Here is a 41,460-nt window from a genome sequence, read left to right on the forward strand (position 1 = left end):
CGAATGTTGAATTTTGATTAACGAATTTTGAATGTTGAATTTTTTGGAACACAGATTGGAGGAATTGGATTAATTTTAAAAATTAGTTTCACATGATTGTCACCCTGAGCGGAGTCGAAGGCTGATGGAAATGTTTTACACAGAGATACACGGAGATTTTTTTGAAGTGGATTTTGTTGAGAGAGATGCATGGAGGCGTTGCACTTTTTTTGGTTTCAAGTTTGAGGTTTTCGAATGTTGAATTTTGATTAACGAATTTTGAATGTTGAATTTTTTGGAACACAGATTGGAGGAATTGGATTAATTTTAAAAATTAGTTTCACATGATTGTCACCCTGAGCGGAGTCGAAGGCTAATGGAAATGTTTTACACAGAGATACACGGAGATTTTTTTGAAGTGGATTGTGTTGAGAGAGATGCATGGAGGCGTTTCACTTTTTTTGGTTTCAAGTTTCAGGTTTCAAGTTTCAAGTTTTCGAATGTTGAATTTTGATTAACGAATTTTTGAATGTTGAATTTTTTGGTACACAGATTGGAGGAATTGGATTAATTTTAAAAATTTGTTTCACATGATTGTCACCCTGAGCGGAGTCGAAGGCTGATGGAAATGTTTTACACAGAGATACACGGAGATTTTTTTGAAGTGGATTTTGTTGAGAGAGATGCATGGAGGTGTTTCACTTTTTTTGGTTTCAAGTTTGAGGTTTTCGAATGTTGAATTTTTTGGAACACAGATTGGAGGAATTGGATTAATTTTAAAAATTTGTTTCACATGATTGTCACCCTGAGCGGAGTCGAAGGCTGATGGAAATGTTTTACACAGAGATACACGGAGATTTTTTTGAAGTGGATTTTGTTGAGAGAGATGCATGGAGGCGTTTCACTTTTTTTGGTTTCAAGTTTGAGGTTTTCGAATGTTGAATTTTGATTAACGAATTTTGAATTTTGAATTTTTTGGAACACAGATTGGAGGAATTGGATTAATTTTAAAAATTTGTTTCACATGATTGTCACCCTGAGCGGAGTCGAAGGCTAATGGAAATGTTTTACACAGAGATACACGGAGATTTTTTTGAAGTGGATTTTGTTGAGAGAGATGCATGGAGGCGTTGCGCTTTTTTTGGTTTCAAGTTTGAGGTTTTCGAATGTTGAATTTTGATTAACGAATTTTTAATTTTTTGGAACACAGATTGGAGGAATTGGATTAATTTTTAAAATTAGTTTCACACGATTGTCACCCTGAGCGGAGTCGAAGGCTAATGGAAATGTTTTACATAGAGTCATTTCACTTTTTTATTGAACTTGATTTTTGAATTTGACTTGAATATATATGTATCAAAATAGAATAAAAATAGTATTGGATAAAATAGGCGCATTGTTGGCTATTTTGTTATTAAGTCCGATTTTTATTTTGATTACTTTGTTGCTTCTTTTTTTGCAAAAACAAGTTTTTTTTATTCAAACACGGGTTGGAAAAAATCAAAAACGATTTGCTATTTATAAATTCCAAACCATGTCAGAAGCACGAGATGCTGAAGGGAAATTATTACCTGATAATGCTCGTATTTCATCAATCGGAAAATTTCTTCGAGCTACTTCTTTAGACGAATTACCTCAATTACTTAATGTTTTGAAAGGCAATATGAGTTTGGTTGGGCCAAGGCCTTTACTCCCGGAATATGTTCATTTGTATTCCGATTATCAAAATCAAAGACATCAAGTGTTGCCTGGAATAACAGGTTACGTACAAGTAAAAGGGCGAAATGCTTTGACTTGGGAAGCCCGTTTTGACTTAGATGTGTATTATGTGCAACATATTTCTTTTCTTTTTGATTGTAAAATACTATTTTTAACCTTTATTACCGTTTTCGATTTTAAAAAGACGCATCCACAAAAAGGTATTTCAATTGAACCTTTTGAAGGGCAATGGTAATTAGTAAAAAGCAGTTATGAATCCAAAACAAATCCTTTTATCGCCACCTCATATGGGAGGAACTGAGCAAGATTATATTGCTCAGGCTTTTCAAGATAATTGGATTGCACCTGCAGGACCTCATATTGACTTATTTGAAAATCGTTTAGCTGATTTCTTAGGAGAAAATACTCAGGTTGCTGCTTTGCAATCAGGAACAGCGGCCATTCATTTGGGATTACAACTTCTTGGTGTGCAAAATGGTGATGAAGTTTTGTGTCAAAGTCTAACCTTTGTGGCATCTGTAAATCCCGTTTTATATTTAGGAGCAACACCTGTTTTTGTGGGAAGCGAAAATGAGACTTGGAATATGTGTCCCGATGCCTTGGAAAAAGCAATTTTAAATCGATTAGAAAATGGCATTCAACCAAAAGCGATTCTGCTTGTGCATTTATACGGAATGCCTGCTAAAATGAACGAAATTGTAAGGCTTTCAAAAAAATACAACATTCCCATTTTAGAAGATGCAGCGGAGGCATTGGGAAGTACTTATCATGGGAAACTTTGTGGGACTTTTGGGGATTTCGGAGTTTTATCTTTCAACGGCAATAAAATCATTACGACTTCAGGTGGTGGTGGTTTGATTTGTCATTCAGAAACAGCTAAGCAGAAAGCTATATTCTGGGCAACACAAGCTAAAGAAGCAGCAGCCCATTACGAACATAAACAAATGGGGTATAATTACCGAATGAGTAATATTTCGGCAAGTATTGGTTTGGGGCAAATGGAAGTGCTTTCAAAGCATATCCAATTAAGACGCCAAAATCATGCGTTCTATCAACAATTTTTTGATACTATTCCACAAGTTACTTTGCATCAGGAACCTAACGAAAACTTTAATTCGAATCATTGGCTGAATGTAATTCAATTAGCTTCATTCGAACAAAGAGAGGCGCTTCGTTTGTATTTAGAACAGCACCAAATTGAGTCAAGACCCGTTTGGAAACCGATGCATTTACAGCCATTATTTCAGAACAATCTGTATTTTGGAGATCATTTGGAAACAGAATTATTCAATAACGGATTGTGTTTGGCTTCCGGTTCTAGTTTGTCTGCTGAAGATTTGAATCGTATCAGAACGGCATTAGAATTGTTTTTTAATAAACTGTAATTTACTGAAAAAATGACTAAAGAACGAAAATTTCAGATAGCAGGATTATTAGAAACGCCACAAGCGTTATTTCATAAAGAACAACTATTACAGCAAGTCACTGGAAAAACAATTTTAGTTACAGGGGCTGCTGGTTCCATTGGAAGTGAAATAGTAAAGCAGCTATTGCAATATATTCCGGAGAAAATACTTTTAGTAGATGTGGCTGAAATGCCTTTGCATAAATTGTGTTTGAAATTAGAAGGCATTCAAAAAGTAACCGAATTGATTCCGTATTTGGTAGATATTAAGGATGAAAATTTAATGCAACCTATATTTGCAACGCATCAACCAGAAATTGTATATCATGCAGCGGCAAATAAACACGTACCCCTTTTAGAAGGATTTCCTTATCAAGCCATTCAAAACAACGTCTTAGGAACTAAAATCGTTGCTGATTTGGCTATTGCGTTTCATGTTAAGACCTTTCTTTTTATTTCAACGGATAAAGCGGTGAATCCAAGCAGTATTATGGGGGCAAGTAAGCGAATAGCTGAACAATATATTCAAGCAGTAAATGAAATAAGCTCTGACTCCAATTTTATCATTACTCGTTTTGGTAATGTTTTTGGTTCTAGCGGTTCTGTTGGGCCTATTTTTAGTAGACAAATTAAAGTAGGTGGACCTGTTACGATAACCCATCCTGAAATGGAGCGTTATTTTATGACGCTTACGCAAGCCTGTGAATTGGTTTTAGAATCGGGTGCTATGGGAAAAGGAGGCGAAATCTTTATGTTTGACATGGGAGAACCTATCCGAATTGAAGATTTAGCACGTCAGATGATTATAGCAGCAGGACTTATTCCAGAGAAAGACGTTAAAATCGAATGGATTGGGCTAAGACCGGGTGAAAAATTACAAGAAGATTTAACTACCGAATATGACATTTTAGTTGAAACAACTCATTCAAAAATCAAATGGGTACAGTCTAAACGAAATTATCAAAATACTAAAAAAATAAAAGAAATTAATTATTTTTTACTCCATCTTTCAAGCAGGCAAGAAGTTGAAATTGTTAAAGAGATGAAACGTTTAGTTCCAGAATTTAAGAGCAGAAATTCTGCTCATGCAACTTTAGATTAATTATAGGAAAAAAATATTTTTCTCCATTACTTCCGTAATTTTCTCTCCGTTGTTAAATGCTAATTTATTCTGAAATGCTTTAATGTGATTTTGATGATGAATGTCAGAACCTGTAAAATCATAAAGATCATTTTTTAAAAGATAATCAGATATTTCGGCTACATTTTTTCCATAATACCCAACTGTTGATAATAGGTTCAACTGAAATAAACAGCCTGCTTTTTTCAGTTTTGCAAATTCTTTTTTATTGGAATGAAAGTAATTGTAACGCTCCGGATGTGCTAAAACCAATTGATATCCTTTTAGTTGTAACTCAAAAAGAAAATCATATAACTGAATTGGCGCATTCAAATACGACATTTCAATTAGTATAAAATTATCTTTCAGTGTAAGTAGTTTTTCTTGCTGTGCTAAACGTATTAAATTTTCATCCAAAAAATATTCTGAGGCATATTGAAGTGCTACTTGTTTCGAAAGTTCTGGTAATTCACTATGGACTAAATTGTAAGCATCACCAATTGAGTTGGTAGTATTATCCCATACATTTTTCATGGTATGCGGTGTGGTAATCACTTTTGAAAAACCAAAATCAATCATCGACTCCAATAAAAACTCAGCATCTTTAATTTTTTGAGCCCCATCGTCTATTCCTGGTAAAATATGAGAATGAATATCGACATATCCTGATGGAATTAATTCGGCTAATTTAGGTTTAGATTTGAAAAACGATAACATGATTTGGAATTTAGGGCAAAAATACGAAATATTTTGTTATTGGTTTTTTAGGAACACAGATTTAAGAAATAAAAAAATGAGTAGAGGTTGAGGTTTGAAGTAAAAAATAAAGCTCTAGTAATCCTAATACCACTTAGGTTACTTTGAATGTTTTTTTGTTTCAGGTTTCAGGTTTAAAGTTTCAGGTTTCAGGTTTCAGGTTTGGAATTTTACTCACACGATTGTCACCCTGAGCGAAGTCGAAGGCTAATGAAAATAGTTTTTTACTTCGACAGTTCGCTATCACTATGGTCACAGATGCACGGAGATTTTCTTTAAGTGGGTTGTGTTGAGAGAAGTTCTCAGAGATGTTTCACTTTTGAGAGATGGGGAGATGGGGAGATTGGGAGATGGGGAGATGGGGAGATGGGGAGATTGGGAGATTGGGAGATTGGGAGATTGGGAGATGGTGATTGGGAGATTGGTGGATTGGGGGATTGGAAACTCTGACAGAGTTTTAACTCAGTCAGAGTTGGTGGTGTGGATTACTTTTTTTGATTAAAGTTTTTGATTCCTATTATGGTGGTGGTGTTCCATTTTTTGTGGAGGGGTTTGGTTTTTCTTCTTTCTTTATTGGAGAAGCCTATGTAAATAAATGCTATCCATAAATCTTTTGTTTTGAGTTCGCTAATTTTGAACTCTAAAGATGCTTCTGTATTTGTTTTTTCTAAAGTGATTTCGTTGCTGTAATGGTTTTCGAATTTATCTTCTGTGTAATTCCAATTGGCTATAGCTAATTGAAAATGAATTTGGTTGGCTTCGGGTTCGGGCCAATTGATGTCTTTTTCTGTATTGATTGAAGGTAGATTGATTTTATTTTGTTTCCAATCGTAAGTAATTTTTTTCTTCAAGACTTTATTTAATGGTCTTAGTTTGTTACCATCAAAATTGAGGAGTATTTCTTCTAGCTCTGGAATTTGGATTCCAATTTCTAGTTTTCTTTCACCTCTTTTGTTTGTTGTATCTTCTTCTACAATTTCGAAAAGTAATTGGTTCACTCTTCCGGCGAACGATACTTCTTTAGCTTTGTCATAGAATTGTTTCGCTAATAGGCGAAAAACTCTTGCTTTACGGACACAACTTCCAAATTCCGTTGCGTGTTCTCTGATGGGATCAAAGATGGGATTGTTTGCGAATTGCTCTTTAGAAATTCCAGAATTCCCCTTTAATCTTACTAAATTTTGCCCCGATGATTTGAAAAAATTCAAATCGTCAATTGTGCCTTCGATTTCGAAAGGTGCTGTTACTTTTGCCATGATTTATTTATTTTATAGTTTCCTTTAAAATTACAACTGGATTTTGATTTATGCAAGACACGATTTGGTGCGATTTGGTGCAATTTGGTTGACTTTTGGGTGTTTTTTTTGAGTGGAGGCGCGTGTTTGGGGTTTTGGGGTTTTGGAGATTGGGAGAATGGGGGAGTGGGAGATTGGGGGAGTGGGAGAGTGGGAGACTGGGAGACTGGGAGATTGGGAGATTGGGAGAGTGGGAGATTGGGAGAATGGGGGACTGGGGGACTGGGAGATTTGTACGCGGATGAAACTGATTTGCTAAAGCAAAGCGCAGATGTTGGCGGATTTTTTGAAACACATAGACACATTAGTTACGTTTTGTGTGTATTAAGGGCGTTGCACTTGACATAAATCACTATAGATTTCCTATTTCAGGTTTGGAGCACAAAGTTGCACGAAGTTTATCACAAAGTTGCACGGAGGGTTTTTGAAGTGGATTGTGTTGAGATTGGCACGCGGATGAGACGGATTCGCTAATGGGAAGCGCAGATGTTGGTGGATTTTTTTTTGAAACACGTAGTTGCATTAGTTTGGCTTTGTGTGTATTAAGGGCGTTGCACTTGACATAAATCACAATAGATTTCCTATTTCGGGTTTGGAGCACAAAGTTGCACGAAGTTTATCACAAAGTTGCACGGAGGGTTTTTGAAGTGGATTGTGTTGAGAGAGTTGGAAAAGGGAAAAGGGAAAAGGAGATTTTTCTAATGGAAATGATATAAGTAAAAGTTGTAAGAAGTGATTGTCCCCTTGAGGTCCCGATAGCTATCGGGATTAGGGGTGTAGCGGGGTGATTTAACCGCAGATTAACGGATTTTTTAAACCGCAAAGTGCGCAAAGTTATTTCGCAAAGACACAAAGAATTTCTGTTTTGTTTTTCATGCTGATGTCGTCTTAGCATCTCTTTTATAAACTTTTCACCACAATCTAATTAAACTTTAAAAAACTTATATGACTTATATGGTTTAATTTTTTGTTTTTAGCCACGGATTAAGGGATTATGAGGATTTTGCACAGAGCTGCACGGAGATTTCTTGAAGTGGATTGTGATGAGAGAGATACACAGAGGCGCTACGCTTTATTTTTTTGTTTCAAGTTTTACTCACACGATTGTCATCCTGAGCGGAGTCGAAGGCTAATGGAAATAGTTTTGCACAGAGCTGCACGGAGATTTTTTTGAAGTGGATTGTGATGAGAGAGAGATACACAGAGGCGCTACGCTTTATTTTTTTGTTTCAAGTTTCGGGTTTCAAGTTTCAAATTGATTTTTGATCTTGCCCTTGCCCTTGAATTTTCTCCTTGCTCTTGCCCTTACCTCTAAAATTTAAAATAGACTTTACTTGATAAAATTTGTCCATCCACTAAAAAAGTTTAAATTTGACCGCTAAGTCTTGTAAAGTAAGACTTTTATAATAATTTGGTATAAATGAATCAAAAAAATACTACAGCGGAGCATTGGGATTCTGTAATTAAATCTAAACATTCTCTTTTTGATATTAATCTAAAAGAACTTTGGCATTACCGCGATTTGTTGGTATTGTTTGTGCGACGAGATTTTGTTACGGTTTACAAACAAACGTTACTTGGACCGTTATGGTTTTTTATACAGCCTTTATTGACTACAATTACGTTTACAATAATTTTTGGAAATGTAGCGCAATTGTCTACTGATGGTGCACCAAAAGTAGTTTTCTACATGGCAGGAATCACACTTTGGAATTATTTTTCGACTTGTTTAACTTCAGTATCAGGTGTTTTTAACGCTAATGCAGGTATTTTTGGGAAAGTATATTTTCCAAGATTAATCATGCCATTAACGATTGTGATTTCCAATTTGATGAAGTTTGGGGTGCAGTTTTTATTGTTCGTGGGCTTTGTGCTGTATTTTACATTCCAAAATCAAATACAACCCAATAATTGGATTATGTTGACTCCTTTGATTATTGTATTAATGGCATTAATTTCCATGGGAATAGGTTTAATTTTATCATCCATGACTACAAAATATAAAGATTTGAATCAGTTAATTGGTTTTGGTGTGCAGTTGTTTATGTATGCTACTCCGGTTATCTATCCAAGTTCAACGGTGCCTTTAGATTATCAGTGGGTCGTGGAGCTAAATCCATTAGTAGGTTTGTTTGATTATATGCGATTTGCCTATTTAGGTGTTGGTGAGTTTACGATTTTAGATTTAGTTTATCCATCCATATTTTCTATAGTAATTTTAGCGATTGGAGTTTTGGTGTTTAACAAGACGCAGAAGACTTTTATGGATACGGTGTAGAGGAGACTGGGAGACTGGGAGACTGGGAGACTGGGAGATTGGGAGACTGGGAGATGAGGAGACTGGGAGATTGCGGTTAAAGAACGATTTGTTCACTATGCCAAGTGAAACGACTAAAATTAGCACAAAGAAAAACTATTGTGTCTATGTGTTTAAAAAATATCAAATATTGAATTTTGATTAACGAATGTTGAATGTTGAATTTTTTACACAGAGATACACGGAGGTTTTTTGAAGTGGATTGTGTTGAAAAGAGATGCACAGAGACGTTTCACTTTTTAGAGACTGGGAGACTGGGAGATTGTGGTTAAAGAACGATTTGTTCACTATGCCAAGTGAAACGACTAAAATTAGCACAAAGAAAAACTATTGTTTCTATGTGTTTAAAAAATATCAAATATTGAATTTTGATTAACGAATTTTGAATGTTGAATTTTTTACACAGAGATACACGGAGGTTTTTTGAAGTGGATTGTGTTGAAAAGAGATGCGCAGAGGCGTTTCACTTTTTAGAGACTGGGAGATGAGGAGACTGGGAGATGAGGAGACTGGGAGATTGTGGTTAAAGAACGATTTGTTCACTATTCCAAGTGAAACGACTAAAATTAGCACAAAGAAAAACAATTGTGTCTATGTGTTTAAAAAAATTAAAGTTGATTTTTGAACTTGCGTTTGAACTTGAATTTGAAAAAATAATTAAAATATTGTCACTTCGAGCGAAGTCGAGAACTAATGAAAGCCTTCGACTTCGCTCAGTCTGACAAGAAGAGGTATAATAAAATGAGTAAAGTAGTAATAAAAGCAGAAAACATCTCCAAACAATACCGTCTTGGACTCGTAGGAACGGGAACCGTGAAAGACGATATGAAACGTTGGTGGTACAATTTGCGTGGCAAAGAAGACCCCTTTTTAAAAATTGGTGAAGCCAATGATAGAAGCAGCAAAGGTGAAAGCGATTACGTATGGAGTTTACGCGACATTAATTTCGAAATCAACCAAGGCGATTCTGTTGGAATTATTGGACGTAATGGAGCTGGAAAATCTACTTTATTAAAAATATTAAGTCAAGTAACCCAACCTACAACGGGTAAAATTTATACCAAAGGGAGAATTGCTTCTTTGTTAGAAGTAGGAACGGGTTTTCATCCTGAAATGACCGGAAGAGAAAATATTTATTTGAACGGAGCAATCTTAGGTATGCGCAAGCACGAGATTACCAAAAAATTTGATGAAATTGTGGCTTTTTCGGGAGTAGAGCGTTACATTGATACACCTGTAAAACGTTATTCCTCTGGAATGTACGTGCGTTTGGCTTTTGCAGTAGCAGCTCATTTAGAATCGGAGATTTTAATTGTAGATGAGGTGTTGGCAGTAGGCGACGCCGAGTTTCAAAAGAAGTGTTTAGGTAAAATGAACGACGTAAGTAAAGGGGAAGGAAGAACGGTGTTGTTTGTGAGTCATAATATGGCGGCGGTGAAGAGTTTATGTAATTCGGGCATTGTTTTAAAAAATGGAAGTATGTCCTTTCAAGGAACTGCCGAAAGTGCTGTTGCTCAATATTTATCCGGTGAATCTGATAGTTTGAATCATAAGAAATTTGGGAATGATTTCGATTTTGAAACACTTAAAATAAATGAAATAAGTATTAATCCTAAAGGTTTAACTTCCGATGAAATTCTAGACGAATACCATGAGTTAGAATTCCAAACGCATATTAATATTAAAACACAGCCTGAGCGATTACATTTGACTTATGTGTTAAAAGACAGTAATGGAGAAGCGTTGTTTACATTTTCAACTTCTGGAGTTACACCATTCAGAAAAGGAAATAATCATTTAGTTTGCTCTTTTCCAAAAGGGTTTTTAAATATTGGAAATTATTACTTAGATTTATATATTATTGAGGATGCTAAAAGAGCTGTTTTTCACGAACCAGATATTATGGCTTTTACAATACAAGAAGGTCCAAGACCACTTGGAGGATGGATGGGAAGAGAACCTGGATTTATTAAACCTGTTTTTGAATGGGTTAATTTATAAAATTTACAATTTTGAAAAAGATAATTAAAAAAATAGCAATTAAATTTTTTAATCCAATAGCAAAAAGGTTGGGTTATGTAAGAGGACAGCAAATAGTTTATGCAAAAGAGGCTTTTGAAAAGAATTCACTTTTAGAAATCTTTTTTGACAATATTAAACAGATGGGATTTACTCCCAAACACATTATTGATGTAGGAGCTAATCATGGGACTTGGACTCGTGAAACATTAAAGTATTTTCCAGAGGCATATTATACATTAATAGAACCACAAGAATGGTTAAAACCGTCTTTACAAGATATTTTAGACTCCAATTCAAAAGTTACATTTAATGCAGTTGGAGCAGGAGACAAATCAGGATCATTTATGTTTACCATAGTTAATCGAGATGATAGTTGTTCTTTTAGATATACAGAAGAAGAAGCAAAAGCTGGAGGGTTCAAACAAGTGGAAATCCCTATCGTTACATTAAACGAAATAGTGGCAAAAAATGCAACTTTACCTTTTCCTGATTTAGTTAAGATCGATGCAGAAGGTCTAGATATTAACGTATTAGAGGGCGCTTCTGATTTGATGGGAAAAACTGAGGTTTTTTTAGTTGAAGCCGCGATGTTTTGCAAAGAATTTGATAATACTTTGTTAAAAATGGTAGATTACATGGACAAAAAAGGGTATTCTTTATTTGAAATTACCGATTTAAACCGTCCGTTCCAACCACAAGTTTTATGGTTAGTAGAATTAGCGTTTGTCAAAAAGCAAGGAATTATAGATTCTTATAAAATGGATTTAGCTATATGATTAACGTAACCAAAACTTTTTTTCCTCCTATAGAAGAATATCAAGAACAATTGCAACGCATTTGGAAAAACCAATGGTTAACAAATCGCGGAGAATTGGTATTAGAACTAGAGGAAAAACTAAAAAACTACTTATCAGTTGATCATATATTAGTTACCAATAACGGTACTATTCCCATTCAAATTGCTTTAAAATTATTGGGCAATGGAGGTGAAATTATAACAACTCCTTTTAGTTATGTAGCTACTTCAGCAGCTATCGTGTGGGAAAATTGCACGCCTGTTTTTGTAGATATTCATCCCGAGTATTTAACAATTGATGAAACTAAAATTGAAGCGGCGATTACCGATAAAACAACAGCTATTTTAGCTACACATGTTTTTGGGAATCCTTGTCATGTAGAGGCGATTGAAGCCATTGTAAAAAAATATAATTTAAAAGTAATCTACGATGCAGCTCATGCCTTTGGCGTAAGCTATAACGGAACCTCTATTTTTGAATATGGCGATGTAAGCACCTGTAGTTTTCATGCTACGAAGTTGTTTCATACAGGCGAGGGAGGGGCTTTATTTGCTAAAGATCCTAAATTACAGCATCAGTTGTTTTACAGTCATAATTTTGGTCATGATGGTCCCTTAGCATTTCATGGTTTAGGAATCAACGGAAAAATATCAGAATTGCATGCCGCTATGGGATTAGCGGTTTTACCTCACATGGAAACTATCTTAGCCGAACGAAAAAGAGTTGTAGATTTTTACAATCAAAACTTAGATGTTACTAAAGTGCAAACTTTGAAAATAAGAGAAAATACCCAGTGGAATTATAGTTATTATCCTGTTCTTTTTGAAAACGAGCAAAAATTGTTAGAAACTATCGAAAAATTAAATCAAATAAATGTTTTCCCTAGGCGCTATTTTTATCCTTCGCTTAATCAAGTTCCATATGTAGATAAAGTAGATATGCCAGTTTCTGAAGATGTTGCTTCACGAATTGTATGTTTACCTTTATATGTTGGATTAGATGAAAATGATTTAAAGCGAATTGTTTCAACTATTAACAGTACATTATAATGAAAGTTTCCATAATGCAACCTTATTTTTTTCCATACATTGGATATTTTCAATTAATAGCGAATTCTGATGTATTCGTAATTTACGATGATGTGAATTTTATAAAAAAAGGTTGGATTAATAGAAATTCTATTTTAGTGAATAATACTTCCTATTTGTTTAGTATGCCACTTCAAAATGTGAGTCAGAATAAACTAATCAATGAAATATTTATCTCTGATTTAGATAAATGGAAGATGGATCTTTTAAAAACCATTAGTTCTTCCTACAAAAAAGCACCTTTTTACCAAGATGTATACCCACTTATAGAGAAAATAATTAGCTTTGATGAATTAAATCTAGCTATATATATTCAAAATTCAATTCAAAACTTGTGTGCGTATTTAAACATAAACACGAAGTTAATAATGTCCTCTGAAATTGTTAAGAATAATGGGTTAAAAGGTGAGAACAAAATTATTGATATTTGCCTTCAATTAGGAGCAAATCAATATGTTAATGCTATTGGTGGGTTTGAATTATATACAAAAGAAAATTTTCGAGTAAAGAATATAGATTTAAAATTTATTAAATCTGAAGATATAGTATATCAGCAATTTAAAAATGAATTTAAACCATGGTTATCTATTATTGATGTAATTATGTTTAATTCAGTTGAAGATACAAGAATGTTATTAAATAAATTTGAATTAATTTAGTTATGAAAAAACCTTATAACAACATAATTACTCACTACGAAGAATGTTTAGAGAAACATGGGGATACTCATTTAGGTGTGGATTGGCCTAAGATAGAAGATGTTGACAAAAGATATAAGGTTATGTTAGATATAATTAAGTTTGATGAACTAAATTTAACCACCTCTAAATTATTGGATTTTGGATGCGGAACAGCTCATTTATTAGAGTATATAAATAAGAATCAGTATTCAGATATTAAATATTCAGGATTAGATATTTCTCAAAAATTTGTTGATGTAGCGCAAAATAAATTTCCTGATATCGATTTTTATTGCAGCGATATTCTTGAAAATGAATCTAGCATACCAACTTTCGACTACATTGTTATGAACGGCGTTTTTACAGAAAAGCGAGAATTAACTTTTGATCAAATGTGGGAGTATTTCACAAAATTGTTAACATTAGTTTACGAAAAATCTTCAAAAGGTATTGCATTTAATGTGATGTCAAAAAATGTGGATTGGGAAAGAGAAGATTTGTTTCATGTATCTCATGATTTGCTAAGTGATTTTTTATGTAAAAATTTATCACGAAATTATATCATAAGAAATGATTACGGCTTGTATGAATATACAGTTTATGTTTTAAAAAAATAATCAAGATGGCAAAAGTTATTATTTTCGGAATTCAGGATTTTGCAGAATTAGCACATTATTATTTGGAAAATGATTCTCATCATGAAGTAGTAGCATTTTGTGTAAATGCAAAATATATCCCAGAAGCTAAGAATTTTAAAAATTTACCAATAGTATCTTTTGAAACTGTTGAAAAGATATATCCTCCATCAGAATATGATTTTTTTGCACCAATGTCTCCTCAGCAAATGAATAGATTACGTGAAAAAGTATATAATGATATCAAACAAAAAGGATATAAACTCATAAGTTATATAAGTAGTAAAGCGACTACCTTTGATAATGCTATTGGTGATAATTGTTTTATTTTAGAAAACAACACGATTCAACCTTTTTCAACAATTGGTAATAATGTTATTTTGTGGAGTGGAAATCATATTGGACATCATTCTGTTATAAAAAATCATGTAATGTTTACGTCACACGTTGTTTTATCCGGACATTGCGTTGTTGAAAATTATTGTACTTTAGGCGTTAATGCAACTATTAGAGATGGAGTTACCATAGCGGAGGGGACATTTGTAGCTATGGCTGCTAGTATTATTAAAAATACAGAGCCTTGGGGATTGTATAAAGGAAATCCTGCAATTAAGTCTGAAAAATCAACAAAAGAGTTGTAAAATGTGGATTAAGAAAGGCAATATATATAATGTTAATGGACAATTTGATTGGAATAAAAGCCATGCTCAAGTGCCTGTAGTTGATTTATTGGAAGACAGAATTAGAGTGTATTATTCTACAAGAGATGTATCAGGTAGAAGTAATGTTTCTTACATAGAAGTTGAAAAAAATAATCCTGAAAAAATTATTTATGAACATACCGCACCATTATTTGAATTAGGTAATTTAGGATCATTTGATGACTCCGGAATAATGCCATCATCAATTATAACTGTTGGAAATAAGAAATACCTTTATTATATTGGTTGGACTACAAGAGGAACTGTTCCTTTTCAAAATGCTGTCGGATTAGCCATTAGTGAGGATGGAGGTAAAGTGTTTAAAAAGCTTTCTGAAGGACCAATAATTTCAGTAAATTTTATTGAACCGTATTTTTCTGGGACTTCTTTTGTTACTTTTGAGGATGATATTTTCAAAATGTGGTATTTATCCTGTATCAAGTGGGAAAAATTTGACGGCAAACCAGAACCAATCTATAATATAAAATATGCTGAATCAGTAGACGGTATTACTTGGAATCAAACAGGAAAAGTTGCAATTGAATTAAATGATGATGAAGGCGGATTAGTAAGCGCAGCAGTAATTAAGGAAGATGGTAAATACAAAATGTGGTTTGGAAAAAGAAAAAAATCGGATTATAGAAATAACATCACGAACAGTTATAAAATAGGTTATGCTGAATCATTAAATGGAAAGGATTGGGTTAGAAAGGACGATAAGGCTGGTATTGATATATCAAGTGAAGGTTGGGATTCTGAAATGATATCCTATCCGTATGTTTTTAAAAATGACAATAATTTAATAATGTTGTACAATGGTAATGGATTTGGAAAAACTGGATTTGGATATGCAGTCTGGGAATAAAGCGCCTCTTTTATCAATTTGGATGGTTACTTATAATCAAGAACTATACATTGAAGAGGCAATAGAATCTGTTATGATGCAAAAAACCAACTTTAATTATAAATTATACATTGGAGAAGATTTATCAAATGACAAAACTCGTGAAATTTGTATTAAACTTAAAGAAAAGTACTCAAGTAGAATTGAACTTTTTTTGAATGAAATAAATGTTGGAGGAACTCAAAATGCATTGCGGATATACAAACATTGTTTTAATAGCGGAACCAAATACGTTGCATTATTAGAAGGCGACGACTATTGGACCGATCCTTACAAACTCCAAAAACAAGTTGATTTTTTAGAAGCTAATCCAGATTATGTTTTAAGTTTTCATAAAATTAAAATTTTAAAACCTAATGGAGAGCTGGTAGATGATTTTATCACTAAGGTTCCTGAAAACTATGAAACTCAAGAAACTTTGGCAAGATTAGGAAATTATATTCATACACCTTCGGTAGTTTTTAGAAATGTGCTCAAAGAATTACCAAAAGAATTTTCTATAAGTCCAATAGGTGATTATTTTTTGTATATGCTATTGTCAGAACATGGTAAATTAAAGTATTTAGAGGAAGAAATGGCGGTTTACAGAGAAGGAGTTGGAATATGGAGCGCTAAAACAGAGTATTTCAGAAATTTGAAAACAGCTCAAACACATGCTTTAATTGTGAGTGCTATGTCAAAATTTACTGTAACAACAAAAATAGTAAACGCAAGAATATCTAATTTTATAGAAAAGTTTAAAAATGAAATATCTCCTTCAGATTTATCACTTTTAAATACTTGTAAAGCCGTTGAAGAAGAAATTTTTTGTACTTTATTGAGAGACAAAGTCCCAACAATAAATAATTCAACTATAGATGCATATACTTCTAAACAACTAATAGCAATTGTTTTTAAAAGAATTAAGAAAAGGTTACTAAAATGAATAAACCATTAGTTTCTATTTGTATTCCTACTTATAACGGTCAGAAGTTTATAGCAGAGGCTATGGATGCTGCTATTAAACAAACGTATAGACCATTAGAAATTGTAGTTTCTGATGATGCTTCAAAAGATGCAACCCTTGAAATAATTAAATCGTTTCAAAATAAAACAGATATTCCCATTCATATCTTTACTCATAAACCATCGGGTATAGGGGCCAATTGGAACCATAGTATTAAAAAGTCTAATGGGGAATACATAAAATTTTTATTTCAAGATGACACAATGGAGTCAAATTGTATAGAAAAAATGGTAAAATATGCCGTTAAAAGCAACAATATTGGGTTAGTTTACTCTAAAAGAAATTTTATATATAATGAAAATGATAAAAAAAATATAGAATGGATTAAATTATTTGGGAATCTCCATTTACGTTGGCATAAAAACAATATTGTTGATGGAAAGATAAACAAAGGAGTCGATTTGCTTAAAGATGATAGTTTACTTTCATTTCCAGAAAACAAAATTGGGGAACCAACAGCAGTTTTGTTAAAAAAAGAAGTATTTGAAAAGGTGGGTTATTTTTCTGAAAATTTAAGACAAACTTTAGATATAGAATTTTGGTATCGATTAATGAAACATTATGATATTATTTTTATAGATACAAAGTTAGTTAGTTTTAGATTACATGAAATGCAAACAACTTCTGTTAATAAGAATGAAAAGTTAAATGAAGAGGATTTGTTTTTAAAAAGCATGTATGATAATTTATTCTGGAAGTTATCGCTTTCAACAAAAATAAAATTGTTTTTTAAGTTTCATCTAATAGGAAGATTTCCTAAAAAAGTATTTAATTTAGCTAAAAGAATTAAAAGAAAATTATTACTTACAAGTGGTAATTCATAAATCGTTATAATCTCTTGGAACGTTAATGTATGTTAGCTATAATTATCCCGTTTTACAAACTTACTTTTTTTGAAGCAACGTTACAATCGCTAGCGAATCAAACAGATAAACGTTTTAAAGTTTACATAGGTGATGATGCAAGTTCTGAAGATTGTACATTTCTGTTGCAAAAATTTGAAGAACATTTTGATTTTATTTACCATCGTTTTGAAACCAATTTAGGCGGAACTAGTTTAACGCAGCAATGGGAACGTTGTATCGCGCTTTCTAAAAATGAAGAGTGGTTAATGATTTTAGGCGATGACGATGTTTTGGGAGAAAATGTAGTTGAGGAGTTTTATAAGCAATATCATTATTTTCAAAACAGTAGTAATGTTGTTCGTTTTGCTACACAAAGTATAGATAATATAAATAAAAAGGTTTCAAAAGTTTTTTTACATCCAGTTTGGGAACAAGCGGCTACATCTTTTTATAGAAAATTTAAGGGTTTGTCTAGAAGTTCGCTTTCTGAATATATTTTCACAAGAAATTCTTTTACTAAATTTCACTTCAAAAACTATCCTTTAGCTTGGCATAGCGATGATTTAGCTTGGATAGATTTCTCAAATAAAAAACCTATATATTCAATAAATGAAGCTATAATTTCAATAAATGTTTCTGACTTAAGTTTGTCAGGAATGAATACTAATTTGAATTTAAAAAATGAAGCTTCACTACAGTTTTATGAAGATATTATTCGTAATAAACTTTCTCAGTTCTCAAAAAAACAGTCTTTAGATTTGCTGATGCGTTATGAAATTGAAATTAAAGAGATTAGGAAAGTGAAAATTTCGGAATGGCTTTTATTGTTAAAAGGTTATATTAAAAATTTTCAATTAATTTCATTTTTAAAGTTAACAAGAAGAATTTTAATTTCACTTTAGTAAGTATTAGTATTATTATTGAGTGATTAAAAATAAAACAAACTAAATTAGAACATACAAAATAGTGAAGTATAAAGACTAACCACTTTTTTTAGCTATATTTTAGGTTTTAAAAACCAAGTGTGGATCAAGTTTTAAATTTGGAAAATTGAAATTAAAAAAAGGGAAGAGAAATTAATAAGAAGTAAAAAACAACTAAAGCAATGAAACAACGATTAAAGCGTATTTTTCTGTTTATAAAACATTACTTGCTTTTGTTTTACAATACCTATTTCAACTCAATTACTAAAGCACAAAATAAAAATTACAAAAATATACCCATCATAATTATAAGTTTTAACCAGTATTTTTATTTAAAACAATTAGTAGATTTCTTAATTCGAAATGAATATACAAATATTGTTATTGTAGATAATAACTCATCTTATCCACCTTTGTTAAAGTATTTTGAAGAAATTAAAAAGGAGGTTGCTATTCACAGACTAAAAACAAATGAAGGGCATATGGTGTTTTGGAAAAATAAAGAAATTTTCGAGAAATATAGTAAAGGCTATTATGTTATTACAGATTCTGATATAGTTCCAGTTTCAAATTGTCCCCATGATTTTTTATCCTATTTTAAAAGCGTATTGGACGCAAAACCCTTTATATCAAAAGTAGGTTTCAGTTTAAAAATAGATGATATACCTGAAACTAATTTTAATAAACAAAAAATAGTAGATTGGGAATCTAGATTTTGGACTGTAAAAGATAAAAATGATAATTATATAGCACCAATTGATACTACATTTGCAATTTATAAACCAAATTCCTATCACGTTGCTGAAGATCAGTTTTATAAAGCTATAAGAGCAAAATATCCTTACATGGCTTCACATGGTGGTTGGTATGTAGACACAGCTAATTTAAATGAAGAGCAAAGTTATTACTACAAGTTAGCCAGCTCATCTAGTTCTTGGAAACCTAATGCAAATGGTATAGTAGAAAAATCATTATATAATAAAAAATAGTAATGCTAGCAATTGTCATACCTTATTATAAAATCAATTATTTTGAAGAAACTTTAAAATCTTTATCCAATCAAACAGATAAAAGGTTTAAAGTATACATTGGAAACGATGCTAGTGAAAATGATCCTGAAGAAATTATCGAAAAATATTCAAGCACATTAAATTTAGTATACAAAAAGTTTAATGATAATTTAGGAAGTATTTCACTTGTACAACAATGGAATAGGTGTTTAGAATTATTGGAGGATGAAGAATGGGTTATGATTTTAGGTGATGATGATGTTCTATCTGATAATGTAGTCGAATCTTTTTATGAAAAGGAGGGAAAATTTAAAAATACAATTTCAGTTGTAAGATTTGCAACCTACAAAATAGATGAAAAAAGTGAAATTTATTCAGACTTATACACGAATCCAGAAATTGAGAAAAGTTCAGATATATTAGTATATCAAAAGAGAAGTTCATTAAGTGAATATATCTTTAGTAGAAAAAAAATAGATACAATCAAATTTAAAGAATTTCCCTTAGCCTGGTATTCCGATTTACTGGCAGTTTTAGAATTTTCAGAATTTGGGAATATTTTTTCCATTAATTCGGCTCATCTAAAAATTAGAATTTCACCCAATAGTATTTCAGGTAAAAATGATAATTTGGCTAAAAAAGAAGAAGCTAAATTTTTATTTTACAAATACCTGCTTGAAAAAGTAAAAGGTAAGATAAATAAGCAAACAATCATAGTAATAGAAGATAAATGGAATAAAGTTTACCTCAATGATAAAAAAAGAGTGGATAGGTTGTGCTATATCATCCTGCTTTATCTTAGAAAAGGTAATTTTAAAGCTATTTTTAAATTATTTAATTCAATAATTATAAAAAATCAAAACTAAATATTTAGTTTTGATTTTTTATAACAACTTAATAGTATGCAAAATATATTAATTACAGGAGGAGCAGGAAATGTAGCAAGCGCTTTAGCAAGAAAACTGGCTGAAGATGCAAATAATTTTATCGTAATTGTTGATAATCTTTCTACAGGAAGTTTGAATAAAATTCCAAATTTACCAAATGTAAAATTTATTAAAGCAAATGTAAACGTTTACAATGATATTGTGCCTATTTTTGGTAGGTATAGTTTTGATTATGTCTTTCATTATGCAGCAATGGTGGGGGTTAAGCGAACGCTAGAAAATCCTATTTCGGTTTTGGAAGATATTGAAGGGATTAAAAATATTTTATCACTATCTAAAAATTCAGGAATTAAGAGAGTCTTTTATTCTAGTTCTTCTGAAGTGTATGGTGAGCCTTTTGAAATTCCTCAAAACGAGAAAACAACCCCACTAAACTCAAGATTACCGTATGCTATTGTAAAAAATGTGGGAGAAGCTTTTTTTAAATCCTACTATCAAGAATATGGATTAGAATATACCATTTTTAGATTTTTTAATACCTATGGGCCTAACCAAAGTGAAGATTTTGTGGTGCCTAAATTTTTAAAAGCCGCATTAGCTAATGAACCAATTTATTTATATGGCAACGGTTTACAAACGCGTTCTTTTTGTTTTGTAGAGGATAACGTTGATACCTGTGTGAAGACATTAAATGAAAACCTATGTGTAAATGACGTTATAAATGTAGGCAGCGATTTAGAACAAACAATCTTATCTTTAGCACAAACAATTATAAAACTTACAAATTCAAAAAGTGAAATTATCCATCTGCCACCTTTAGAAGAGGGCGACATGGCAAGAAGATGTCCCGATACTTCTAAAATGAAACAAGTTTTAGGTAGAGATTTAATCACTTTAGAAGAAGGATTGTTAAGATTAATCGACTTTTATAAAAACAACTAAGCCATGAGAAAAGGAGTAAATCCTACTAAAGGAGGAAAACTCATATCTAAGGAAGAATGCCATCATAGGATAATTATTCCAGTGCATATACCAAATGAAGAAGGATATTTCAAAGATGCTTATAAAATTTTTGAATTATGCTTGTTTTCAGTAATAAAAACGGCTGTTTCAAATATAAAAATCTCGGTAATAAGTAATAAGTGTTGTGATGAGGTAAACGCTAAGTTGCTTCATTTGTATGAACAAAAACACATCAATGAACTCATTATTGAACAAGACGGTATTGGTAAAATTAATAGTGTTTTAAAAGCAATAAGAACTTCTGAAGAAAGATTAATAACAATAACAGATGCCGATGTTTTGTTTTTGAATAATTGGGAAAATGAAGTAGCAACTGTTTTTAAAGCATTTCCAAAAGCTGGGGCGGTCTGTCCAGTGCCAGTTTATAGAAAACATTTAGATTTAACCGGAAATATATGGTTTGATAACTTTTTTTCTAAAAACATACAATTCAGACCGGTAAAAAATCCAAATGCACTTGAAATGTTTGCAAAAAGTGTAGGTTGGGAATATTTAGAACCGGATTGGAAAGATGTAATAGGAACAATTAAAGCCAAAAATGATACTATTGCAGTACTAGGATGTTCCCATTTTGTGGCCTCTTATAAAAGAGAAGTTTTCGAAGAATTACCTAAAGAAAACTCTATATACTTAGTAGATGGAAATAGTGAATTCCTTTATACAGACGAACCTGTTTTGAAAATGGGTGGGTACCGATTAGCTACAAATGATAATTTTGCCTATCATTTAGGAAATGTTTTTGAAGATTGGATGCAAAAGGAGTTTTCAAGTTTAAAAACAGTTGAAAAGTCAACAATTGATTATTCCCATTTTAGAAAATTAAAAAAGAGTCCTTTTAACTATTTCATCACAGAAAAAGTGTTCAAAAGAATTTTTAAAAGCAAATTTGTAGTGAGAAAAATTTTAAAATATAAAGGATTAACAAACACGCAAGTGTTTAATTTTTTGGATAAAAAATATTAATTGAAATGATAAAATTTTTCTGCTTGATGGTGATACAATGCTAAGCTGTTAAGTTTCCAAAATATGATAAATATAAAACAATGAAGAATTTGAAAAGCATAATTAAAAAGGGTATAAATACAATTTATGCGCTATTTAATTATGCTTTTTTTTTGAGAAAAGATGTTCGTAAAATTAAAAATTGCGAATGTTTATTTTTCTTTCCTTACTATCATACCGGTGGTGCCGAAAGAGTTCATGTAAATATTTTGAAAGCTATTGAAAATAAAAATTGTGTTGTCATTTTTACAATGGGTTCAGCAACAAAGAGTTTTTATGATGCATTTAAAAATACGGCCGAAATTATTGAGTTGAATCCAATCCTAAATAAACGAAATAAATGGATAAATGCCCATTTACAAAAAAGTATTATTGATGCCATTAATCAAAGTAATAGCATAGAAAATGTTTTTGGATGTAATACTTCGTATTACTATCAAATACTATCAAGACTAAGTAAAAAAATAAAAAAAATAGATTTATTTCACGCTTTTGAAGAAAATGATTCTAGAATTTTAGATGTTGTAAATTCAGCAAATACAATTCATAAAAGAATTGTTATCAGTTTAAAGGCTAAAAGCGATATTGTTGAATTTTATAAATTACACCAAGTAAATCCTCAGCTCATAAACAATATTGAAGTGATTCAAAATGGAATTGAATTAACTGAAGCAACGTACTCTAGTAAAAATGAGAGTGCTATTAAAATTGGATTTGTAGGAAGATGGTCTGCAGAAAAAAGACCAGAATTATTCCTTGAAATTGCTAAAAGAATAAATACTCAAGTTTCTAATATTGAGTTCGTAATGGCAGGAACAGGTATGAAAAGTAATATCGATTTAATTAAGAATGCAAAGGTTTCTTTTTTAGGTGAAATTACAGATAAAGAAAAAATGATAGAATTATATAAATCATTGCATTTTGTTTTGGTAACTTCTGTTTATGAAGGATTTCCAATGGTTATGATGGAAGCAATGGCATATGGTGTTATTCCAATTTCAACAAATGTAGGAGGAATTAAAGAGCACATTACGAATAATACAAATGGTTTACTAATCGATGAAACTAATGAAGAAGAAATAATCAATTTGTTTTGTGAACAAATTTTAAATCTTTTAAAAGATCCGACAGTTAAAGATAGAATTTCAAAATCCGCTTTTAATTACGCTTCAGAACATTTTGGTATAGATAAATTTAATCAATCGTATAAAAACATATTTTCGTAATCAAATGAAAATCCTATTAGTTTCCATACCCAATCATCATTTTTTTCAATGGGCAAACCAGTTGAAAGAGGCTGGGCATGAGGTGCATTGGTTTGATATTACCGATGGAGCTGGATTTTCCGATAAAATTAATTGGGTTACTCAATATGCAGGTTGGAAATTAAGATGGAATTTCCCATTTCGACACCGATTAAAGAAACAATTTCCCTCATTATATCAATCCATTCAAAACATTAACGAGCGTTCTGTATCGTCAACTTTTAATCGTTTGGTTACTAATTTGCAACCCGATGTAATTCATGTGTTTGAAATGCAATTGTCGGGTCATCCCATTTTTTCTGTTTTAGAACAACATACAAGCATTCCATTAATCTATTCTTCTTGGGGAAGCGATATGTTTCAATATGAACGATTAGGTCTGACTACCCCTTTTGTGAAAAAGTTTTTAAATCGAGTGGATTATTTAATTACTGATTGTAACCGAGATTATAAAAAAGCTTTGCAGTTGGGGTTTAAAAATAAGTTTCTAGGGGTGTTTCCCGGAAATGGCGGAGTAGATTTTATAAAAGAAGCCATTTTAGCTCCATCTGCTAGAGCTACCATTATGGTAAAAGGTTACGAAGATGGCGTTGGAAAAGCTTTAGTTGTATTACGAGCCATTGCAAATTATGCACCACAAGTATTGGATTGTTATAAGTTACTTGTATATAGTGCTGATGAAGTTGTGGTGCAATATTTAAATTCTTCTTCATTTTATAAAAAACATAACATATCTGTTTTTTTAAGGTCAAGTTATATCCCCAATAATCAAATAATTACTTATATGGGGCAAAGTGTATTGCATATTGCAAATAGTGTCTCCGACGGCATGCCTAATGTTGTTTTAGAAGCGATGGGAATGGGTGCTTTTCCTATTCAATCCAATCCAGGACACGTAACAGAAGAAGTAATAACCCATCAAAAAAATGGTTTGTTAATATCCTCTCCAGAAAGCGAAGAAGAAATTGCGCACCATATCACTATAGCTTTAGCTAATTTACCTATGCGTGAAGCAGCTCAAGAATATAACACATCGTACATGCACAATCATTATGATAGGCAACAACTTAAAGCAAAAATAGTAGCTTTGTATTCTCAAATATTTAATTAATGGAGTTTTCTTATCTCATTGTAACCCATGGTCGTGTAGTTGATTTAAGTCAAACGTTAAAGGTTATTTACCCTACGTTAGATGTAAACAAAGATGAAGTGTTGGTTTATATAGACGCTTGTGAGTCAACTGAGCAAATTCGAGATCAATTTCCTTGGGTGCGATGGTTCTCTGGTCATAAGCGTATTTCAGCTTCACCTGCTAGAGCCTTTTTGTATCCGCAAGCAAAAGGTAAGTATCTAATTGGTTTAGATGATGATGCTCATATTATTACATCAGATTATAAAGAAAAGATACGCGCCTTATTTGTTCAACCTAAAATAGGTGTTCTGGCTTTTAAAGAAGTAAAAGGTATCTTTTCTAATGATGATGAAGCTTTGTCAAAAGTTGAGAATAAATCAAAATTTTATGAAACCAATGATTTTATCGGTTGCGGTTTTGCTATTAGAAAGGATGTCTATGATGCCACACGAGGTTTTCCAACTTGGATTGATATTTACGGAGAAGAGCCTTGTTTGTCTTTAGAAGTTATGGATATAGGATTTGAATTGTGGTTTACAAATCAGATTGCGGTAAATCATCGGGTAGATTTAGTGAAAAGAAAATTACAAGGAAAAAATTATTTTCGCTTTCAAAAACAGTTGCAAAATTCCTTCTTTATTTTTTTAAATTACTACCCTAAGCCTTTACTTCCAATAGTAAAGCTTTTGTTTCATAATCTCAAAAAGTATGGGCTTAAGGATATTACTTATATGAAGTTGTATATTCAAGCATTAAAACATATTTTTGTTAATTACAGGCAAAAAAAACAATTCAGAAAGCCTGTTACTGATGCTGTTTTACAAAAAATTAGAACGAGTAAACCTTTATCTTACTAATTCATGCTTTTTAATTCTATTGACTTTGCTCTTTTCTTTCCATTAATATTTATATTATATTGGTTTTTTGCTTCAAAAAGTTTGAAGTGGCAAAATCTATTATTGCTTGTAGCCAGTTATTATTTTTACTCTTGTTGGGATTGGCGTTTTCTTTTTTTACTTGTTTTTTCTACTTTGTTAGACTATTATTCGGGCTTACAAATTGAAAGAAGTTCATCTGAACGATTGCGAAAGTTTTGGTTTTGGTTGAGTATTGGTATTAACTTAGGTTTTTTAGGAGTTTTTAAATATTTCAACTTTTTTTCTGCTTCATTTTCAGATTTATTAGGATCGCTAGGATTTCAGGTCAACACATGGTCGTTAAATATAATATTACCAGTGGGTATATCGTTTTATACCTTTCATGGACTATCGTATGTAATTGATGTATATAAAAAACGAATTACTGCAGAGACGAATTTTGTAGAATATTCGGTTTTTGTATCTTATTTTCCACTTTTAGTGGCTGGACCCATTGAGCGAGCTACTCATTTATTACCTCAAATAAAAAAAGAAAGAAAATTTAATTATGCTCAAGCAGTAGATGGTTTGAGACAAATTTTATGGGGTTTGTTTAAAAAGATTGTAATCGCAGATAATTGTGCTGATTATGCCAATTTAGTATTTAATAATTCGGATGATTATTCGGGTAGTACATTAGTGATGGGAGCCATTTTCTTTACTTTTCAAATTTATGGTGATTTTTCAGGCTATTCAGACATTGCTTTAGGAACCTCAAGATTGTTTGGTATCGAATTGTTAAAGAATTTTTCATTTCCATATTTTTCTAGAGATATCGCCGAGTTTTGGCGTCGTTGGCACATATCGTTATCGTCTTGGTTTAAAGATTATTTATACATTCCATTAGGTGGAAGCAAAGGAGGAAAATGGATGCAAATACGCAACACCTTTGCCATATTTTTAGTGAGCGGATTTTGGCATGGTGCCAACTGGACTTTTATTATTTGGGGATTGTTAAATGCAATTTACTTTTTACCCTTGTTGTTGTCAAATAAAAATAGAAACCACATTGATATCGTAGCAATAAACAGTAATTTACCTTCAATCAAAGAGTTTTTTGCAATGGCAGTAACTTTTATGTTAACCGTTTTTGCTTGGATATTTTTTAGAGCCAATAATTTAACGCATGCCATTGATTACATAAAATCTATTTTTACTAAACAACTGTTTAGTCTTCCAGAAGTAAGACCAGCACATGTAATTGTATTAATTTTTGTTTTTATGTGTGTTGAATGGATTGGAAGAAAAAATGATTATGCTTTAGCTACTTTTGGATTGAGTTGGCCAAAAGCTTTTCGTTGGTCATTTTATATGGTTTTGCTAATAGCTATTTTTATTTTAGGAACTAAAGAACAAGAATTTATTTATTTTCAATTTTAACATGAAAAAGTTTTTAAAAAAGTTGTTGATTTTTGCTTTAGTCTTTTTTGTTGTAGACAAGCTTTTTTATGTTCTTATTTATCTATCGCCACATTTCCAAACCGATCCTAGGATTGAGATGATGCTAAATGGAAAAATAAATAAAGACATAATTGTTTTGGGATCTTCACGTGGTGCTATGAATATTATTGCAAGCCAAATTGAAAAAGAGACGGGGCAATCAGCTTATAATATTGCCTTCCCAGGCTCTGATGTGGAGTTTCATGATTTTATTTTAAAAACCTTATTAAAATATAACACCAAACCAAAAACTATAATTTTTGCAATTGACGAACCTTCTCAATTTTTACCTTCAACCTCAATAACTTTTAGAAGAGATAAACTTTATCCACTTGTTAAATACAGCTATATCAATCAGGTTTTAATAGATAAGGGTGACCGTAATTTTACTTCTTGGTTTATGTGTTTGTCTAGATTAAATAAGTCAAATTTTAAATTAATAAAAAAAATATCACCAACAGAAACTGTTCAGCAATGTGGTTCTATACCAGTTGATTTTGTTAATCCAAAATTTAAACCAATTTACAGAAATGAAGTTCAGCCTTATGATGTTAATGAGGAACTTTCTTCAAAAAGAAATGCTTTCTTTTCAATTATAAACCAATGTAAAAAAAATAATATTAATTTGGTCATTACATTTTCTCCAAACTTTTCAACGCCTAGTCAACATTTTGAAGATAGAATTAAAAGTTTAGCACCGAATTCTAATTTTTTTATTTACGATACTACCAAATCAGTTTATAAAAATAAATCGTATTTTTACGATGAATCACATTTGAATAAGAAAGGAGCTGCCATTTTTACTAGTGAAGTAAGCGCTTTTTTAAATCAAATGTCTAAAAAATAAATTTTTAACATATGAAAAAAGTAGCCATTATACCACTTCGAAAAGGATCTAAAGGAATTCCAGGAAAGAATAAAAAGAAACTATTAGGTCGTCCTTTATTTTCATGGGTTTTAGGTGCCGCTATTTTTTCTGATTTGGACGAAGTTTATGTGTTTACAGATGATGAGGAAATTTTAAACTTTATAAGTAATGAATATCATTGGTCAAGCAAAGTAAAGGGTTTGCTTCGCAATGATGAAAATGCAAATGATACAGCATCTACAGAAAGTGCTATGTTAGAGTTTGCTGAAAAAATCCATCACGATTTTGATGTTTTATGTTTGTTACAGGCTACATCGCCTTTAACTACATCACAAGATATTAATAATGCTTTATCTCAAATAAGTAAAGAAGGAAAAACGGCTGCATTAAGTGTAGTAAAAACACATCGTTTTACTTGGAATGCAGATGGAACACCTCAAAATTATGATGTTTTTAACCGACCAAGAAGACAAGATTTTGCAGGTTTATTGATGGAAAACGGAGCTGTTTATGCTACAACAAAAAACGCTTTCATGAAAAGTAAAAACAGAGTAAGTGAAACCATAGGTTTGGTTGAAATGCCTGAAGAAACTTTAATGGAAATCGATAGCCTTTCCGATTGGACTATTATAGAAAATTTACTAGCAGAACGCCAAAAAACTTTTAAGAAACAAGAACGAATCAATTATTTAGTATTAGATGTTGATGGTGTTTTTACAGATGGATGTGTTTATTACGGTGCAGAAGGAGAGTTGATGAAAAAGTTTGATATGCGTGATGGAATGGGATTAGAAATCTTAAGACAAAATAACATTGAAGTTGTTGTAATCACTTCAGAAAACTCTGATTTAGTAGCGAAACGCATGCAAAAACTTCAAATAAAACATACCTTTTTAGGAGTAAAAGATAAGTATTCCTTTTTGCAAAATTTTATAAATCAACAACAAACTTCATGGGCTAATTTGGCTTATGTAGGAGATGATGTAAATGACTTAGCTAATCTTTGCACAGTAGGTTGGTCGTTTGCTCCAGCTAATGCCACATCAATTGTAAAACAACAAGTAGATTTTACATTGTCAAATAATTCTGCAGATGGCGCTATTAGAGAAGTTTGTGAGTGGGTTATGAAGTATAATGCAAGGTTTTAATTTAATACATAATCTCGACTTCGCTCGATATGACAGAACTGTAGTTCTTTAGAAATTGTAATTCCACCATTGTCACCCTGAGCGGAGTCGAAGGTTGATGAAAACTATCTCGACTTCGCTCGATATTACAGAACAGTAGTTCTTTAGAAATTATAATTCCACTATTGTCACCCTGAGCGGAGTCGAAGGCTGATGGAAATAATCTCGACTCCGCTCGATTTGACAGAACAGTAGTTCTTTAGAAATTATAATTCCACTATTGTCACCCTGAGCGGAGTCGAAAGCTTATGGAAATAATCTCGACTTCGTTCGATTTGACAGAACAGTAGTTCTTTAGAAATTGTAATTCCACTATTGTCACCCTGAGAGGAGTCGAAGGCTTATGGAAATAATCTCGACTTCGCTCGATATGACAGAACTGTAGTTCTTTAGAAATTGTAATTCCACTATTGTCACCCTGAGCGGAGTCGAAGGCTGATGAAAACTATCTCGACTCCGCTCGATTTGAAAGTGTCTCGACTTCGCTCGATATGACAGAACTGTAGTTCTTTAGAAATTATAATTCCACTATTGTCACCCTGAGCGGAGTCGAAGGCTGATGAAAACTATCTCGACTCCGCTCGATTTGACAGAACAGTAGTTCTTTAGAAATTATAATTCCACTATTGTCACCCTGAGCGGAGTCGAAGGCTGATGGAAATAATCTCGATTCCAAAAGTCGGAACAGGCACTCGCTCGATATGACAGAACTGTAGTTCTTTAGAAATTGTAATTCCACCATTGTCACCCTGAGCGGAGTCGAAGGCTGATGAAAACTATCTCGACTCCGCTCGATATGACAGTCTCGACTCCGCTCGATTTGACAACCATTAATCCTTTCTAAACTCAATTAACCAAATAATAATCACTTAACATTGTGATTATTCGATAAAATTATTTTTCTTTGCCTTTCTAATAGAATGAAAATGACAGCATATAAAAAACCTTACGTAATTGCCGAAATAGGATGTAATCACAAAGGGGATATGGAAATCGCAAAAGAATTAATCAAAATAGCTAAAATATTTTGTAATGCGGATTCCGTAAAATTTCAGAAGCGTAACAATAAAGAATTATTGACAGAAGATCAATACAATGCACCACACCCTAATCCTGCTAACTCTTATGGAGACACTTATGGTGCGCACAGAGAATATTTAGAATTTGATGTTAATCAACACGCTGAATTAAAAGCGTATTGTGAGGAAATAGGTATTGTGTATTCAACATCGGTTTGGGATACTACTTCTGCAAAAGAAATTGCATCTTTAAATCCAGAATACATAAAAATTCCTTCTGCATGTAACAACAACTACGATATGTTAGGTTGGTTATGTGATAACTATAAAGGAGAAATTCACATTTCAACTGGTATGACTACTAAAGGAGAAGCTGATGATTTAGTTAATTTCTTCATTGAAAAAGGTAGAAACAAAGATTTAGTATTGTATAACTGTACTTCTGGATATCCAGTTCCATTTGAAGACGTTTGCTTATTAGATATCAATTTATTGATTGAAAAATATGGAGACAAAGTAAAACACATTGGTTTTTCTGGACATCATTTAGGAATTGCAGTTGACGTTGCCGCTTATACTTTAGGAGCTAACGTTATTGAGCGCCATTACACAATTGATAGAACCTGGAAAGGTACTGATCATGCCGCATCTTTAGAGCCAGAAGGTTTACGTAAATTATGTCGTGATTTAAAAGCGGTTAGTAAAGCACTTAGCTTTAAAAGCCAAGATATTTTACCAATTGAGCAAGTGCAAAGAGATAAATTAAAAAATAAGAAAGTATAAGACCAAAATCCCTTCATAAGAAGGGATTTTTATTTTTACATAATGTACTGAAAAAAGTGTACTAAAACATAACTAGTCTCGATTCCCCTCGATATGACAGAGCAGTAGTTCTTTAGAAATTGTAATTCCAACCTTGTCACCCTGAGCGAGCCTGTATTGAGCTATGTCGAAATAAAGGCTAATGAAAACCATCTCGATTCCGAAAAAGTCGGAACAGGCACTCGCTCGATATAACAGGGATTATCTCGACTTCGCTTGATTTGACAGAGTAGTAGTTCTAAGAAAATCGAAATTCCACTGTTGTCACCCTGAGCGGAGTCGAAGGCTGATGGGAATAATCTCGACTTCGCTCGATATGACAATGTCTTGACTTCGCTTGATTTGATAGAGTAGTAGTTCTTAAGTTATATAATTCCACTGTTGTCACCCTGAGCGAGCCTGTATTGAGCTATGTCGAAATGAAGGCTAATGAATGCTATCTCGATTCCGATGAATTGGTACAGACATTCCCTCGATATGACAGAGCAGTAGTTCTTTAGAAATTGTAATTCCAACCTTGTCACCCTGAGCGAGCCTGTATTGAGCTATGTCGAAATAAAGGCTAATGAAAACCATCTCGATTCCGAAAAAGTCGGAACAGGCACTCGCTCGATATGACAATGTCTCGACTTCGCTCGATTTGATAGAGATTATCTCGACTTCGCTCGATATGACAGAGTAGTCGTACTTAAGATATGTAATTCCACTATTGTCATCCTGAGCGGAGTCGAAGGCTACTGGAAACATTGTCAGGACTTTTTTATTTTCTAAATAATTTTTATTTTTACATATAGAAATATACACGCCATGAAATTTTATTTTGTTTACATCCTCAAATGTTCTGACAATTCTTATTATGTTGGAATAACTTCAAATTTAGACCGTAGAGTTACGGAACATAATGCTGGTAAATACTCTGATGCTTATACTTATTTGAGAAGACCAGTTGAGTTGGTTTGGTATCAAGAGTTTTTAGAGCCTAATCAAGCTATATCCTTTGAAAAGAAAATAAAGAAATGGAGTCGAGCAAAGAAGGAGGCAATTATTAATGGAGAATGGGATTTATTGCCGATTTTGGCTGAGTGTAAGAATCAAACGCATTGTAAGAATAAAGAATCTCTACTGTTCTCAATTTGACAGAGCAGTAGTTCTAAGAAAATCGAAATTCCACTATTGTCACCCTGAGCGAGCCTGTATTGAGCTATGTCGAAATGAAGGCTAATAAAAACCATCTCGATTCCCTTCGATTTGACAGAGCAGTAGTTCTAAGAAAATCGAAATTCCACTGTTGTCACCCTGAGCGGAGTCGAAGGCTGATGGGAATAATCTCGACTTCGCTCGATATGACAATGTCTTGACTTCGCTTGATTTGATAGAGTAGTAGTTCTTAAGTTATATAATTCCACTGTTGTCACCCTGAGCGAGCCTGTATTGAGCTATGTCGAAATGAAGGCTAATGAAAACCATCTCGATTCCGAAAAGTCGGAACAGGCACTCGCTCGATTTGACAATGTAGTAGTTCTTAAGTTATATAATTCCACTGTTGTCACCCTGAGCGGAGTCGAAGGCTAATGAAAACCATCTCGATTCCGAAAAGTCGGAACAGGCACTCGCTCGATTTGACAGTGCAGTAGTTCTTAAGTTATTTAATTCTACTGTTGTCACCCTGAGCGGAGTCGTAGGCTAATGAAAACCATCTCGATTCCGAAAAAGTCGGAACAGGCACTCGCTCGATATGACAATGTCTCGACTTCGCTTGATTTGACAGAGTAGTAGTTTTTTAGGAAATATTATTCTTTTTTGTCAAGTCGAGCGCAGTCGAGACTTTTCTATAAAAAATGAAACAATTTCGACTTCGCTCGATATGACAGCGTAGTGGTTCTTATGAATTAACAATTCTACTGAGGTCAAGCTTCTTATAAATGAAATAAGTATAACACTTGATAACTAGATAAATTGAATTCCAAAAACTCTTTTTATTAATTTTTAATACGTTATAAATACTATATTTGCCCTCTATTTAATGAATTTGAAAATGAGTAAAAAAGCTTTTATCTTTTTACCTGATGGTGTAGGTTTGCGTAATTTCGCTTTAACTAATTTTAATGCTATTGGTACAGCTTTAGGATATGAAATGGTATATTGGAATAATACGCCTTTTAAAATAAAAGAAGAATTAGGGTACGATGAAGTAAACATTACAAATCATCAGTTGAATCCTTGGACTACAGTATATACTCGTGCTAGAAAGCGTTGCGAATTAAATGTTTTTGATAAAAAATTCAACGAAACGGTTTATAATACCTATAATTTTCCGCAATCTTACAAGGGAATAAAAAATATTATTAAAAGTTTAAATGTCGATTTTTTGGTAGCTACAAAATCTACTGAAAAAGGAGTAGAGAGCATTCGAACTAAAATTAAAAAGTTAGAAAGAAGTACATCTAAATACGAGTATTGTAAAAAGCAATTACTAGAGCACAAACCTGATATCGTTTTTTGTACGAATCCTCGACCAACTCAAGCTATTGCGCCTATTTTGGCGGCTCAAGATTTAGGAATTCCTACGGCTTCCTTTATTTTTTCATGGGATAATTTACCTAAAGCTACCACGCTAATTGAACCCGATTTTTATTTTGTGTGGAGCGATTATATGAAAAAAGAATTGCTTCAATATTGTCCGTATGTAAAGCCAGAGCAAGTTTTTGTTACAGGAACACCACAATTTGAAAGCCATTTCGATACGAGTTTATTACAGACAAAAGAAGATTTTTATAAGTCACATCATTTAGATTTAGAAAAAAAATACATTTGTTTTTCGGGAGATGATATTGTAACATCACCTTTAGATCAATATTATTTAGAAGATTTAGCGATTTCTGTTCGTGAGTTAAACCAACAAGGATATAACTTGGGTATTATTTACAGAAAATGTCCTGTAGATTTTACAAATCGATACGATGCTGTCTTACAACAGTATCAAGATGTTATTGTTTCTATTGATCCTTTATGGCGACCAGTAGGAACGAGTTGGAACGAAATTATGCCAACCAAAGAAGATTTTGCTTTGCAATCTAATATTTGTGAACATACCGAATTTGTTGGAAATATTGCCTCTTCAATGGTCTTTGATTTTGTAGCGCATGACAAATCGTGTTTGTTTTTTGATTACGAACAACCGCAATTACAAAAAGGAATTCGCGATATCGGGCAAAATTACAAGTACATTCATTTTCGTTCGATGCCAAACAAAGAAGCAGCCTTGTTTGTTTATGATAAAAAAGAATTAACTGCTATTGTAAAAGCCATTTTAGACGGAAAGCAATCCAATGTTCCAGTTGGTAAAAAATGGTTTGATGTAGTAGTAGGAATGGAGCCAACAAAAGCTTCAGAGAAAATTTGGGAAGGAATTAATTCAATTGTAAAAAAATAGTATGTTTTTCAACTCCTTATCTTTTGCCATTTTTTTACCCATCGTATTTTTACTGTATTGGTTGGTGTTTAATAAAAATAAAACTACACAAAATACGGTATTGATTGTTGCGAGTTATTATTTTTATTCTTGTTGGGATTGGCGTTTTCTGTTTTTATTGGTGTTTTCTACTTTGTTAGATTATTTCAGTGCTATTATGATGGAAAACAGCACTTCGGATAAAAAACGCAAGTTGTGGTTGTGGCTAACTATCGGAATCAACTTAGGATTTTTAGGGGTTTTCAAATACTATGATTTCTTTGCACAATCTTTTGCCGATTTGTTAAACGGTTTCGGATTTCAAACCAATCCAGTTTTATTAAAATTAATACTTCCTGTTGGGATATCTTTTTATACGTTTCATGGCTTATCCTATGTGATTGATATTTATTACAAACGCATTACTGCCGAACGCAATTTTATAGACTATTCATTGTTCGTAAGTTACTTTCCACTTTTAGTAGCCGGACCAATTGAAAGAGCTACGCATTTATTGCCGCAGGTAAAAATCAAACGCCATTTTAATTTTGAAAAGGCGAAAGAAGGCGTTTATCAAATCATTTGGGGATTGGTCAAAAAAGTGGTTATTGCGGATAGTTGTGCCACTTATGCCAATGCTGTTTTTGATAATTACGAATCCATGAATTCGTTGTCGTTAATTTTAGGCGCTATTTACTTCGCTTTCCAAATTTATGGTGATTTTTCAGGCTATTCCGATATTGCATTAGGAACCTCTAAATTATTCGGAATCGATTTATTAAAGAATTTCAATTATCCTTATTTTTCCAGAGACATTGCCGAGTTTTGGCGTCGTTGGCACATTTCGTTATCATCATGGTTCCGCGATTATTTATACATTCCTTTAGGAGGAAGTCAAGGGGGTATGTGGATGAAAGTTAGAAATACATTCATTATTTTCCTAGTGAGCGGATTCTGGCATGGAGCCAATTGGACGTTTATTATTTGGGGCTTATTGAATGCAATTTATTTCTTGCCTTTGTTATTACAAAATAAGAATCGTTCCAATATGGGCGAAATTGAAATGGGTTGGAATATAAGCAGTGTAAAAACCATTTTAAATATTCTAGGCACATTTGCTTTAACCACTGTCGCTTGGATTTTCTTTAGAGCCAAATCGATTTCAGAAGCAGTTGGTTATATTCAAAAAATGGTGACCGATTTCCATTTTAATCCGCAGTATTTGAGTAACGAACGTTATAATTTTGAATTGGTACTTTTGGTGTTGGTTTTTGTCTTCGTAGAATGGTTCAATCGTTCAAAAGTAGAACCTTTATCAGGAAAAGCAAGTTGGATAAAAATAACCTTAGCGATTATGGCTTTATTAGCTTTAGGCGTGTATTCCGATTATAAAGAATTTATTTATTTCCAATTCTAATGAAACAGTTTTTAGTTTTTATCGGAAAAATAATAGTTGTGCTTTTGCTCTCGAGTTTTGCTCTAGACTTTAGCTACTCGTATGTTTATTCAAAATCGATTAAAAGAAATAAAATTGAAAACGTTATTAATTCTGAAGCTAAAAAATATGATGTAATAATGTTAGGTTCTTCTAGAGCAAACAATCATTTTGTGCCCCAGCTTTTTATTGAAAAAGGATTCAAAGCATACAATTATGGTATGAGTGGTGCTAGATTGCAAGAATCTGCATTAATGTTGCAATTAATGATTGATAAAGGTTATAATATTAAGAATATTATTCTTGAAGTTGACTTGAATATCAATACAGAAGGCTATTCTGATGGCGCAAGAGCACGATTTATGCCATTTTTAAAATCCTATTCAACCATTTCAGATTACTATAAAAATCGCATTCCAGAATTTAATTCATTATATTATTTACCTTTTTATCGGTACATTCAATATGATTCTCAAATTGGTTTTAGAGAAATGTTTTTTTCTGTTATTAACAAGCCTTCAGCAAGTATTTTGAATGAGGGTTTTTATGCCTTACAGGGCGAAGGGAAAAACATGCAGTATGATTTAACTAAATACACTCCAAAGAAAAATAAAGATTATGAATTGATTAAAAAGTTGTGCCAAAGTAATAATATAAATCTAATAGTCGTAAGTACACCTATGTGTGAAAATGTGAAAGGAATAAATTATTTTAAAACAATAAAAAATGTTTATCCTGAAGTTCATAATTATGAAAACGCAGTAACAGAAGATAAATATTTTTCTACCTGTGGGCATATGAATGAAGCTGGTGCTCGCATTTTTACTGCTAAAATCATAGAGGACTTCTTTTCAGCAAAAACCAACTAATGAAACCTTTTTTTCTTTTTATCGGAAAAATTATACTAGTGCTTTTGCTAACCGCATTTGCATTAGATTTCATTTACACCTCTGTTTTTGCAAAATCGGAAACTCGAAATAAAGTAGAAAATGTTATCAATTCGAAACGGCAAAACTATGATGTGATTATTTTAGGAACTTCTAGAGCGAACAATCATTTTGTGTCGGAGTTGTTTGAAAAAGAAGGGTTGAAAACCTTTAATTACGGGATGAGTGGCGCTCATTTATTTGAGACTTCTTTACTACTGAAATTAATGGTAGAGCGCGGTTGGGAGATAAAAAACGTCATTGTTGAAACCGATTTGAATTTATCCAACGAAAAACGCGATGATGGGACTTTTGGACGTTTTATGCCGTTCATACACAAATCCGAAACTATCACCAACCATTTTAAAAAAGAAGCTGATTTTACGGAATTGTATTATGTACCTTTTTACAGATATATTCAATTTGATGCAAAAGTAGGGTTTAGAGCTTGGTACAAAACATTAGTTAATGAACTTACCAATTCGTTAGCAAACGATGGCTATTATCCCTTAGGATTTAATCCTAAAGCCAATATGAAAAACAATATTGAAAGTTTAGTGCCTTTGCGTAACCGTTATTTCGAAGAAATTAAGCAAATTTGTAAAAGCAGTAACATCAATTTAATTGCAGTGACTACGCCCATGTGTTCTAATGTAAAAGGAATGGAGTATTTTAAAAAGGTGAAAGCGTTGTATCCTGAAATTAAAGAGTATGAACATGTAGTAGCCGGAGATCAATACTTTTCATCGTGCGGACATTTGAATGATAAAGGCGCTAGGTTATACACCACTAAAATTATTGAAGACTTATTTAAAAAATAAACTATGCACATTGCTTTTTTAACTCCAGAATATCCGCATTCGAAAATTAAGCATTCGGGTGGTTTGGGCACTAGTATTAAAAACTTGGTGGTGGCTTTGGTTGCAAAAGGAGTTAAAGTTACTATTTTTGTATATGGTCAATCAAAATCGGAAATTTTTGAAGAAAATGGGATTGTCTTTCATTTTATTTCAGACAAAAAATATCGATTAGGAAAATGGTTTTTTTACAGAAAACACCTTCAAAACTATATCAATTCGGTTGTTAAAAAAGAGAAAATAGATGTAATTGAAGCACCCGATTGGACAGGAGTTACCGCTTTTATGAATTTTACGGTTCCGTTAGTTATTCGTTTTCACGGAAGCGACACTTATTTTTGTCATATCGAAAAAAGAAAACAGAAGTTTAAAAATCGTTTGTTTGAAACTTTAGCGGTAAGAAAAGCAAAAGGGTTTATTGCTCCAACAAAATACGCAGGTGAAGTTTCGGCTAAACTTTTCGGATTGCACAAAGAGCAGATAAAAACCATTCATTACGGTTTGGATTTAACTCAATTCAATAATGAACATCCTGAACATTTTGAAAAAGGACTTGTTTTATACATAGGGACTATCATAAGAAAAAAAGGCGTTTTTGAATTGCCTGAAATCTTCAATAAAGTAAGAAATCAATTTCCAAAAGCCCAATTGGTTTTAATTGGTGGCGATTCTGGAGATGTAGCTACAGGAAGCAAATCTACTTGGGAATTAGTTAAGCAACAGTTTCATGAAAAGGATTTAGACCATGTTTCCTACTTGGGCAAAATACCTTATACAGAAGTGCAAGAGTATATCAAAAAAGCCAATGTTTGTGTGTTTCCTACTTACGCTGAAACCTTAGGAATGGTAACCATCGAGTCTATGGCGATGCAAAAGCCTGTAGTAAATAGTAATATTGGTTGGGCACAAGAGCTAATGGAACATGGAAAAAGTGGTTTTTTAGTACATCCTTCACAGCATGAGGTTTACGCCCAGCATATTGTAGCATTAGTAAACGACAAAGCATTGTATGAAAATATGGGGAATGAAGCCCTTCGTTTCGTCGCAAATCGTTTTAATATTCAAAATATTGTTGACCAAAATATTCAATTTTATAAAAACGTACTATGATTGTATTAGTTCATGATTTTAATAAAGTTATAAAAATTGAAGGGATTCATGAGAACGAACACAAAATCGTTACTCATAAGTCGTCTATGGCCACAATGATTTATGAATTGGCTTCTTATTATCCTGAAGAAATAATAGTGTGGTGTAATGAATCAGCCTATTCCATATTAAATCGAGATTTTATTGAAAAAGCATTTCCACATAATCGTTACATCTATTCTTATAACCCTTCTGGTAATTTTTTTCCAGATGTTATTGGGTATATAGAAGAGTCTCCTTTTATAAACATTAATAAAGAGGTTCGTTATCCTACTTGGCAAATGAGCAGTGTTGTGGGGGCTATTAAAGCAAGTACTGTTTTGTTAACCGATAGAAAGTATTGGGAAACTAGTGATAATTTAGATTTTGTATTGAATTCCATTGCTAAATTATACCAACCTTTAGGAATGTTTTGTTATTCGGAACCGCAACTGATAATAGATTTTAAAAATCACGTAACCTATCCAACTGCTACAATAAAAGAATTATTTTACTTTACATCACAACAATACAAATGGGTGTGGAAGCATTTTCTTTTGTTGTGTTTGGTGATTTATGAAAAACGCTTACCGCTACTTCCTTGGTTTTTTTCCATTTTTAAATCTATACAAAAAAAGCAAATTGCGGATTTAAATTTTGAAAGCTATGAGCCCGTTATTAATTGGGAAACGGAAACCATTGATGTGATTATCCCAACCATTGGAAGAAAAGCTTATCTTTATGATGTTTTAAAGGATTTAAGTGTGCAAACGCACTTACCTAAAAATGTCATTATTGTGGAACAAAATCCAGTACAAGATAGTGAGTCAGAATTAGACTATATTCATAATGAAGTTTGGCCTTTCCAAATAAAACATATTTTTACACATCAAACAGGAGCTTGTCAAGCAAGAAATAAAGCTTTGGATTTGTTAGAGAGTAATTGGTGTTTTTTTGCAGATGATGATATAAGATTTGAAAAAGACTTGATTTCATTAACAGTATCTAATTCAAATTCTTTAGATATAAAAGTTGCGAATTTAAGTTGCTTAAGAAAACATGATAAAAAAACCTTGAATAGTATATTTCAATGGATGGTTTTTGGATCGGGTTGTAGTATTGTAAAGAATGAGGTTTTGAAGGGTTTGAATTTTAATTTATCATATGAATTTGGTTTTGGTGAAGATGCAGATTTTGGTATGCAAATTCGCAATAAAGGATATGATGTTATTTACTTACCTGAGCCAGCCATTTTGCATTTGAAAGCCCCAATGGGAGGGTTTAGGACTAAACCTAAATTTGATTGGCATAAGGAGCCTATAGCGCCAAAGCCATCTCCAACGGTTATGTTGTTTGCTCTTTTGCACAAAACTAATCAACAGCTTTTAGGTTATAAAACTATTTTGTTTTTCAAATATTATAAAGTACAATCCATTAAAAATCCATTAGCTTATTATAAAATGTTTCAAAAACAATGGCAAATAAGTATCAAATGGGCTAAAATATTACAAAGGAAAAATGAAATTTAGTCTTATCATCTGCACTTATAAACGCCCTAAGGCTTTATTGACTTTACTGCAATCGGTAAAGAAACAAACCTTGTATCCTAATGAGATTTTAATTGTCGATGGTTCTCCAGATGATTTTACGGAAGAGATGTTAGCTCAAAATCACTTTTTAAATTTAGTATATTACAAAGTTGAAGAAAAGGATAGAGGGTTGACAAAACAGCGTAATTATGGCATTGTTCGAGTTTCTGAAGCTAGTGAAGTTGTTTGTTTTTTAGATGATGATACGGTTTTGGCGCCCAATTATTTCGAAGAAATTATCAAAATCTATACGATACATCCAGAAGCTTTAGGAGTAGGAGGTTATATTACTAATGAAGTGTCTTGGCAATATGTAGGAGTTGACTACGTGCCTAAAATTAATGAGTTTTACTTTGATGGTTACAAACGAAGTGATGGTTCGCGATTTGTTTGGCGTAAAAAGTTAGCTTTGGATAGCAATGTGCCACCAGGCTATTCTTCTGAGTTTTCCCATGGTCGTAGTGTAGGTTTTTTACCACCATCCGGTAAAGTATACCCTGTGGAACAGTTAATGGGCGGTGTTGCTTCTTTTCGAAAAAATGTTTTTGAGAGGTTTCAATTTTCTACTTATTTTGAGGGATATGGTTTGTATGAAGATGCCGATTTTACGCTTAGGGTTTCAAAAGTAGGGAAGTTGTTTCTGAATACTTCGGCTCAATTAGAACATCATCACGATGCTGCAGGTCGCCCCAACCAATACGTCTATGGAAAAATGGTGGTGCGTAATGGATGGTATGTATGGCGAGTTAAAAATCCAAAACCTTCTTTTAAAGCAAAGCTCAAATGGCACGCAATTACCTTGTTGTTAACAGCTATTCGGGCCACTAATGTCATTACTACTACTAAGAGAAAAGAGGCTTTTACGGAGACTATGGGGAGAGTTGTGGGTTGGTTTTCGTTGTTTTGGAACAGGCCGAGGTGACTTGGAAATTAAGTGGTTGGGAGTGTTAACCATTGTTTTGTCATTCCGTTAGGAATCTCTTGTATGAACTTATATGCTTTATATGGTTTAAAATTTTCGTTTCAGATTTCAGGTTTGAAGTTGATTTTTGAACTTGTTCTTGTTCTTGAAAAAGTTTTACACAGAGTTTCACAGAGCTTTTTTCAATTGGATTGTGTTGTGAGAGATACACAGAGACGTTTCACTTTGTTGGTTTTTGTCATTCCGCCGAAGTAGGAATCTCCTACAAAGTAGGCCAACCTTTGAGCAAAGCGAAAACAATTGCCCTTGTTCTTGTTCTTGTTCTTGGTCTTGATTTTTTCCGAACGTAGATTGAAGAAATCTTAAAAATCTTATATGAACTTTTAAA

The 41,460-nt window shown here is 32.5% G+C and carries 35 protein-coding genes; 33 read left to right on the forward strand and 2 right to left on the reverse strand.

Annotated features, from left to right (window positions below):
- Positions 1 to 1,330 precede the first annotated feature (1,330 nt).
- The 3 genes from AAEO58_RS07700 to AAEO58_RS07710 are packed head-to-tail and all read left to right on the forward strand — an operon-like array spanning position 1,331 to position 4,205.
- A complete protein-coding gene (locus AAEO58_RS07700) occupies positions 1,331 to 1,933 on the forward strand; it encodes a sugar transferase (protein WP_341682891.1) in 603 nt (200 codons plus the stop codon).
- Between the two features lie 16 nt (positions 1,934 to 1,949).
- A complete protein-coding gene (locus tag AAEO58_RS07705; RefSeq protein WP_341682892.1) occupies positions 1,950 to 3,083 on the forward strand; it encodes an aminotransferase class I/II-fold pyridoxal phosphate-dependent enzyme in 1,134 nt (377 codons plus the stop codon).
- 12 nt (positions 3,084 to 3,095) lie between these two features.
- Positions 3,096 to 4,205 (forward strand): polysaccharide biosynthesis protein, encoded by a 1,110-nt coding sequence (locus AAEO58_RS07710; protein ID WP_341682893.1) that lies wholly within the window; start codon positions 3,096 to 3,098, stop codon positions 4,203 to 4,205.
- Here AAEO58_RS07710 and AAEO58_RS07715 read toward each other — a convergent pair whose 3' ends face one another.
- Both AAEO58_RS07715 and AAEO58_RS07720 read right to left on the reverse strand, forming a co-directional pair.
- Positions 4,206 to 4,940 carry a tyrosine-protein phosphatase gene (locus tag AAEO58_RS07715; protein WP_341682894.1) on the reverse strand — a complete coding sequence of 245 codons (735 nt, stop codon included), beginning with the start codon at positions 4,938 to 4,940 and terminating at the stop codon, positions 4,206 to 4,208. It lies immediately after the preceding gene.
- Between the two features lie 524 nt (positions 4,941 to 5,464).
- Complete coding sequence (locus tag AAEO58_RS07720; protein WP_341682895.1) at positions 5,465 to 6,235, reverse strand: hypothetical protein; 771 nt, start codon at positions 6,233 to 6,235, stop codon at positions 5,465 to 5,467.
- Positions 6,236 to 7,694: 1,459 nt separating this feature from the next.
- Here AAEO58_RS07720 and AAEO58_RS07725 point away from each other — a divergent pair.
- The 30 genes from AAEO58_RS07725 (at position 7,695) to AAEO58_RS07870 (ending at position 41,072) form a co-directional block, all read left to right on the forward strand.
- Positions 7,695 to 8,552, forward strand: a complete 858-nt coding sequence (locus AAEO58_RS07725) for an ABC transporter permease (RefSeq protein WP_341682896.1) — start codon at positions 7,695 to 7,697, stop codon at positions 8,550 to 8,552.
- A 780-nt stretch (positions 8,553 to 9,332) separates the two neighbouring features.
- Complete coding sequence (locus AAEO58_RS07730) at positions 9,333 to 10,592, forward strand: ABC transporter ATP-binding protein (protein WP_341682897.1); 1,260 nt, start codon at positions 9,333 to 9,335, stop codon at positions 10,590 to 10,592.
- 11 nt (positions 10,593 to 10,603) lie between these two features.
- Positions 10,604 to 11,389: an FkbM family methyltransferase gene (locus tag AAEO58_RS07735; protein WP_341682898.1), complete on the forward strand. Its 786-nt coding sequence runs from the start codon at positions 10,604 to 10,606 to the stop codon at positions 11,387 to 11,389.
- On the forward strand, positions 11,386 to 12,459 hold the full coding sequence (locus AAEO58_RS07740; protein WP_341682899.1) for a DegT/DnrJ/EryC1/StrS family aminotransferase: 1,074 nt from the start codon (positions 11,386 to 11,388) through the stop codon (positions 12,457 to 12,459). The genes AAEO58_RS07735 and AAEO58_RS07740 overlap by 4 nt, the downstream gene beginning before the upstream one ends.
- Positions 12,459 to 13,157, forward strand: coding sequence for a WbqC family protein (locus tag AAEO58_RS07745; RefSeq protein WP_341682900.1), 699 nt, complete (start codon positions 12,459 to 12,461; stop codon positions 13,155 to 13,157). Before AAEO58_RS07740 ends, AAEO58_RS07745 begins: the two co-directional genes overlap by 1 nt.
- Before the next feature lie 2 nt (positions 13,158 to 13,159).
- Positions 13,160 to 13,795, forward strand: coding sequence for a class I SAM-dependent methyltransferase (locus AAEO58_RS07750; protein ID WP_341682901.1), 636 nt, complete (start codon positions 13,160 to 13,162; stop codon positions 13,793 to 13,795).
- A 5-nt stretch (positions 13,796 to 13,800) separates the two neighbouring features.
- Positions 13,801 to 14,454, forward strand: a complete 654-nt coding sequence (locus AAEO58_RS07755) for an acetyltransferase (protein WP_341682902.1) — start codon at positions 13,801 to 13,803, stop codon at positions 14,452 to 14,454.
- Between the two features lies 1 nt (position 14,455).
- Entirely contained in the window at positions 14,456 to 15,379 is a 924-nt protein-coding gene (locus AAEO58_RS07760) for a glycoside hydrolase family protein (protein WP_341682903.1), read from the forward strand.
- The gene (locus AAEO58_RS07765; RefSeq protein WP_341682904.1) at positions 15,342 to 16,343 is read left to right on the forward strand and encodes a glycosyltransferase; all 1,002 of its coding nucleotides are present in this window, start codon (positions 15,342 to 15,344) and stop codon (positions 16,341 to 16,343) included. Before AAEO58_RS07760 ends, AAEO58_RS07765 begins: the two co-directional genes overlap by 38 nt.
- Positions 16,340 to 17,248, forward strand: a complete 909-nt coding sequence (locus AAEO58_RS07770; RefSeq protein WP_341682905.1) for a glycosyltransferase — start codon at positions 16,340 to 16,342, stop codon at positions 17,246 to 17,248. The genes AAEO58_RS07765 and AAEO58_RS07770 overlap by 4 nt, the downstream gene beginning before the upstream one ends.
- 29 nt (positions 17,249 to 17,277) lie before the next feature.
- Positions 17,278 to 18,171 (forward strand): glycosyltransferase family 2 protein, encoded by an 894-nt coding sequence (locus AAEO58_RS07775; protein WP_341682906.1) that lies wholly within the window; start codon positions 17,278 to 17,280, stop codon positions 18,169 to 18,171.
- A gap of 203 nt (positions 18,172 to 18,374) precedes the next feature.
- Complete coding sequence (locus AAEO58_RS07780) at positions 18,375 to 19,181, forward strand: glycosyltransferase family protein (protein ID WP_341682907.1); 807 nt, start codon at positions 18,375 to 18,377, stop codon at positions 19,179 to 19,181.
- Between the two features lie 2 nt (positions 19,182 to 19,183).
- Entirely contained in the window at positions 19,184 to 20,068 is an 885-nt protein-coding gene (locus AAEO58_RS07785) for a glycosyltransferase family A protein (RefSeq protein ID WP_341682908.1), read from the forward strand.
- 36 nt (positions 20,069 to 20,104) lie between these two features.
- Entirely contained in the window at positions 20,105 to 21,031 is a 927-nt protein-coding gene (locus tag AAEO58_RS07790) for an NAD-dependent epimerase/dehydratase family protein (RefSeq protein WP_341682909.1), read from the forward strand.
- A 3-nt stretch (positions 21,032 to 21,034) separates the two neighbouring features.
- On the forward strand, positions 21,035 to 22,075 hold the full coding sequence (locus AAEO58_RS07795; protein WP_341682910.1) for a glycosyltransferase: 1,041 nt from the start codon (positions 21,035 to 21,037) through the stop codon (positions 22,073 to 22,075).
- 80 nt (positions 22,076 to 22,155) lie between these two features.
- Complete coding sequence (locus AAEO58_RS07800; RefSeq protein ID WP_341682911.1) at positions 22,156 to 23,340, forward strand: glycosyltransferase family 4 protein; 1,185 nt, start codon at positions 22,156 to 22,158, stop codon at positions 23,338 to 23,340.
- A gap of 4 nt (positions 23,341 to 23,344) precedes the next feature.
- Positions 23,345 to 24,490 carry a glycosyltransferase family 4 protein gene (locus tag AAEO58_RS07805; protein WP_341682912.1) on the forward strand — a complete coding sequence of 382 codons (1,146 nt, stop codon included), beginning with the start codon at positions 23,345 to 23,347 and terminating at the stop codon, positions 24,488 to 24,490.
- Positions 24,490 to 25,368 (forward strand): glycosyltransferase family 2 protein, encoded by an 879-nt coding sequence (locus AAEO58_RS07810; RefSeq protein ID WP_341682913.1) that lies wholly within the window; start codon positions 24,490 to 24,492, stop codon positions 25,366 to 25,368. Before AAEO58_RS07805 ends, AAEO58_RS07810 begins: the two co-directional genes overlap by 1 nt.
- A gap of 3 nt (positions 25,369 to 25,371) precedes the next feature.
- Positions 25,372 to 26,808: an MBOAT family O-acyltransferase gene (locus tag AAEO58_RS07815; RefSeq protein ID WP_341682914.1), complete on the forward strand. Its 1,437-nt coding sequence runs from the start codon at positions 25,372 to 25,374 to the stop codon at positions 26,806 to 26,808.
- Between the two features lies 1 nt (position 26,809).
- A complete protein-coding gene (locus tag AAEO58_RS07820; RefSeq protein WP_341682915.1) occupies positions 26,810 to 27,715 on the forward strand; it encodes a hypothetical protein in 906 nt (301 codons plus the stop codon).
- An 11-nt stretch (positions 27,716 to 27,726) separates the two neighbouring features.
- Positions 27,727 to 28,884, forward strand: coding sequence for a cytidylyltransferase domain-containing protein (locus AAEO58_RS07825; protein ID WP_341682916.1), 1,158 nt, complete (start codon positions 27,727 to 27,729; stop codon positions 28,882 to 28,884).
- A 965-nt stretch (positions 28,885 to 29,849) separates the two neighbouring features.
- Positions 29,850 to 30,725, forward strand: a complete 876-nt coding sequence (locus AAEO58_RS07830) for an N-acetylneuraminate synthase family protein (protein WP_341682917.1) — start codon at positions 29,850 to 29,852, stop codon at positions 30,723 to 30,725.
- A gap of 846 nt (positions 30,726 to 31,571) precedes the next feature.
- On the forward strand, positions 31,572 to 31,901 hold the full coding sequence (locus AAEO58_RS07835) for a GIY-YIG nuclease family protein (RefSeq protein ID WP_341682918.1): 330 nt from the start codon (positions 31,572 to 31,574) through the stop codon (positions 31,899 to 31,901).
- A gap of 898 nt (positions 31,902 to 32,799) precedes the next feature.
- A complete protein-coding gene (locus AAEO58_RS07840) occupies positions 32,800 to 34,197 on the forward strand; it encodes a glycosyltransferase family protein (RefSeq protein WP_341682919.1) in 1,398 nt (465 codons plus the stop codon).
- A gap of 1 nt (position 34,198) precedes the next feature.
- On the forward strand, positions 34,199 to 35,632 hold the full coding sequence (locus tag AAEO58_RS07845; RefSeq protein WP_341682920.1) for an MBOAT family O-acyltransferase: 1,434 nt from the start codon (positions 34,199 to 34,201) through the stop codon (positions 35,630 to 35,632).
- Positions 35,632 to 36,519, forward strand: coding sequence for a hypothetical protein (locus AAEO58_RS07850; protein WP_341682921.1), 888 nt, complete (start codon positions 35,632 to 35,634; stop codon positions 36,517 to 36,519). The genes AAEO58_RS07845 and AAEO58_RS07850 overlap by 1 nt, the downstream gene beginning before the upstream one ends.
- Positions 36,519 to 37,397, forward strand: coding sequence for a hypothetical protein (locus tag AAEO58_RS07855; protein WP_341682922.1), 879 nt, complete (start codon positions 36,519 to 36,521; stop codon positions 37,395 to 37,397). The genes AAEO58_RS07850 and AAEO58_RS07855 overlap by 1 nt, the downstream gene beginning before the upstream one ends.
- Before the next feature lie 3 nt (positions 37,398 to 37,400).
- Positions 37,401 to 38,543: a glycosyltransferase family 4 protein gene (locus AAEO58_RS07860; RefSeq protein ID WP_341682923.1), complete on the forward strand. Its 1,143-nt coding sequence runs from the start codon at positions 37,401 to 37,403 to the stop codon at positions 38,541 to 38,543.
- 107 nt (positions 38,544 to 38,650) lie between these two features.
- Complete coding sequence (locus AAEO58_RS07865) at positions 38,651 to 40,090, forward strand: glycosyltransferase family 2 protein (RefSeq protein WP_341682924.1); 1,440 nt, start codon at positions 38,651 to 38,653, stop codon at positions 40,088 to 40,090.
- The gene (locus tag AAEO58_RS07870) at positions 40,080 to 41,072 is read left to right on the forward strand and encodes a glycosyltransferase family 2 protein (protein WP_341682925.1); all 993 of its coding nucleotides are present in this window, start codon (positions 40,080 to 40,082) and stop codon (positions 41,070 to 41,072) included. The genes AAEO58_RS07865 and AAEO58_RS07870 overlap by 11 nt, the downstream gene beginning before the upstream one ends.
- The last annotated feature ends 388 nt before the right edge of the window (positions 41,073 to 41,460 follow it).

This window comes from Flavobacterium helocola (assembly GCF_038289885.1).
Taxonomy (GTDB): domain Bacteria; phylum Bacteroidota; class Bacteroidia; order Flavobacteriales; family Flavobacteriaceae; genus Flavobacterium; species Flavobacterium cheniae.

What these genes read in the sequence shown, in the direction of transcription:
- AAEO58_RS07700 (WP_341682891.1), top strand. Translation starts at nt 1,331, where the DNA reads ATGTATCAAAATAGAATAAAAATAGTATTGGATAAAATAGGCGCATTG.
- AAEO58_RS07705 (WP_341682892.1), top strand. Translation starts at nt 1,950, where the DNA reads ATGAATCCAAAACAAATCCTTTTATCGCCACCTCATATGGGAGGAACT.
- AAEO58_RS07710 (WP_341682893.1), top strand. Translation starts at nt 3,096, where the DNA reads ATGACTAAAGAACGAAAATTTCAGATAGCAGGATTATTAGAAACGCCA.
- AAEO58_RS07715 (WP_341682894.1), bottom strand. Translation starts at nt 4,940, where the DNA reads ATGTTATCGTTTTTCAAATCTAAACCTAAATTAGCCGAATTAATTCCA.
- AAEO58_RS07720 (WP_341682895.1), bottom strand. Translation starts at nt 6,235, where the DNA reads ATGGCAAAAGTAACAGCACCTTTCGAAATCGAAGGCACAATTGACGAT.
- AAEO58_RS07725 (WP_341682896.1), top strand. Translation starts at nt 7,695, where the DNA reads ATGAATCAAAAAAATACTACAGCGGAGCATTGGGATTCTGTAATTAAA.
- AAEO58_RS07730 (WP_341682897.1), top strand. Translation starts at nt 9,333, where the DNA reads ATGAGTAAAGTAGTAATAAAAGCAGAAAACATCTCCAAACAATACCGT.
- AAEO58_RS07740 (WP_341682899.1), top strand. Translation starts at nt 11,386, where the DNA reads ATGATTAACGTAACCAAAACTTTTTTTCCTCCTATAGAAGAATATCAA.
- AAEO58_RS07745 (WP_341682900.1), top strand. Translation starts at nt 12,459, where the DNA reads ATGAAAGTTTCCATAATGCAACCTTATTTTTTTCCATACATTGGATAT.
- AAEO58_RS07750 (WP_341682901.1), top strand. Translation starts at nt 13,160, where the DNA reads ATGAAAAAACCTTATAACAACATAATTACTCACTACGAAGAATGTTTA.
- AAEO58_RS07755 (WP_341682902.1), top strand. Translation starts at nt 13,801, where the DNA reads ATGGCAAAAGTTATTATTTTCGGAATTCAGGATTTTGCAGAATTAGCA.
- AAEO58_RS07760 (WP_341682903.1), top strand. Translation starts at nt 14,456, where the DNA reads ATGTGGATTAAGAAAGGCAATATATATAATGTTAATGGACAATTTGAT.
- AAEO58_RS07770 (WP_341682905.1), top strand. Translation starts at nt 16,340, where the DNA reads ATGAATAAACCATTAGTTTCTATTTGTATTCCTACTTATAACGGTCAG.
- AAEO58_RS07775 (WP_341682906.1), top strand. Translation starts at nt 17,278, where the DNA reads ATGTTAGCTATAATTATCCCGTTTTACAAACTTACTTTTTTTGAAGCA.
- AAEO58_RS07780 (WP_341682907.1), top strand. Translation starts at nt 18,375, where the DNA reads ATGAAACAACGATTAAAGCGTATTTTTCTGTTTATAAAACATTACTTG.
- AAEO58_RS07785 (WP_341682908.1), top strand. Translation starts at nt 19,184, where the DNA reads ATGCTAGCAATTGTCATACCTTATTATAAAATCAATTATTTTGAAGAA.
- AAEO58_RS07790 (WP_341682909.1), top strand. Translation starts at nt 20,105, where the DNA reads ATGCAAAATATATTAATTACAGGAGGAGCAGGAAATGTAGCAAGCGCT.
- AAEO58_RS07795 (WP_341682910.1), top strand. Translation starts at nt 21,035, where the DNA reads ATGAGAAAAGGAGTAAATCCTACTAAAGGAGGAAAACTCATATCTAAG.
- AAEO58_RS07800 (WP_341682911.1), top strand. Translation starts at nt 22,156, where the DNA reads ATGAAGAATTTGAAAAGCATAATTAAAAAGGGTATAAATACAATTTAT.
- AAEO58_RS07805 (WP_341682912.1), top strand. Translation starts at nt 23,345, where the DNA reads ATGAAAATCCTATTAGTTTCCATACCCAATCATCATTTTTTTCAATGG.
- AAEO58_RS07810 (WP_341682913.1), top strand. Translation starts at nt 24,490, where the DNA reads ATGGAGTTTTCTTATCTCATTGTAACCCATGGTCGTGTAGTTGATTTA.
- AAEO58_RS07815 (WP_341682914.1), top strand. Translation starts at nt 25,372, where the DNA reads ATGCTTTTTAATTCTATTGACTTTGCTCTTTTCTTTCCATTAATATTT.
- AAEO58_RS07820 (WP_341682915.1), top strand. Translation starts at nt 26,810, where the DNA reads ATGAAAAAGTTTTTAAAAAAGTTGTTGATTTTTGCTTTAGTCTTTTTT.
- AAEO58_RS07825 (WP_341682916.1), top strand. Translation starts at nt 27,727, where the DNA reads ATGAAAAAAGTAGCCATTATACCACTTCGAAAAGGATCTAAAGGAATT.
- AAEO58_RS07830 (WP_341682917.1), top strand. Translation starts at nt 29,850, where the DNA reads ATGACAGCATATAAAAAACCTTACGTAATTGCCGAAATAGGATGTAAT.
- AAEO58_RS07835 (WP_341682918.1), top strand. Translation starts at nt 31,572, where the DNA reads ATGAAATTTTATTTTGTTTACATCCTCAAATGTTCTGACAATTCTTAT.
- AAEO58_RS07840 (WP_341682919.1), top strand. Translation starts at nt 32,800, where the DNA reads ATGAGTAAAAAAGCTTTTATCTTTTTACCTGATGGTGTAGGTTTGCGT.
- AAEO58_RS07845 (WP_341682920.1), top strand. Translation starts at nt 34,199, where the DNA reads ATGTTTTTCAACTCCTTATCTTTTGCCATTTTTTTACCCATCGTATTT.
- AAEO58_RS07850 (WP_341682921.1), top strand. Translation starts at nt 35,632, where the DNA reads ATGAAACAGTTTTTAGTTTTTATCGGAAAAATAATAGTTGTGCTTTTG.
- AAEO58_RS07855 (WP_341682922.1), top strand. Translation starts at nt 36,519, where the DNA reads ATGAAACCTTTTTTTCTTTTTATCGGAAAAATTATACTAGTGCTTTTG.
- AAEO58_RS07860 (WP_341682923.1), top strand. Translation starts at nt 37,401, where the DNA reads ATGCACATTGCTTTTTTAACTCCAGAATATCCGCATTCGAAAATTAAG.
- AAEO58_RS07870 (WP_341682925.1), top strand. Translation starts at nt 40,080, where the DNA reads ATGAAATTTAGTCTTATCATCTGCACTTATAAACGCCCTAAGGCTTTA.